This window comes from Pseudomonas sp. MYb193 (assembly GCF_002966775.1).
Taxonomy (GTDB): Bacteria; Pseudomonadota; Gammaproteobacteria; order Pseudomonadales; family Pseudomonadaceae; genus Aquipseudomonas; species Aquipseudomonas paracarnis.
The window spans coordinates 5,285,390-5,343,060 of the sequence record NZ_CP023269.1 but is presented as its reverse complement, the minus strand read 5'-3'; the positions used below and the strand labels follow the sequence as shown (position 1 = coordinate 5,343,060).

The 57,671-nt window shown below is 58.5% G+C and carries 45 protein-coding genes (2 of these 45 running past the window's edge); 26 read left to right on the top strand and 19 right to left on the bottom strand.

Annotated features, from left to right (window positions below; translation table 11 throughout):
• On the top strand, positions 1–201 hold the 3' portion of the coding sequence (gene cydB / locus CLM72_RS24390) for a cytochrome d ubiquinol oxidase subunit II (RefSeq protein ID WP_014720024.1). Its footprint begins 807 nt before the window's first position; the window shows 201 of its 1,008 coding nt (coding positions 808–1,008); its start codon lies beyond the left edge, outside the window; its stop codon occupies positions 199–201.
• 12 nt (positions 202–213) lie between these two features.
• A complete protein-coding gene (locus CLM72_RS24385; RefSeq protein ID WP_003194328.1) occupies positions 214–378 on the top strand; it encodes a DUF2474 domain-containing protein in 165 nt (54 codons plus the stop codon).
• 75 nt (positions 379–453) lie between these two features.
• On the opposite strand, the gene CLM72_RS24380 is transcribed toward CLM72_RS24385, so the two are convergent.
• Both CLM72_RS24380 and CLM72_RS24375 read right to left on the bottom strand, forming a co-directional pair.
• A complete protein-coding gene (locus CLM72_RS24380; RefSeq protein ID WP_105228593.1) occupies positions 454–1,578 on the bottom strand; it encodes a class I SAM-dependent methyltransferase in 1,125 nt (374 codons plus the stop codon).
• A gap of 140 nt (positions 1,579–1,718) precedes the next feature.
• Positions 1,719–2,429 carry a LuxR family transcriptional regulator gene (locus tag CLM72_RS24375; RefSeq protein WP_105228591.1) on the bottom strand — a complete coding sequence of 237 codons (711 nt, stop codon included), beginning with the start codon at positions 2,427–2,429 and terminating at the stop codon, positions 1,719–1,721.
• A gap of 447 nt (positions 2,430–2,876) precedes the next feature.
• Between CLM72_RS24375 and CLM72_RS24370 the strand changes: the two genes are divergently transcribed.
• Positions 2,877–3,653 carry a ferredoxin--NADP reductase gene (locus tag CLM72_RS24370; RefSeq protein WP_019818025.1) on the top strand — a complete coding sequence of 259 codons (777 nt, stop codon included), beginning with the start codon at positions 2,877–2,879 and terminating at the stop codon, positions 3,651–3,653.
• A gap of 41 nt (positions 3,654–3,694) precedes the next feature.
• Here the strand turns inward: CLM72_RS24370 and mscL are convergent, their stop codons facing one another.
• Positions 3,695–4,111 (bottom strand): large-conductance mechanosensitive channel protein MscL, encoded by a 417-nt coding sequence (mscL, locus tag CLM72_RS24365; protein ID WP_014720019.1) that lies wholly within the window; start codon positions 4,109–4,111, stop codon positions 3,695–3,697.
• Between the two features lie 287 nt (positions 4,112–4,398).
• On the opposite strand from mscL, the gene katB reads away from it, so the two are divergent.
• Genes katB through radA form a run of 3 tightly spaced genes read left to right on the top strand, consistent with a single transcriptional unit; the run spans position 4,399 to position 7,940 of the window.
• Positions 4,399–5,940 carry a catalase KatB gene (gene katB / locus CLM72_RS24360; protein ID WP_105228589.1) on the top strand — a complete coding sequence of 514 codons (1,542 nt, stop codon included), beginning with the start codon at positions 4,399–4,401 and terminating at the stop codon, positions 5,938–5,940.
• A 57-nt stretch (positions 5,941–5,997) separates the two neighbouring features.
• The gene (locus tag CLM72_RS24355; protein ID WP_105228587.1) at positions 5,998–6,537 is read left to right on the top strand and encodes an ankyrin repeat domain-containing protein; all 540 of its coding nucleotides are present in this window, start codon (positions 5,998–6,000) and stop codon (positions 6,535–6,537) included.
• A gap of 35 nt (positions 6,538–6,572) precedes the next feature.
• The gene (gene radA / locus CLM72_RS24350; protein ID WP_003194313.1) at positions 6,573–7,940 is read left to right on the top strand and encodes a DNA repair protein RadA; all 1,368 of its coding nucleotides are present in this window, start codon (positions 6,573–6,575) and stop codon (positions 7,938–7,940) included.
• Positions 7,941–8,007: 67 nt separating this feature from the next.
• On the opposite strand, the gene CLM72_RS24345 is transcribed toward radA, so the two are convergent.
• Positions 8,008–8,376: a PilZ domain-containing protein gene (locus CLM72_RS24345; RefSeq protein ID WP_105228585.1), complete on the bottom strand. Its 369-nt coding sequence runs from the start codon at positions 8,374–8,376 to the stop codon at positions 8,008–8,010.
• 174 nt (positions 8,377–8,550) lie between these two features.
• Here CLM72_RS24345 and CLM72_RS24340 point away from each other — a divergent pair, with 174 nt between their 5' ends.
• From CLM72_RS24340 to yjiA, 3 genes are all read left to right on the top strand, one after another.
• Positions 8,551–10,617: a carbon starvation CstA family protein gene (locus tag CLM72_RS24340; RefSeq protein ID WP_003194310.1), complete on the top strand. Its 2,067-nt coding sequence runs from the start codon at positions 8,551–8,553 to the stop codon at positions 10,615–10,617.
• 14 nt (positions 10,618–10,631) lie between these two features.
• Positions 10,632–10,829, top strand: coding sequence for a YbdD/YjiX family protein (locus CLM72_RS24335; RefSeq protein WP_003194308.1), 198 nt, complete (start codon positions 10,632–10,634; stop codon positions 10,827–10,829).
• A gap of 189 nt (positions 10,830–11,018) precedes the next feature.
• Positions 11,019–11,978, top strand: a complete 960-nt coding sequence (gene yjiA / locus CLM72_RS24330) for a GTPase (protein ID WP_105228583.1) — start codon at positions 11,019–11,021, stop codon at positions 11,976–11,978.
• Between the two features lie 182 nt (positions 11,979–12,160).
• Here yjiA and glyA read toward each other — a convergent pair whose 3' ends face one another.
• On the bottom strand, positions 12,161–13,414 hold the full coding sequence (gene glyA / locus CLM72_RS24325) for a serine hydroxymethyltransferase (RefSeq protein WP_003194304.1): 1,254 nt from the start codon (positions 13,412–13,414) through the stop codon (positions 12,161–12,163).
• A 231-nt stretch (positions 13,415–13,645) separates the two neighbouring features.
• Positions 13,646–17,497, bottom strand: a complete 3,852-nt coding sequence (locus tag CLM72_RS24320) for a bifunctional diguanylate cyclase/phosphodiesterase (RefSeq protein WP_105228581.1) — start codon at positions 17,495–17,497, stop codon at positions 13,646–13,648.
• 285 nt (positions 17,498–17,782) lie between these two features.
• Here CLM72_RS24320 and ettA point away from each other — a divergent pair, with 285 nt between their 5' ends.
• Complete coding sequence (ettA, locus tag CLM72_RS24315) at positions 17,783–19,447, top strand: energy-dependent translational throttle protein EttA (protein WP_014720011.1); 1,665 nt, start codon at positions 17,783–17,785, stop codon at positions 19,445–19,447.
• Positions 19,448–19,513: 66 nt separating this feature from the next.
• Here ettA and CLM72_RS24310 read toward each other — a convergent pair whose 3' ends face one another.
• Positions 19,514–20,443, bottom strand: a complete 930-nt coding sequence (locus CLM72_RS24310) for a LysR family transcriptional regulator (RefSeq protein ID WP_105228579.1) — start codon at positions 20,441–20,443, stop codon at positions 19,514–19,516.
• Positions 20,444–20,538: 95 nt separating this feature from the next.
• Between CLM72_RS24310 and CLM72_RS24305 the strand changes: the two genes are divergently transcribed.
• The 7 genes from CLM72_RS24305 (at position 20,539) to gdhA (ending at position 28,604) form a co-directional block, all read left to right on the top strand.
• Positions 20,539–21,732, top strand: a complete 1,194-nt coding sequence (locus CLM72_RS24305) for an MFS transporter (RefSeq protein ID WP_105228577.1) — start codon at positions 20,539–20,541, stop codon at positions 21,730–21,732.
• Positions 21,733–21,766: 34 nt separating this feature from the next.
• A complete protein-coding gene (locus tag CLM72_RS24300) occupies positions 21,767–22,588 on the top strand; it encodes a hypothetical protein (protein ID WP_105228575.1) in 822 nt (273 codons plus the stop codon).
• 32 nt (positions 22,589–22,620) lie between these two features.
• On the top strand, positions 22,621–23,838 hold the full coding sequence (locus CLM72_RS24295) for an MFS transporter (RefSeq protein WP_105228573.1): 1,218 nt from the start codon (positions 22,621–22,623) through the stop codon (positions 23,836–23,838).
• Between the two features lie 39 nt (positions 23,839–23,877).
• The gene (locus CLM72_RS24290) at positions 23,878–25,107 is read left to right on the top strand and encodes a pyridoxal phosphate-dependent aminotransferase (RefSeq protein WP_105228571.1); all 1,230 of its coding nucleotides are present in this window, start codon (positions 23,878–23,880) and stop codon (positions 25,105–25,107) included.
• A gap of 24 nt (positions 25,108–25,131) precedes the next feature.
• Complete coding sequence (locus tag CLM72_RS24285; protein WP_057711062.1) at positions 25,132–25,977, top strand: hypothetical protein; 846 nt, start codon at positions 25,132–25,134, stop codon at positions 25,975–25,977.
• A gap of 48 nt (positions 25,978–26,025) precedes the next feature.
• Positions 26,026–26,916: a phosphoenolpyruvate mutase gene (aepX, locus tag CLM72_RS24280; protein WP_072448313.1), complete on the top strand. Its 891-nt coding sequence runs from the start codon at positions 26,026–26,028 to the stop codon at positions 26,914–26,916.
• Between the two features lie 350 nt (positions 26,917–27,266).
• Positions 27,267–28,604: an NADP-specific glutamate dehydrogenase gene (gene gdhA / locus CLM72_RS24275; RefSeq protein ID WP_034126961.1), complete on the top strand. Its 1,338-nt coding sequence runs from the start codon at positions 27,267–27,269 to the stop codon at positions 28,602–28,604.
• Here gdhA and CLM72_RS24270 read toward each other — a convergent pair.
• The 6 genes from CLM72_RS24270 to CLM72_RS24245 all read right to left on the bottom strand — a co-directional run bounded on the left by CLM72_RS24270 (position 28,601) and on the right by CLM72_RS24245 (position 33,900).
• A complete protein-coding gene (locus tag CLM72_RS24270) occupies positions 28,601–29,098 on the bottom strand; it encodes a GreA/GreB family elongation factor (RefSeq protein WP_105228569.1) in 498 nt (165 codons plus the stop codon). The two genes, gdhA and CLM72_RS24270, sit on opposite strands and share 4 nt — an antisense overlap.
• A gap of 56 nt (positions 29,099–29,154) precedes the next feature.
• On the bottom strand, positions 29,155–29,511 hold the full coding sequence (locus CLM72_RS24265) for a hypothetical protein (protein WP_105228567.1): 357 nt from the start codon (positions 29,509–29,511) through the stop codon (positions 29,155–29,157).
• 180 nt (positions 29,512–29,691) lie between these two features.
• Positions 29,692–30,777, bottom strand: coding sequence for a type I restriction endonuclease (locus CLM72_RS24260; protein WP_105228565.1), 1,086 nt, complete (start codon positions 30,775–30,777; stop codon positions 29,692–29,694).
• A gap of 211 nt (positions 30,778–30,988) precedes the next feature.
• Positions 30,989–31,288 (bottom strand): chorismate mutase, encoded by a 300-nt coding sequence (locus tag CLM72_RS24255; RefSeq protein WP_105228563.1) that lies wholly within the window; start codon positions 31,286–31,288, stop codon positions 30,989–30,991.
• Between the two features lie 177 nt (positions 31,289–31,465).
• Positions 31,466–33,319, bottom strand: coding sequence for a DUF4105 domain-containing protein (locus CLM72_RS24250; RefSeq protein WP_105228561.1), 1,854 nt, complete (start codon positions 33,317–33,319; stop codon positions 31,466–31,468).
• A gap of 92 nt (positions 33,320–33,411) precedes the next feature.
• Positions 33,412–33,900 carry a DUF3015 domain-containing protein gene (locus CLM72_RS24245; protein ID WP_003194274.1) on the bottom strand — a complete coding sequence of 163 codons (489 nt, stop codon included), beginning with the start codon at positions 33,898–33,900 and terminating at the stop codon, positions 33,412–33,414.
• 264 nt (positions 33,901–34,164) lie between these two features.
• Here CLM72_RS24245 and CLM72_RS24240 point away from each other — a divergent pair, with 264 nt between their 5' ends.
• Both CLM72_RS24240 and CLM72_RS24235 read left to right on the top strand, forming a co-directional pair.
• Positions 34,165–36,603 carry a Lon protease family protein gene (locus CLM72_RS24240; protein WP_014719999.1) on the top strand — a complete coding sequence of 813 codons (2,439 nt, stop codon included), beginning with the start codon at positions 34,165–34,167 and terminating at the stop codon, positions 36,601–36,603.
• Positions 36,604–36,914: 311 nt separating this feature from the next.
• Positions 36,915–37,232 (top strand): hypothetical protein, encoded by a 318-nt coding sequence (locus tag CLM72_RS24235; RefSeq protein ID WP_105228559.1) that lies wholly within the window; start codon positions 36,915–36,917, stop codon positions 37,230–37,232.
• Between the two features lie 6 nt (positions 37,233–37,238).
• On the opposite strand, the gene CLM72_RS24230 is transcribed toward CLM72_RS24235, so the two are convergent.
• A complete protein-coding gene (locus CLM72_RS24230) occupies positions 37,239–39,062 on the bottom strand; it encodes a hypothetical protein (RefSeq protein WP_105228557.1) in 1,824 nt (607 codons plus the stop codon).
• A gap of 163 nt (positions 39,063–39,225) precedes the next feature.
• Between CLM72_RS24230 and CLM72_RS24225 the strand changes: the two genes are divergently transcribed.
• A complete protein-coding gene (locus CLM72_RS24225) occupies positions 39,226–39,714 on the top strand; it encodes a TIGR00645 family protein (RefSeq protein WP_005791582.1) in 489 nt (162 codons plus the stop codon).
• A 15-nt stretch (positions 39,715–39,729) separates the two neighbouring features.
• Here the strand turns inward: CLM72_RS24225 and CLM72_RS24220 are convergent, their stop codons facing one another.
• From CLM72_RS24220 to CLM72_RS24205, 4 genes are all read right to left on the bottom strand, one after another.
• Entirely contained in the window at positions 39,730–41,163 is a 1,434-nt protein-coding gene (locus CLM72_RS24220; RefSeq protein ID WP_105228555.1) for a glycosyltransferase family 39 protein, read from the bottom strand.
• Positions 41,164–41,279: 116 nt separating this feature from the next.
• Complete coding sequence (locus CLM72_RS24215; RefSeq protein WP_105228553.1) at positions 41,280–42,305, bottom strand: hypothetical protein; 1,026 nt, start codon at positions 42,303–42,305, stop codon at positions 41,280–41,282.
• A gap of 106 nt (positions 42,306–42,411) precedes the next feature.
• The gene (locus CLM72_RS24210) at positions 42,412–42,666 is read right to left on the bottom strand and encodes a DUF6124 family protein (protein WP_094774590.1); all 255 of its coding nucleotides are present in this window, start codon (positions 42,664–42,666) and stop codon (positions 42,412–42,414) included.
• A 368-nt stretch (positions 42,667–43,034) separates the two neighbouring features.
• Complete coding sequence (locus CLM72_RS24205; RefSeq protein ID WP_256595228.1) at positions 43,035–43,631, bottom strand: NYN domain-containing protein; 597 nt, start codon at positions 43,629–43,631, stop codon at positions 43,035–43,037.
• On the opposite strand from CLM72_RS24205, the gene CLM72_RS29400 reads away from it, so the two are divergent.
• A complete protein-coding gene (locus CLM72_RS29400) occupies positions 43,614–43,964 on the top strand; it encodes a hypothetical protein (RefSeq protein ID WP_232914537.1) in 351 nt (116 codons plus the stop codon). The two genes, CLM72_RS24205 and CLM72_RS29400, sit on opposite strands and share 18 nt — an antisense overlap.
• 198 nt (positions 43,965–44,162) lie before the next feature.
• On the opposite strand, the gene CLM72_RS24200 is transcribed toward CLM72_RS29400, so the two are convergent.
• Entirely contained in the window at positions 44,163–44,681 is a 519-nt protein-coding gene (locus CLM72_RS24200; protein ID WP_105228551.1) for a cysteine hydrolase family protein, read from the bottom strand.
• A 1,113-nt stretch (positions 44,682–45,794) separates the two neighbouring features.
• Here CLM72_RS24200 and drmD point away from each other — a divergent pair.
• The 5 genes in view from drmD to drmA are tightly spaced (at most 8 nt apart) and all read left to right on the top strand, a layout consistent with a single transcriptional unit that may run on beyond the window.
• On the top strand, positions 45,795–48,920 hold the full coding sequence (gene drmD / locus CLM72_RS24195; protein WP_105228549.1) for a DISARM system SNF2-like helicase DrmD: 3,126 nt from the start codon (positions 45,795–45,797) through the stop codon (positions 48,918–48,920).
• Positions 48,917–52,987, top strand: a complete 4,071-nt coding sequence (locus CLM72_RS24190; protein ID WP_177430944.1) for an Eco57I restriction-modification methylase domain-containing protein — start codon at positions 48,917–48,919, stop codon at positions 52,985–52,987. The genes drmD and CLM72_RS24190 overlap by 4 nt, the downstream gene beginning before the upstream one ends.
• Complete coding sequence (locus tag CLM72_RS24185; RefSeq protein WP_105228547.1) at positions 52,984–54,876, top strand: DUF4209 domain-containing protein; 1,893 nt, start codon at positions 52,984–52,986, stop codon at positions 54,874–54,876. The genes CLM72_RS24190 and CLM72_RS24185 overlap by 4 nt, the downstream gene beginning before the upstream one ends.
• Positions 54,873–56,072 (top strand): restriction endonuclease, encoded by a 1,200-nt coding sequence (locus tag CLM72_RS24180; protein WP_105228545.1) that lies wholly within the window; start codon positions 54,873–54,875, stop codon positions 56,070–56,072. The genes CLM72_RS24185 and CLM72_RS24180 overlap by 4 nt, the downstream gene beginning before the upstream one ends.
• A gap of 8 nt (positions 56,073–56,080) precedes the next feature.
• A protein-coding gene (gene drmA, locus CLM72_RS24175) for a DISARM system helicase DrmA (protein WP_105228543.1) crosses the window boundary here: on the top strand, positions 56,081–57,671 show its 5' end (the start). Its footprint extends 2,402 nt past the window's final position; the window shows 1,591 of its 3,993 coding nt (coding positions 1–1,591); the start codon lies at positions 56,081–56,083; its stop codon lies beyond the right edge, outside the window.

The window sequence follows — 57,671 nt, the reverse complement described above, 5'->3', positions numbered from 1 at the left end:
GGCTACAGTGGCTTGGGGATCAGCCTGTGGCCGAACATCATCCCGCCGTCCGTGTCGATCTGGGATGCCGCCGCGCCGCCGCAAAGCCAGGGCTTCATGCTGGTGGGCACACTATTCATTATCCCGTTCATTCTGGGCTACACCTTCTGGAGCTACTACGTGTTCCGCGGCAAGGTCACCCACGAAGACGGCTATCACTAGGAGGGGTGAAACATGTCCAAACCTTCGTTGCACGAAATTGAACAGGCCGAGAAGCAGCCGTTGTGGCGGCGCCTGGGGTGGCTGGCGATGATCTGGACCGGCAGCGTGCTGGCCCTGTTCGTGGTGGCCAGCCTGATGCGCATGTTCATGAATGCGGCAGGCCTGAGCACCCACTGATGTTCCGCTGAGGTGTAGGAGCAAGCTCGCTCCTACGAAAAAGCCCTGCTTTTCTTGATCGAAAAGCAGGGCTTTTTATTTACGCGCCTTGAGGATGACGAACTTGGGCGTGGCCGCTACTTGCTCGACACCACGGAACAACCGCGCCAGCTTGCTGTGGTAGCCCAGGTGACGATTCCCGACGATATACAGGGCTCCGCCGACCACCAGCGCTTCGCGTGCCTGCTGGAACATGCGCCAGGCGAGGAAGTCGCCCACCACTTGTTGTTGGTGGAACGGTGGGTTGCACAGCACCACGTCCAGCGATTGCGCCTCCTGGCCGGCCAGGCCATCGTCGGCACGTACGCTGACGTCCCGTTCACCCAAGGCGGCTTGCCAGTTTTCGGCGGCCGATTGCACTGCCATATACGACTCATCCACCAAGGTGTAGTGCGCGTCGGGGTTCTGCAGGGCGCTGGCAATCGCCAGTACGCCGTTGCCGCAGCCCAGGTCCGCCACGCGTGCACTGCCCAGGTTTTTTGGCAGGTGCGGCAGGAAGGCGCGGGTGCCGATGTCCAGGCCTTCGCGGCAAAACACGTTGGCGTGGTTACACAACTCGATGACCGGCGCATCCAGGGTATAACGGGTCGGGTAGGGCGAGACCGCGGCAGGGCGCTGCTCGACGCTGGCAATCAGCAACCGCGCCTTTTTGACCGCCAATGAGGCGTGCATGGACCCGATGTAACGCTCCAGCAACTCGCCCGCAGCCCGTGGCAAATGCTTGACCATTGCACCTGCGATCACCTCGGCGCCGGGCGCCAGTTGCCCTTGCAGGCGGATCAGTTGTTCTTCCAGCAACGCCAGGGTTTTCGGCACGCGGATCAACACGCGATCGAACGGCCCGGCCGCGAGCTGGCTGGCCGGTATGAAGGGCACGGCATCAAAGGGCTTGCCGTTGCGCACCAGGTTTTTTTCCAGGCCCTGGGCGGCGAGGAACGAATCGCCGCTGGAGGTTACCTGTACCTGGCCCTGAAGGCTGGCTGCCAGGGCGCCGAAGCTGTCATTGAGAACCAGCACGCGGGTGGCGGCAGTGGGCTGTTGCGCGGCGAGGTGGCTGAGCAGGTATTCGTCGGCGGCATCGAAGGCTTGCAGCGGATCATTGTGTTGCTCCGGCTGACGAATCAGGTCGAGCTGGGCGAAAGGGCTGTCAAGCAGGGGCATGGCTGGGCAAGGCTCTGGGTAATCGACGGACCTTCTGAGCGAACGGCGGGGCAACCGTGGAAAGCGCACCCTCAACACTCAGAATTGGTCGTAAATGTTACGTTTTTTTCAACGCGATGACATGCGGTGTTTTGTGTGGGCTAGAACAGCCCGGCTTTAGCGGCGCGCAGCACCGCCTGGATTTTGTTATGCACGCCCAGTTTCTTGAAGGTACTGCTGATATGAAACCCCACCGTGCGCTCGGACAGGCAAAGAATCGCGGCAATCTCGGAGGCGGTCTTGCCCATCGCAGACCACTTGAGGATTTCTGTTTCCCGGGCAGTCAATTTGCTGGGCGCTTTGATGTCGGGTGCGTCGGCGTACTTCTGCGCGACGACCGCATGCATCGCATGGCAAAGCCACAACACCTGGCCGGCTTTTTCGTAAAGCTCTTCAGGGCTGACCTCGCCCTTGCTGCGAACCAGGGTCAGCATGCTGAATACACCCTGGAAGTCATGCACGGCTTGGGTCCAGCCTAAATGCACCCCGCATGACTGGGCCAACTCCCAAAGCTTGGGGGTGTTGGCAAAGGTTTTTGGCTCCCAGAGAATGGGCAGTACCGAGGTTTTACAGTGGGTTACAACGGGGTCTACATCGAAGAAGTGCGCTTGTTTATAAATGCTAAGCCATTCATTTGGGTAGTTATTGAATAGAATGGGTTCTGTTTGGGTACTGTGTGATTGGGAACTCATGGTAAAGGAGCAATATTCAAAACCTAGCTCATAGGTGTGGTTTATCACCATCTCAAACACACTGGTGATTTCACTCTCGCCGTCCAGCTTGGGCAGCCGGATATTATGCCAATTGACCATCGGTGACTCTCCATAGGTGTCTGTGTAACCTGGGTACGTCCTGATCCCCCAATGCAGCTCGAAAGCAAGTGTAGGGCAAGTCCTGCAGAAGAGTCTGAAAAATATTTTACTTGCAGGATTTGTCTAGTTGGCCGGTTTTGTACAAGGCTTGGAGCTTTGTATAAGAGCGCTTGGCAGGTATCTTTTTTTCAATATTTTTAATGTCTTGAAGGTAGTATCAAAGTGATGTCTCTTTAGGTGCGGTTTCATCTAGTGAGGTATTCGGGGCGCGTTAATAGCCAAATAATTAGTGCCAGTGTGGAGCCCATGGCTTGCCTCTTGGACTGGTTAGAAAACGCGCAGGCCAGCCGCGTGAACCTTGAGCGATTGCAAAGCCAGTACCAATCATCAGTGTTTGCGCGGTCTGTTTTGAGGGACACTAACGGCCTGTGCAAAACGGAGCCCCCCATGACGGCCAGTGCTGAGAAATTTACCCGCCAGACCCTGCTCGATGTGCAATCGCTGACCCCCAGCCTGTTCACCCTGCGCACCACCCGCGATGCCGGTTTTCGTTTTACCGCCGGCCAGTTCGTGCGCCTGGGCGTTACCAAGGCGGATGGCAGCACCGTCTGGCGTGCCTATTCCATCGTGTCTTCGCCGTTTGACGAGCATCTGGATTTCTTTTCCATCGTGGTCCCCGGTGGTGAGTTCACCAGTGAACTGAGCCGCCTGAAGGTGGGCGATACCTTGCTGGTCGAGCGCCAGGCCACCGGGTTTCTGACCCTCAACCGCTTTGTCGACGGGCGTGACTTGTGGTTGCTGGGAACCGGAACGGGCGTCGCGCCGTTCCTGTCGATCCTGCAGGACTTCGAAGTGTGGGAAAAATTCGAGCGCATCATCCTGGTGTACAGCGCCCGGGAAGCCAAGGAACTGGCCTACCAGTCGCTGATCGACACGCTGGGTGAGCGCGAGTATCTGGCCGAGTACGCCCACAAGCTCACCTACATTCCCATCGTCACCCGCGAGCAGCATCCGGGCGCGTTGAATGGGCGTATTACGGCCTTGATCGAAAATGGCGAATTGGAGCGGGCCGCCGGCGTGGAACTGACGGCACAGGATTCGCGTGTACTGATTTGCGGCAACCCGCAGATGGTCGATGACACGCGCCAGTTGCTCAAGCAGCGGGACATGCAACTGAGCCTGAGCCGACGGCCTGGCCAGGTGGCGGTAGAAAATTATTGGTAGAAAAAAGGCGCCTTGCGAGGCGCCTTTTTTGCATCCGCAGGTTAAAGCGGCTTGTTGTTCTGTGCCTTGAGCAGATCGCGGATCTCGCCCAGCAGCACTTCTTCCTTGCTTGGCGTCGGCGGCAGGCTTGGGGCCACGGCTTCTTCGCGCTTCAGACGGTTGATCGCCTTCACGCCCATGAAGATTGCAAACGCGACGATTATAAAGTCGATGATGCTCTGGATGAACTTGCCGTAAGCCAGCACAACAGCGGGTACATCACCCTGTGCTGCCTTGAGCGTGACGGCCAGATCGGCAAAGTCCACGCCACCGATCAGCAGGCCGATGGGAGGCATTATCACGTCGCCTACAAATGAGGAAACAATCTTGCCGAAGGCAGCACCGATGATGATACCGACGGCCATGTCGACCACATTACCTTTGACCGCGAAGGCCTTGAACTCACTGATCACGCCCATAGGTTATTCCTTGTTACAGTTGAGGAGGGTGGAGGTCAGTGTAATTCAGTCGAACAGCGCTTGCTCGAAACAACTGTTAACACTGTCGGTTTTTATCGACACATCAAATCGCAAATAGTTTGCAAAGTGCCACTAGTCGCGCGCGAATTAGCCGCTATTTCAGCGGGTTACCAGATTTTTTTCTTAATCGGGCCTGTGGTGTTTTTCTATTTATCTTCTGACGCATAGGTCACTAGCCTCTGGCAAGCACAACTGAATGTGCATTAAAAAAACCAGAGGAAACCTCGATGAACACTCCAATCAGCCGCAGGCCCGTGTCGGCGCGACACGCGCTGGCACTGGTGACCGCCAGCCTGCTTTCCCTCTCCGTACAAGCCGCCAACCTGACCCGCGATAACGGGGCTAACGTCGGTGATAACCAGAACTCCCAGACCGCCGGTGCCAATGGCCCGGTGCTGCTGCAAGATGTGCAACTGATCCAGAAACTGCAACGCTTCGACCGCGAACGCATCCCAGAGCGCGTGGTGCACGCACGCGGCACGGGCGCCCATGGCACCTTCACCGTGACCGACAACCTCAGCGACCTGACCAAGGCCAAAGTGTTCGCCGCCGGTGAAACCACGCCAGTGTTCGTACGCTTCTCGGCCGTGGTGCATGGCAACCACTCCCCGGAAACCCTGCGGGACCCACGGGGCTTCGCCACCAAGTTCTATACCGCCGAAGGTAACTGGGACCTGGTCGGTAACAACTTCCCCACGTTCTTTATTCGGGATGCCATCAAGTTCCCGGACATGGTCCATGCCTTTAAACCGGACCCACGCACTAACCTGGACGATGACTCGCGCCGTTTCGACTTCTTCTCCCATGTTCCAGAGTCCACTCGTACACTGACCGAGTTGTACTCGGACTCCGGCACCCCTGCCAGTTACCGCGAAATGGACGGCAACGGCGTACATGCTTACAAGTTGATTAACGCCAAAGGCGAAGTGCACTACGTCAAGTTCCACTGGAAGAGCCAGCAGGGCATCAAGAACCTTGATCCCAAGCAAGTTACCGAGGTGCAGGGGCGTGACTACAGCCATATGACCAATGATCTGGTCACGCACATCAACAAGGGCGACTTCCCTAAGTGGGACCTGTATGTGCAGGTGCTCAAGCCTGAAGACCTGGCCAAGTTTGATTTCGACCCATTGGATGCCACCAAGATCTGGCCGAATGTGCCCGAGCGCAAAGTCGGGCAAATGGTGCTGAACCGCAACCCGGCCAATGTGTTCCAGGAAACCGAGCAAGTCGCGATGGCCCCGGCCAACCTGGTACCGGGTATCGAGCCGTCGGAAGACCGCTTGCTGCAGGGGCGCGTGTTCTCCTACGCCGATACGCAAATGTACCGCCTGGGCGCGAACGCCTTGCAGTTGCCGATCAACGCTCCACGGGTCACCGTCAACAACGGCAACCAGGACGGCGCGATGAACGTCGGCAAGACCACCACCGGCGTCAACTACCAGCCAAGCCGCCTGTTGCCCCGCGAAGAGCCGCAAGCCGCACGCTACAGCCAGTCGCCGCTGTCGGGCAGCACCCAGCAGGCCAAGATCCAGCGTGAGCAGAACTTCAAGCAGGCCGGTGACCTGTACCGCTCCTACACCAAGAAAGAGCGCGAAGACTTGATCAACAACTTCGGCGGCTCATTGGCCACCACCGATGACGAGAGCAAGCACATCATCCTGTCGTTCCTCTACAAGGCGGATCCGGAATACGGCACCGGCGTGGCCAAGGTCGCCAAGGGCGACCTGGCTCGCGTAAAGGCGCTGGCGGAAAAACTGACTGACTGATTCGTTGGTTGCGGTCGGCGCCTTCACGGGCGTCGACCTTTGGCAGGAGAACACCCTATGCGTATCTCTATCGGTTTACTGATGGTCATGCTGGCCTTTGCCGCTCATGCCGAGTCCCCCGACCCGGTGGCGCTCAAGGCGCAGTTGCAGGACTACTATTTCGACGCTGCCCGTCGTGGCGACCTCGACATGCTCAACACCTTCATAGAGTCCGGCTACGGCCTCAATGCCCAGGATGACAAGGGCTACACCGCGTTGATCCTGGCTGCTTATCACGGCCAGGGCCCGTATGTGGAGCGCTTGCTGGATGCCGGCGCCGACGCCTGCGTCCAGGATAAACGCGGTAACACAGCGTTGATGGGCGCCATCTTCAAAGGCGAGCTGAAAATCGCCCAGCGCCTGTTGGCCACCGACTGCAACCCCGACCAACGCAACGGCGCAGGGCAGACCGCCGCCATGTACGCCGGGCTGTTCAAACGCGTCGAGTTGTTGGGGGCGCTGCAAGCCAAAGGTGCAGACCTGAACGCCGAGGACCCCGTGGGTAACAGTGCTTCACGTTTAGCCAAGGGCGAAATCCGGACCCCAGCGTCGCGCTGAGCTATCATCGCGGTTTTTCGGTTGGAGGTTCTCACATGGCAAAGGCCAAGCGCATGTACGGCTGCACAGAGTGCGGCGCGACCTTTCCCAAATGGGCGGGCCAGTGCTCCGAATGCGGCGCGTGGAACACCCTGACTGAAACCATGATCGAGAGTGGCGGTGCCGCGGCCCCCACCGGCCGTGCCGGCTGGACTGGGCAACAGGCGCAGATCAAGACCCTGGCCGAAGTCAGCGTCGAAGAGATCCCGCGCTTTTCCACCGCCTCCGGCGAATTGGACCGGGTCTTGGGCGGTGGTCTGGTGGACGGCTCGGTGGTGCTGATCGGCGGTGACCCTGGCATCGGCAAGTCCACGATCCTGCTGCAAACCCTGTGCAGCATCGCCAGCCGCATGCCTGCGCTGTATGTCACGGGCGAAGAGTCCCAGCAGCAAGTGGCCATGCGTGCCCGGCGCCTGGGCTTGCCCCAGGACCAGTTGCGGGTCATGACCGAAACCTGCATCGAAAGCATCATCGCCACGGCGCGCATCGAAAAGCCCAAGGTCATGGTCATTGACTCGATCCAGACGATTTTTACCGAACAACTGCAATCGGCACCCGGCGGCGTGTCCCAGGTGCGCGAAAGCGCCGCGCTGTTGGTGCGTTACGCCAAGCAGAGCGGCACGGCGATCTTCCTGGTCGGCCACGTGACCAAGGAAGGCGCACTGGCCGGGCCACGGGTGTTGGAACACATGGTCGACACCGTGTTGTATTTCGAAGGGGAATCCGACGGTCGCCTGCGCCTGCTTCGGGCGGTGAAGAACCGCTTTGGCGCCGTCAACGAACTGGGTGTGTTCGCCATGACCGACCGGGGGCTGAAAGAAGTCTCTAACCCCTCGGCGATTTTTCTCACCCGCGCTCAGGAAGAGGTCCCGGGCAGTGTGGTGATGGCGACGTGGGAAGGCACCCGGCCGATGCTGGTGGAAGTCCAGGCGCTGGTGGATGACAGCCACTTGGCAAACCCACGACGGGTCACATTGGGCCTGGACCAGAACCGCCTGGCGATGTTGCTGGCGGTGCTGCACCGACATGGCGGCATTCCGACCCACGATCAGGATGTGTTCCTTAACGTGGTGGGCGGGGTCAAGGTGCTGGAGACTGCGTCCGACCTGGCGTTGATGGCGGCGGTGATGTCCAGCCTGCGTAACCGGCCGTTGCCCCATGACTTGCTGGTGTTTGGCGAGGTGGGGTTGTCGGGCGAAGTGCGCCCGGTGCCGAGTGGGCAGGAGCGCTTGAAGGAAGCGGCCAAGCATGGCTTCAAACGGGCGATTGTGCCCAAGGGTAATGCGCCGAAGGAGGCGCCGCCGGGGTTACAGATCATTGCTGTGACGCGGCTGGAGCAGGCGTTGGATGCCCTGTTCGAATAATCCGCAACACTGCTGAACCCCTGTGGGAGCTGGCCTGCCTGCTCCCACATTTGATTGATGTGTGTTTTCAGATCTCCAGCAGGGCGCCCAGCTCGCGCTCCAGTTCTTGCTCATCACCCAGGTTCAGCTCAACGAACCTACGCAAATGGCTGATCGAGTCCAGATCAATGTGTTTGCACACAAAGCCCAATTGACCCTGATCTTCATGGGTCAGCCGCGCTTGCATCTTTATATGCGTCTTCTGGTCCAGGCGTATGTCTACCTCAAAGGGCAGCGCTTTATTCCCCTTCCAGTTGTCAGGCCGTTCCGCCAGCAATCCCTTGAGTGACAGATCCACCAGTTTTACCGGCCATTCGCTGCCGCTTTGCCGAAGTTCGGCCGTGGCATCAAAGGCGATCCGGCGAAAACGGCGACGTTCAGACGCATGCTCGGTCATGGTAAAGCCCTCTGTGAATGGGAGGAGTGTAGCCCGGGGCCATCAACGGGCGTTTATTTCGGCTTTTTTTAACGGTTGAAGGCTCTAGACCAACGTAGGGGGCTGGTCTTTGAGGCCAGTAGCGCTAAACTCGGGCTGGCTGTCCTTTCTGTCCACCCTGGCTGGAATATAAAAATGAAAAATAATAATAGCCTGCTACGCCACTTACCCTGGCTGGTGCTGGCAATTGTAGGAGCGTGCGCCCTGGGCGTAGTGGCCTTGCGCCGCGGCGAGGCGATCAACGCCTTGTGGATTGTGGTCGCTGCTGTGGCCATCTATCTGGTTGCGTACCGTTACTACAGTCTGTTCATCGCCAACAACGTGATGCAACTCGATCCCCGGCGGGCAACCCCTGCGGTGGTCAACAACGATGGTCTGGACTATGTGCCGACCAACAAACACATTCTTTTCGGTCACCACTTTGCGGCGATTGCCGGTGCAGGCCCGTTGGTCGGCCCGGTGCTGGCGGCGCAAATGGGCTATCTGCCCGGCACCCTCTGGCTGATTGCCGGGGTGGTGCTGGCCGGTGCGGTGCAAGACTTCATGGTCCTGTTCCTGTCCACTCGTCGCAACGGCCGTTCCCTGGGGGACATGGTTCGCGAAGAGATGGGCCGCATTCCGGGGACCATCGCGCTGTTCGGCTGCTTCCTGATCATGATCATCATCCTCGCGGTGCTGGCGCTGATCGTGGTCAAGGCCCTGGCCGAGAGCCCATGGGGCATCTTCACGGTGATGGCGACCATCCCGATCGCGATGTTCATGGGCATCTATATGCGCTACATCCGCCCGGGCCGCATCGGGGAAATCTCGATCATCGGCGTGCTGTTGCTGCTGGGTTCGATCTGGCTGGGCGGGCAGATTGCCGCTGATCCGGTGTGGGCCAAGGCGTTCACCTTCACCGGTATCCAGATCACCTGGATGCTGATCGGTTACGGTTTCGTGGCCGCTGTGCTGCCGGTGTGGCTGATTCTGGCGCCCCGCGACTACCTGTCGACGTTCCTGAAAATCGGCACCATCATCGCCCTGGCGATTGGCATCCTGGTCACCATGCCTGACCTGAAAATGCCGGCACTCACCCAGTTCATCGACGGCACTGGCCCGGTGTGGAAGGGCGGCCTGTTCCCGTTCCTGTTCATCACCATTGCCTGTGGCGCGGTCTCGGGCTTCCATGCGCTGATCTCCTCGGGCACCACGCCCAAACTGCTGGCCAGTGAAAGCCATGCCCGTTACATCGGTTACGGCGGCATGCTGATGGAGTCGTTCGTGGCCATCATGGCGATGGTTGCCGCCTCGGTGATCGAGCCTGGCGTGTACTTCGCCATGAACAGCCCGGCTGCCATTGTCGGCACCGACGTGGTCACCGTGGCGCAAACCGTCAGCAGCTGGGGCTTTGCAATTACCCCTGAGGCGTTGTCGGCCGTTGCCCACGATATCGGTGAAACCACCATCCTGGCCCGTGCCGGCGGTGCGCCGACCCTGGCGGTAGGTATCGCGCAGATCCTGCACAGTGTGCTGCCAGGTGAAAACACCATGGCGTTCTGGTACCACTTTGCGATCCTGTTCGAAGCGCTGTTCATCCTTACGGCAGTGGATGCCGGTACCCGCGCCGGTCGTTTCATGTTGCAAGACCTGCTCGGTTCCTTCGTGCCTGCGCTCAAACGCACCGAGTCGTGGACTGCCAACCTGATTGCTACCGCAGGCTGCGTGGCGATGTGGGGTTACTTGCTGTACCAGGGCGTGATCGACCCGCTGGGTGGCATCAATACCTTGTGGCCGCTGTTCGGTATCTCCAACCAGATGCTGGCGGGCATCGCGCTGATGCTGGCGACCGTTGTGCTGATCAAAATGAAGCGTCAGCGCTACATCTGGGTGACCATGCTGCCGGCTGTCTGGCTGCTGATCTGCACCACCACCGCAGGCTTCATCAAGCTGTTCGACGCCAACCCGGCGATCGGCTTCCTGTCGCTGGCCAAGAAATACAGCGATGCCCTGGCTAACGGCCAGATCCTGGCGCCGGCCAAGAGCATCGACCAGATGCAACACGTGATCTGGAACGCCTACACCAACGCAACGCTGACGGCGCTGTTCCTGTTCGTGGTGTTCAGCATCCTGTTCTATGCGCTCAAAGTCGGCGTCGCCGCCTGGGGCAATAAAGAGCGTACGGATAAAGAAGCCCCGTTCCAGGCTGTACCGGACGCATAACGAGGATTGCAGACATGTTCAATGACATCAGTCGCCTCGGTAAATACCTCGGTCAGGCCGCCCGCCTGATGGTCGGCATGCCCGACTACGACACCTACGTCGAGCATATGCAAACCAAACACCCGGACAAGCCGGTGATGGACTACAAGGCGTTCTTCCGGGAACGCCAGGAAGCCCGTTACGGCGGCAAGGGTGGGCCCAAGTGCTGCTGACCCGGTAACGCGGGCCAATGCGATACCCCTGTGGGAGCAGGGCTTTCTGTGGGAGCTGGCTTGCCTGCGATAGCATCACCTCGGACTGACGCAAACACCGAGTTGTCTGCATCGCAGGCAAGCCAGCTCCCACAGGGGCCTTTGCTCCCACTTTTGTTTTGTGTTCATTCAATTATCAGGAGAACAGTTGTGTCCTCTCCCATCCCCGTCACCATCCTCAGCGGCTTCCTCGGCGCCGGCAAGACCACCTTGCTGCGCCACCTGCTCAAAGCCGAGCACGGCTTGAAAATCGCCGTGATCGAAAATGAATTCAGTGACGCCGGTATCGACACCCAGCTCTTGGGCGACGAGCCGGTGCAAGTCATGACCCTGTCCAACGGCTGCGTGTGCTGCACCATCCACACCGACCTGACCAAAGCCCTGTACCTGTTGCTGGAACGCCTGGACAGCGGCGAGATCGCCTTCGACCGGCTGGTGATCGAATGCACCGGTCTGGCCGACCCCGCGCCGGTGGCCCAGACCTTCTTCATCGACGAAGAACTGCGCGAGCGTTATATCCTCGACGGCATCATCACCCTGGTGGATGCGGCCCACGCCGAGCATCACCTGACCCAGACCATCGCCCAGGCCCAGATCGGCTTTGCCGACCGCCTGCTGGTGAGCAAACGCGATCTGGTAGACGACGCCAGCTTCGACGCCCTCAGCCAGCGCCTCACCCGCATCAACCGCCGTGCGCCGATTCGTGTGGTGGATCACGGCAAGATTGACCTGGCCGAATTGCTGGATGTGCGCGGCTTCAACCTCAATGCCGGCATGAGCCTGCGCCCGGTCAGTGCAGCGCCTTCGGTCGACCGTATTTCCAGCCTGGTGCTGCGCACCGACCAGCCGCTGGATATCGACCGTCTCAGCGAGTTCATGAACGAACTGCTGCAAGACCATGGCAAGCAACTGCTGCGTTACAAGGGCGTATTGAACATTGCCGGAGAAGACCGACGCATGGTGTTCCAGGGCGTGCTGAAACTCTACGGCTTCGACTGGGACACCGAATGGGCCGAGGGCGAGGCGCGTGAGAGTGTGATTGTGTTTATTGCCGATGAGTTGCCGGAAGACAAGATTCGTGAAGGCTTTGCCAAGGTTTACCAACCCTGACTTGAAATGCATTTCACTGTGGGAGCTGGCTTGCCTGCGATAGCGGCAGATCAGCCCCTGATGGGCTAACTGATAGACCGCTATCGCAGGCAAGCCAGCTCCCACAATTGACTCTATTTCAAATTGAAATTGGTATAAAAAAGCCCGGCTCAAAAGCCGGGCTTTTATTCAAGCAACTGCAGTTACGCGCCGTATACCGGCAGCTTCTTGCAGATGGCCTTGACCTTCTCACGTACCGCGTCGATCACGGCTTCGTTGTTCAGGTCGGCCAGGATGTCGCAGATCCAGCCCGCCAGTTCCTTGCACTCGGCTTCCTTGAAGCCGCGGGTGGTCACTGCCGGGGTGCCGAAGCGCAGGCCGGAGGTGACGAACGGCGAACGTGGGTCGTTCGGCACGGAGTTCTTGTTCACGGTGATGAAGGCTTTGCCCAGGGCAGCGTCAGCATCTTTACCGGAAATGTCCTGCTTGATCAGCGACAGCAGGAACAGGTGGTTTTCAGTACCGCCGGACACCACGTCAAAACCGCGCTCGATGAACACGCTGGCCATGGTCTTGGCGTTCTTGACCACTTGTTGCTGGTAGGTCTTGAACTCAGGCTGCAGTGCTTCCTTGAAGCAGATCGCCTTGGCCGCGATCACGTGCTCCAGCGGGCCGCCTTGGGCGCCCGGGAAAACGGCGGAGTTGAGCTTCTTCTCGATCTCGGCGTTGGCGCGTGCCAGGATCAGGCCGCCACGTGGACCGCGCAGGGTCTTGTGGGTAGTGGTGGTGACCACGTCGGCGTAAGGCACTGGGTTGGGGTAAACGCCCGCAGCCACCAGACCGGCCACGTGGGCCATGTCGACGAACAGGTAGGCACCGACCTTGTCGGCGATTTCACGGAAACGTGGGAAGTCCAGGATCTGCGAGTAGGCAGAGAAACCGGCCACGATCATTTTTGGCTTGTGCTCGACGGCCAGGCGCTCGACTTCATCGTAGTCGATCAGGCCGTTGGCATCGATACCGTACTGAACGGCGTTGTACAGCTTGCCGGAGGACGAAACCGTGGCGCCGTGGGTCAGGTGACCGCCGTGGGCCAGGCTCATGCCCAGGATGGTGTCGCCGCCTTGCAGCAGGGCCAGGTACACGGCGCTGTTGGCTTGGGAACCGGCGTGTGGCTGGACGTTGGCGTAATCGGCGCCGAACAGCTCTTTTGCACGGTCGATGGCCAACTGCTCAACCACGTCGACGTACTCGCAACCACCGTAGTAGCGCTTGCCTGGGTAGCCTTCGGCGTACTTGTTGGTCAGAACCGAACCTTGAGCCTCCATCACCGCAGGGCTGGTGTAGTTTTCCGAAGCGATCAGCTCAATGTGCTCTTCCTGGCGCACGGCTTCTTGCTCCATGGCGGCGAAGAGATCGGCGTCGTACTTGGCAATAGTCAAATCACGGCTGAACATGGCGGTCCTCAAGGATCGGGGGCAGAAAAGGAGGGCATTCTAACCCAATGGGTTTTAGATGGCATATGAAAGGACATCATGTCGCGGACAAGTGGGGCTCATCTGGGGATGGGCGGTGTCAGTACTGGCCCCATCGCAGGCAAGCCAGCTCCCACACTTGATCGGGTTCACACAGTCAAATGTGGGAGCTGGCTTGCCTGCGATGAGGCCCTCAGACTCACCACAGCACTTTCAGTCAAACATGAACAGCGCATCATTACTGAACTGCACCTCAAACCGATTCGCCGGCATCGGCCGCCCGAACAGGTAACCCTGCACCTCATCACAGCCATGCTCACGCAGGAAGTCCAACTGCTCATGGGTTTCCACGCCTTCGGCAATCACCGCCAGGTTCAGGCTGTGGGCCATGGCAATGATCGCCCGGGCAATCTGTGCGTCCTGCTCACCGGAGGGCAGGCCGTCGACGAAGGTGCGGTCGATCTTCAGCACGTCGATAGGGAATTGCTTGAGGTAGTTGAGCGACGAATAGCCGGTGCCGAAGTCATCCACCGCGATGCTCAGGCCCAGGTTTTTCAGGCTGGCGAGGATCTGCAGGGCTTCGTTGACTTCACGCATCAGGATACTTTCGGTCAGTTCCAGCTCCAGGCACGCCGGCGGCAGGCCGGTGTCCTTGAGGATGGTGGCAATGCGCGTGCCCAACTGGCCGTCGGAGAACTGCCGCGCCGAGATGTTCACTGAGACTTTCGGTACGCGCACTTTGTTCTGGTGCCAGGTCTTGAGCTGGCGGCAGGCTTCGCCGATCACCCAGTCGCCCACGTCCACCACCAGCCCGAGCTCCTCCAGTACCGGGATAAAGTCCCCGGGCGGTACCAGGCCACGGCGTGGGTGGCGCCAGCGCAGCAAGGCTTCGGCGCCGGTCAGGCGTTTGCCGTCGCCGCTGAATTGCGGCTGGTAATAGAGTACGAATTCATTCTGGTCCAAGGCGTGGCGCAGGTCGCTTTCCAGTTCCAGGCGCTCCAGGGCGCTGGCGTTCATGTCGGCCTGGTAGAACTGGAAGTTGTTCTTGCCGCGCTCTTTAGCGTGATACATCGCCGTGTCGGCGTTTTTCATCAATTGGCTCAGCTCGTTGCCGTCTTGCGGGCTGAGGGCGATGCCGATACTGGCGGTCACGAAGAATTCGCGGCCCTCCAGCACAAAAGGTTTGACCAGGCTGGCGAGGATCTGCTCGGCCACATGGATCGCACGGTTGAGCGCCATGTCGCGGCTGACCCGTGGTTGCAAAAGCAAGGTGAATTCGTCGCCGCCCATGCGCGCCACGGTGTCGTCCTCGGCCACACAACCGAGCAGGCGCGTGGCCATTTCCTTGAGCATCCGGTCGCCGGCCGCGTGGCCGAGGGAGTCGTTGATCGGCTTGAAGCGGTCAAGATCGAGGAACATCAGCACCACCCACGACTTCTGCCGTTCGGCCGACTGCAACGCGGTGTGCAGGCGGTCCTGGAACAGGGTGCGGTTGGGCAGGTGGGTCAGGGCGTCGTAGTAGGCCAGGCGGTGGATGCGCTGCTCACTGGCCTTGCGCTCGCTGATATCGCTGAAGAAGCATACGTAGCTGGCCAAGTCGCCTTCATCGTCGAACACGGCGGTAATGCCGACCCAGGCCGGGTAATGCTCGCCATTGAGACGCTTGAGCCACACTTCACCTTCCCAGGTGCTGTGCTGGTGCAATTGCTTGAGCACATAACGCAGATGGGCTTCCTGCTGCTCATCGACGGTGAGCATATTGGGCAACTGGTCGAGCACATCGCTCACCGCATAGCCGCTGACCCGGCTGAACGCCTCGTTGGCCTGCACGATATAACCGGCCGGGTCGGTGATCAGGATCGCCGAAGTGGAATGTTCGAACACCGTGGCTGCCATGCGCAGGTCTTTTTCGGCGCGGCGTTGCTGGCTGATATCGCGGCCCACGCCGAGGACGCCTTCAAACGCGCCATGTTCATCCCACACCAGCACCAGGCGCAGCTCAATCGGCACCTTGCGCCCGTCGGCGCGCAGGCAGTCGAACAGAAACAGTTGGGTCTGGACTTCATCACGCAAGGTGTTCAAGGCCTCGGGGTTGCCGAGGGCGCGGCTGACCTGTTCCATCAGGCTGTAAATGCCGGTCAACTGCTGAGGGTTGGCAACGATCGACTGCCAGCCGTTCTTGAACACCCAGTCCACGTCATAGCCCAGGACGGTGTTGACCGAGGGGCTGATGTAATTGAGGGCCAGTTGGCTGTCGGTGGAGCAGATCACGTCGCTGATGCTTTCGGCCAGCATCCGGTAGCGCTGTTCACTGTCGCGCAGAGATTCGCTGGCCTCGATCTGGTCGGTAATGTCCTTGGCCACGCCGATGATCCGGGTGACCACCGTAGAGGTATCGCGGGCCAGGGCCTGTTCGCGGATATCGAAGCGGCGCCACTGGTTATTGCGGTGACGAAAGCGCAGTTGGCAGTGCAGTTGGGTCGTGTAGCCGACCTGGCGTTGCTGTTCGCGCGCGTCATGGTAGTGCTCGGCGTCTTCGGGGTGTAGCAGGATTTCCCAGAAGTACTCACCCATTTGCTGCAGTTCGGCTTTGTTGTAGCCCAGGGTGTGGCCCAGATGGTGGTTGCTGAAAATCATGCGCTGGCTGATCACGTCCTGCACATACAGGTGATCGGGCACGGTGCGCACCACATCCGACCAGAAGCTTTCACGCTCCACCAGCGACAACTCGATCAGCTTGCGGCTGGTGATGTCGCTGATGCTGAGAATCACGGCCTTGACGTCATCCTGCTGCTCCGGCAAACGCATCACCAGCCACAGGTACTGTTCGTTGCCGGCCACGTCGTTGAGCTGGATTTCCAGCTCCAGCTGTTTTTGCCGGGTCAGTACGGCCTCCAGCACCTGATAGCCGATGGACGTGGCATTGCTCGGGCAATCATCGATCAGGCGTTCCCACGCCTGCTCGCAGGACGCGACGTTCAGCAGGCGCACGGCCATCTGGTTGACCTCGGTGACGCGCAACTCCTTGAGCAGTTGCTTGCGCTCCGTGGGGTTGGCCTGCAACCAGGCGAGCAACTGCTCGCGGCTTTGCACCTGGGTCTTGTTGCAAAACGCCTTGAGCCCCGACAGGTCCAACACGCACAACGCGACGCCGGTGCCTTCGAAGATGTCCTGGTAGCGTCGCCGGCCTTCATTCACCTGGCGTTGGCGGCGGCGCATGTTGAGCAGCACGATCACCGGGATCAGCGAAAACGCCAGGCCCAGCAGGCACTTGCCGATAAAGGCCGGCAGTAGTTGTTCCAACACCGCGCTGCGGTCAAACATGCCGCGCAGTTGCCAATCGCTTTTGCTCAACGGCGTGACCAGCACGCTGCGGTTCAACTCTTCCGGCGTCAGGGCGCCGGACCACTGCGCCGGCATGCCGCTGTCACGGCTGACCACACGATGGTTCAGGCTGTTCTCGATCGCCCACATCGGGCGCTGGCCCTGGACATCCTGGCGCGTGAGGTTGGCCAGATAATTGGGCGCCAGGCGCAAGGCCCAGTACACCTTGGAGCCACCGCTGGGTTGGTGCAGCAACAGATAGATGACCGTGCCGTCATTGTCGTTGCTCAGGTAGTAGGACTGGGCGTGACTGCGCTTGACCAGGTCTTCGAGCAGGGCACTGTCTTGGCTGCCTTCGGCAGTGTCGCTGATCAGTGCGCCGCTGGGGGCGAGCAGGGCGAAGCTGCGCAGGTCCGGCAGCGAGCGCTGCAACGTGCGCATCAGGGCCTGCTGCTGTTCGGGGTTGCGCGGCGGCTCGACAATCGGCAACAGGTTCAGGGCGATCTGCGCGCTCAGGGCCATGCTCTGGCTGATCTGCTCGGCCAGGTCGGCACTGTAGTCGATGGTGTATTGCTGTTGGTTTTTCTGGTTTTGCTGCAATTGGTCCAGCAGTTGCCAGAACAACAAGGCGAGCAACAGCAGGACAAGCGTCGCCAACGCGCCTTTCAAGGTGCCGTGCAGGGGCGCTCCCGGCGCAATATGAGCGGCGCGCAAGGGCGTGGGCGGCGTGACGTTGGACAAACTGTGATCCTGCGGTTTGGCTGGACTGGCGCGCGACGTGCACTATAAGCCGGACGCCCGAAGGGCGGCTAGCATGCCTTGAGTTGTGGCAAAGTGCCAGTCCTGCCTGGCTGGACTGCCCCAGCGCATTCAGGTAGCTTTGCCGGTTACGCGGGGGCGTTCCAGCCCCAGACACTCAGGCTTTTTTTGCTCGCTGGCATTGATGATAGTCAAAGGCCCGCGCGGCGCATGGCCTGGCACGGGCTTCGTCCGCTTAATTCATCAGTCACTGACGCTAGGTTCACCATGGCTCAATACGTCTTCACCATGCATCGGCTGGGAAAAGTTGTTCCGCCGAAGCGGGAAATCCTGAAAAACATTTCGCTGTCCTTCTTTCCAGGCGCCAAGATCGGCGTGCTCGGCCTCAACGGTTCGGGTAAGTCCACCCTGCTGAAAATCATGGCGGGCGTCGATACCGAGTTCGAAGGCGAAGCCCGCCCGATGCCGGACCTGAACATCGGTTACCTGCCTCAAGAGCCGATCCTGGACCCGACCAAGACCGTGCGTGAAGTGGTCGAAGAAGCCGTCAGCGTGATCAAGGACGCCCAGGCCCGCCTCGATGAGGTGTACGCCGCCTACGCCGAACCGGATGCCGACTTCGACAAGCTGGCCGCCGAACAGGCCAAGCTCGAAGCGATCCTGCAGGCGGGCGATGGCCACAACCTGGAGCGCCAACTGGAAGTCGCCGCCGATGCGCTGCGCCTGCCAGCCTGGGACGCCAAGGTCGAACACCTGTCCGGTGGTGAGAAGCGTCGTGTGGCCCTGTGCCGCCTGCTGCTGTCGGCCCCTGACATGCTGCTGCTCGACGAACCGACCAACCACCTGGACGCCGATTCCGTCGCCTGGCTGGAGCATTTCCTCCACGATTTCCCGGGCACCGTGGTTGCGATCACGCACGACCGTTACTTCCTGGACAACGTCGCCGGCTGGATCCTCGAACTCGACCGCGGCGCCGGTATCCCTTACGAGGGCAACTACTCCGGTTGGCTGGAAGCCAAGTCCGACCGTCTGGCCGCCGAATCCAAGCAGCAATCGGCCCACGAAAAAGCCATGAAGGAAGAACTGGAGTGGGTGCGCAAAGGCGCCAAGGCCCGCCAGTCCAAATCCAAGGCCCGTCTGCAACGCTTCGAAGAAATGCAGTCGCAGGAATTCCAGAAGCGCAGCGAAACCAACGAGATCTACATCCCGGCCGGTCCGCGCCTGGGTGACAAGGTCATCGAGTTCAAGAACGTGACCAAAGGCTATGGCGACCGCGTGCTGATCGACAACCTGTCGTTCGCCATGCCAAAAGGCGCGATCGTCGGCGTTATCGGTGGTAACGGTGCGGGTAAATCCACACTGTTCCGCATGCTGATGGGCAAGGAAACCCCGGACTCCGGCAGCATCGAGATCGGTGACACCGTGCAGTTGGCCTGTGTGGACCAGAGCCGCGACGACCTCGACGGCAGCAAGACTGTGTTCCAGCAGATCTCCGACGGTTCCGACCAGATCCGTATCGGCAACTATGAAATCCCGTCGCGCACTTACGTCGGCCGTTTCAACTTCAAAGGCGGCGACCAGCAGAAGTTCGTCAAGGACCTGTCCGGTGGTGAGCGCGGTCGCTTGCACCTGGCCCTGACCCTGAAAGAGGGCGGCAACGTCCTCCTGCTCGACGAACCGTCCAACGACCTCGACGTTGAAACCCTGCGTTCCCTGGAAGAAGCCCTGCTGGACTTCCCGGGCGCCGCCATTGTGATCTCTCACGATCGGTGGTTCCTTGACCGCGTCGCGACCCACATCCTGGCGTACGAAGATGACTCCCAGGCGGTGTTCTTCGAAGGCAACTACACCGAGTACGAAGCCGACCGCAAGAAGCGCTTGGGTGAGGCCGCTGCCCAGCCGCACCGTGTGCGTCACAAAAAACTGGCCTGATGCTGCAATAGCCGCAGCAGCCTGTTGAAAAAATACCCCTCACGCAGGGGTATTTTTTTGCCTGCGTTATACCGGAAGCGTCGTGGGCGCCAGGTCCGGGCGGCTGCGCAGCAATTCTTCGACTACCCCCATGAACGCCTCGACCAACAATGAGCGTGACGGTGAGCGCGTGAGTATCAGCAGGTGTACCCAGGCTTCGGGGTCTGCCAAGGGGCGGTAGACCACGCCTTTCCTGGCCAGGGTTCGGGTGCACTGGGGCACGAGCGAGACACCTTGGCCTGCCGCCACCAGGGCGATGATCGAGGTGATCTGGCGCCCCGCAGGGCCCGGGCGCAGCGCCAGGCCACGGCGTTGATACAGGTGCTCGATGGAGCCGTTGAGGCCCGAACCGTAATCGCTGGGAAACAGAATCAACGGGTACTCACTGAGCTGGGCGAGGGTGACTTCGCTCTGCTCCGCCAGCGGGTTGTCGCTGCAAAGAGCTGCCACCAACGGTTCTTGCCCCAAGGACAAAGCCTCGACGCCGGTTTGCCCAGCCTCCGGCAGCAGGCGGCTCATGCCGACGTCGATGCGCCCGTCCAGCACGTGCGTGTGCAGGCTGCCGGAAGCGCTCTCCACCAGGGTCAGTTGCACATCGGGAAAACGCTGGGCGAAGGCTTGCAGGGTTTGGCTGAAGAGTTCCGACAACGCGATCGAGCTGGCATAGCCTACGACCAGTTGGCCGGTCGAGCCGGCAGCCAGTTTGGCGGCGATGTCTTGTGCAAGCCTGGCGTGTTCCAGCGCTGCGCGGGCATACGGCAAAAAGTGCTGGCCTTGGGCGGTCAGTGTGACCGTGCGACTGGTGCGGTCGAACAGGCGAAAGCCAAGCTCGGTTTCCAGGGCCGAGATCTGCCGCGTCAGAGGCGGCTGGGCAAGGTGCAGGCGCTGGGCCGCACGGCCGAAGTGCAGCTCTTCGGCGACCGTCAGGAAGTAACGTAACTTGCGTAGATCAAGCATTCTGTTTCCTGGGTATTGATCGGTCCGAATTCGGTATTGGTGTTCGCTGCGCTGGGTATTCTATAAACATCCTCGACTATAAGACGAGAGGCCACATGAACCCGCGCATGCATCACGCCCGCTTCGCCGTGTTCCTGTGTGGCTGTGCGGCGTTTCTGAATCTCTATGCGACACAGAGCATCCTGCCTGCGTTTGCCGAAAGCTTCCAGGTGAGTGCCCGGCAGGCAGGGTGGAGCATCACGGTGACCACGCTGGCGGTGGCGGTGACCGCGCCGTTTGTCGGGCGCCTGACCGGCCGTTTCGAGCAGCGCACGGTGATTGCCGTGGCCGCGTTGCTGCTGGCGCTGCCGACGCTGCTGACGGCCTATGTGGACAGTTTTGCCGAGCTGCTGGTGTGGCGTTTTGTCGAAGGGATGTTGATTCCCGTGGTGTTCGCCACCAGCGTGGCTTATATCGGTGATCGCTGGCGTGCGGCCACGGTCACCGAGATCACCAGTTTGTACGTTGCGGGGACGGTGCTCGGTGGGTTTGCCGGGCGCTTTGTCTCGGGTGTCATGACCCAATATGTGGGCTGGCGCGAAGCCTTCGAACTGTTGGCGGTGATTAGCCTGCTGGTCGGCCTGCTGATTGTGTGGCTGTTGCCGGCCAATCCGATGGCGCAGCCCGGCGTTGCGGCCGTGGGCATGCACGGGGTGCGCCGGCTTCTGCGCAAACCCTTGCTGGCGGCCTATGGCGTCGGTTTCTGCGTGCTGTTCTCCCAAGTCGCAACCTTTACCTATGCCGGGCTGTATCTCAGCCAGGCCCCGTTCAACCTGGGCGCCGCCGCCTTGGGCACTTTGTATGCGGTGTTCCTGCTGGCGCTGGTGGTCATTCCTGTTGCGGGGCGCTTGAGCAAATCGCGCCCACAATCGCAGTTACTGACCGGCGCTGTGGCGCTCGGCATCTGTGGCTCGGCGCTGACATTGTTACCGTCCCTGTGGCTGATCGTGTTGGGGCTGGCCCTGAGTTCGACCGGCGTATTCCTGGCACAGGCATCCGCCAATGCGTATATCGCCACCACGGCAGGCCCGGACAAGTCCGGCGCCGTGGGGCTGTACCTGACCGGCTATTACCTGGGCGGCAGCGCCGGCGCCGTGGCCCCGGCCATGCTTTGGAATCAATGGGGCTGGCCGGGCTGCGTCGCGTTGGTCGCAGGTTTTCAGCTGTTGTCGCTGGCGATTGCCGTGCTGGGCTGGAAACCGGTAAAGCCCCAGGCCCTGATCGCCGGACAGCGCGGCAAACCAGCCTGATTTTTCATCCAATAAAGGACTATGAGAGGTGAACATGACTAACACCGTGATCAAGCGCAGCCAGTTGTTGAAGCTCATCGAACCGGTATTGAACGACATGCCGGCCGGTGCCTTGCGCCACGCGCTGTTCGAAGCCTTCTGGGCTCAGGAAGACGCGCTGGTGGATATCGAAGACGCTTTTGCGCGACTCACCTCGCGTCGGCATTCGCCGGCGGTACTGCGCAAGTTCTTCGCCAGTTGGTCCAAGACCAATAATTCGGCGGCCAGTGTGTCCGGCCTGGCCAACCGCATTACCTTGCTGGCGCGCTCCGATGAAGGCTCCGCCGCCGCGCAGTTGTACCGCGCCTGCGGCAGCCTGCAACGCATCACCGATGAAGATCTGGGCGCGTTGGGTAATACCTTGCACGCGGACCTGTTCTACACCATGGCCACCGCGCTGTGCGGTGATGACCAGTGGATATTGAAGGACAATTGCCTGCCCTCGGCACAGGCGTTCAAGGACTGGACCGACACCCGCCGCCTGCGTGATCGCGACCTGCTGCAGGGGTTACTGACCACGTTGATCCACGAGGTGTACACCCACGGCGAAGTGGAATTCATCCACCCGTTGTACTCGCAGTGGTTCGTGCGGGACATGGGCGTGCCGCCGGAGAAATCCCGGGCGACGGTGGCCTGGGTCACGGTGCACACCGGCGGTACCGAGAGCAACCATTTCGCCCATGCGGTGGCGGCGGTGAATGAGTTCACCACTGCCATGCAGATTGAAGTGGACCCCGCCACGGCGCGCGACATTTTTGCTCAATACCTGCAGCGTAAAGCCAGTGTGATGAGCGACTGTGCGCAGTTGCTGGGTTAACCCGGCGTTTTGCCTGAGAGCCTCTGACCCAGATGAACACCCTGAAGCAGACCGCAACGCCATCGTTGTCGCCGCCTGATCCGGTCAGCGTGCGTCGCCGCGCTCTGGTGGCAGGCTGCGGCGCGCATGCCGTGCACGATGGGCTGACCGATGTGATTTATGTGCTGTTGCCGATCTGGCAAGCGCAGTTCGGCCTCAGCTACGCCCAGATCGGCCTGTTGCGCGGTGCTTACGCGGGCATGATGGCCGGTTTTCAGTTACTGGCCAGCCGTGCTGCCGCACGCTGGGGGCGTGAACGCTTGCTGGTAGGTGGCACTGCGTTGGCGGGCCTGGCCTACCTGCTGGCCGGCCAGGCTGGCGGGCTGGGCGTGTTGCTGTTGGCGCTGCTGCTGGGCGGGCTCGGCGCGAGTACGCAGCACCCGCTGGCCTCGTCGTTGATCACCGATACGCACGAGGCCGGCGGGGGCGTCAAACAAGCGCTGTCGCAGTACAACTTCAGCGGCGATATTGGCAAAACCCTGATTCCGGGGTTGATCGGCCTGTTGCTGGCGGTCATCAGTTGGCGCGCCAGTGTCACCCTGCTGGGTGTACTCGGGCTGCTGGCGGCAGGCCTGTTGTGGTGGCTGATCCCGGCACGCGCCGAGGCTTCGGCGGCGCCGGTGAAAGCCACCCGTACGGGCGGCGGCGCCGGCTCCGCGAGCGGCCTGCGTGCGCTGATCGTGACCGGCACGCTGGACAGCGCCGTGCGCATGGGTTTCCTCACGTTCCTGCCGTTTTTGCTCAAGGCCAAGGGCGCCGGGCCTGCGGGCATCGGCCTGGCGCTGACCATGCTGTTCGTCGGCGGCGCCTTCGGCAAATTGCTGTGCGGTTACCTCGGTGCGCGCATCGGCATGATGAAAACGGTATGGGCCACGGAGTTCACCACGGCCGTGCTGATCGTCATGGCGGTGTACTTGCCCTACGCCGGCTTGATGGTGATGTTGCCGCTGCTGGGGCTGGCGCTGAACGGCACGTCGTCGGTGCTGTACGGCGCAGTCCCGGACTTGGCAGGGCCGGGCAGGCGCGACCAGGCGTTCGCCGTGTTCTACACCGGCACCATCGGTGGCGGCGCCTTGGCGCCGGTGCTGTTCGGCAGCCTTGGGGATGCCACCGGTGTGCCCATGGCCGTCCTGTTGTTGGCCGCCACCCTGTTGCTGACCTTGCCGCTGTCCTGGCGGGTTCAGCAAGGGTTGGAGGCCCAAGCCCGGTAGGGCGAACGAATTTTTCAGCGTGTTCTGGCAGGTATAACAATGAATAACAGTGAACCCTCTGCCGTGTCATTGCCGTTGTCCCAGCGTGCGCAACGTCTCAGCGCACCCGGCACGTCCAGCATGCGCAGTAAAGCCAATGCCTTGAAAGAAGCCGGCGTCAACGTGGTCAACTTTGCCGCGGGCGAATTGTCCTTCGATGCCTGCCCGGTGATGAAAGCCGCCGCGGCCGATGCGCTCGCCACTGCCCGCAACCGCTATACGCCGCCTATCGGCCTGCCCCAGCTTCGCCACGCGCTGGCGCAGCAGGTCACTCAGCGCTGCGGGGTGAGTTACGCCGCCGATGAAATAGCGGTGACCGCGGGTGCCAAGCAGGCGCTGTACAACGCTGCAATGGTGCTGCTCAATCCGGGGGATGAAGTCATCGTCGCGGTGCCGTACTGGGAAACCTTCCCCACCCAGATCCAACTGGCCGGTGGCGTTCCCGTCTATGTCGACACGGCTGCGGATGACTATCGCCTCACCTGCGCAGCGGTCCAGAAGGCCCTGACCCCGCGTACCCGGATGATTGTGATCAACACCCCGAACAATCCGACAGGCACGGTTTATCAGCGCGAAGAACTGTTGGGTATTGCCCGGCTCGCCTTCGCACACAGGCTTTGGGTGGTGTTCGACGAGTGTTACCGCAAACTGGTGCGCGCGCCCCATGAACATCACAACATCGTGTCGCTGTTTGCGCCGCTCAAACATCAGACGGTACTGGTCGATTCGTTTTCCAAGAGCCACGCGGTCACCGGCTGGCGGGTAGGGTATGCGTGCGCGCCCGCCCCAGTCATCGCCGCCATGCACAACCTGCAAGGGCATACGACGTCCAATCCCAGCAGCCTGTCCCAATATGCCGCGCTCGGCAGCCTGATGGCGGACGCGCCGCACTTTACTCGCCAGGTCAATGCCTTCCTCGACCAGCAATTGCTCGCGGCCTGCACCTGCCTGGGGCATGTCGACGGCATTCGGTGCGCCCCGCCGGAAGGGGCGTTCTATCTGTTTATCGATGTGTCCCGCAAGTTGGGGGGGCGCTACCTGGGCACCGTTATTCGTGACGTCGACCACTTGGCCGATCTGTTATTGACCGAGGCCCATATTGCGGTAGTGCCAGGCTCTGGCTGTGGTGACGGCAACAGCATCCGTATCTCCTACGCCGTTGAGCGTGAAGCGCTGATTGAGGGCCTCACACGCTTCGCTCGTTTCATGTCAGAAATCGTTGCGCATTAACCCCACCTTAAAAGGATATGAGCCGTGGAAAATCTGAGCCGCCAATTTATCGGGTACGTGAACCAGGCGCTGGTGGATGTCGAGGACGGACATCTGGCCCAGGCCCTGCTCAGCGGTTTCAACAGTCAAACCGCCGCGCTGGACACGTACTGCGAGACCTATGTCGACATGACCTCCAGTAATTGGAGCGAGTCGTCACTGTGTACGTTCTTCTGTGGCTGGCGTAGCCCGGACGGCGCCGCCCATGCCGTCTCGAGCATCATCGTGCGCATCCTCCAGGAGTCGGCATCCCTGGCGGACGACGCCCGATTGAAAATGCTCGAAGCGGCGGCCCATTGTGGGGAGATCATTGTCGAGGACATCGGGCTGGGTGAAATGCATGGGCATCCGCACCACTCCAAACTGTATTACCGCATGGCTTCGGCCATCTGCGGCTCCGATGATTGGCGCCTGCAAGACAAATTCCTCAACCCGATTACCAAGGAATTCTCCGGTTGGGTGGGGGAAAAACGCCCATTGGCGCCGCAACTCATCGAAGCGCTGGAAATGATGGCCATGACGGAGTTGTTCAATACCGGCGAATACAACCTGATGACCCCGCTATGGAAACAGTGGTTGCGCGATGTGCGGGGCTATAGCGCCGGTGAGGCCAGCCGCGTCGCGAGTTTTCTCAGTGTGCATTGCGGCAGCGTGGAAGCGCGCCACTTCAAGCATGCCGCAGAGGCGTTGCGGCTGTATGCCAGCGCCACCGGGCAGGCCGTGGATTACGCGCGTATCGCACGGCTCTCCAGGGAGTACGTGGCCAGGGCCTGCGAACATCTGCAAAAGATGGCGTCGGTGCTCAAGTGCGAACAGCCCGCCTGGGATTGAGGCTGTCCGATAACCCTTGTTGTGCCGCTGATAAGGAGCCTGAACCCTATGATGGATACCGAAGCGCGCCGACGTCCTCTGTCGGCGCTATTGGATAGCAACCGTTGCCTACGTGTACTCGAAGCCCATAGCCCGATATCGGCGTTGCTCGCGCAGCGCGCCAGGCTGGAGATCAGCCCCGGGCATACGGTGGGGTACGACGCCATCTGGTCGAGTTCGCTGACCGACTCGACCCAGCGCGGGCTACCCGACATCGAAATTCTTTCGCCCAGTAACCGATTGCCGGGGATTCGCGAAATATTCGATGTGTGCTCGCTGCCGCTGATCTTCGATGCCGATACCGGCGGCAAGGCCGAACATTTCGCGATTCATATCAAGATGCTGGAGCGCGCGGGCGTCTCGGCGGTGGTGATCGAAGACAAGTGCGGCCTGAAGAAGAACTCACTCTTGGGCATCGAGGTCGATCAGGCGCAGGAGTCCATCGAGGCCTTTTGCGCCAAGCTCCAGGCCGGCTGCACGAGTCGCACCGGCTCAGGGCTGATGATGATTGCCCGGTGTGAAAGCTTGATTCTGAATCGCGGCATGGAAGAGGCGATGGCGCGGTGCCTGGCGTATGTCGAGGCGGGGGCGGATGGCATCATGATCCACAGCCGCAAGCAGGATGGCCTGGAAATCCTGGAATTCGCCCGGCAGTTTCGCCTGCAGCGGCCCAGGGTACCGCTGATTTGCGTGCCGACCAGCTATGTTCACCTGAAGTTCGAGGTGCTGGAGCGAGCAGGTTTCAATGCGGTGATTTATGCCAATCACATGTTGCGCAGTGCCTACCTGGCCATGCGCGATACCGCCGTCGGCATACTCGCCAATGGCAGGACGCTGGAGCTGGAGCCACGTTGCCTGGGCATCGACGAGATACTCGACCTGGTGCCCGGTACGCGCTAGAGACATGCGCGGGTCTGTGGGCAAATGCTGTGGGAGCGGGCTTGCTCGCGAAGGCGGTGTGTCAGCCACTGAATCTTGAGCTGAACCACCGCTATCGCAGGCAAGCCAGCTCCCACATTTGATCGAGTACACCGGTCATGTGGGAGCTGGCTTGCCTGCGATAACGGCCTACCTGTTGGTGCAAAACTCAGAGTGAAATCCCCATTTAAGGGCAAAAAAAAGCAGTTATTTATACTTATTGCACCATTTAATTTCACAAAAGCGACATCTTGCCCTGTCACGGTGCGAAACGAATTGATAAAGTCCGGCTCATTCTCTGTTTAACAACAATCAATTTGCCGAGACTTTTCATGACCGAATCCGTCGATTCCTTCCTTGCCCGCCTCAAGAAACGCGACCCGGACCAACCGGAATTCCACCAGGCTGTAGAAGAAGTTTTGCGCAGCCTGTGGCCCTTTCTTGAAGCCAACCCGCACTATCTGACCTCGGGCATCCTGGAGCGCATCTGCGAGCCGGAACGCGCGATCACGTTCCGGGTGTCGTGGGTGGATGACCATGGCAAGGTCCAGGTCAATCGCGGTTTCCGTATCCAGATGAACAGCGCCATTGGGCCCTACAAAGGTGGCTTGCGCTTCCACCCTTCGGTCAACCTGGGTGTGCTGAAATTCCTCGCCTTCGAACAGACTTTCAAGAACTCCCTGACCTCGCTGCCCATGGGCGGCGGCAAAGGCGGCTCGGACTTCGACCCCAAGGGCAAGAGCGACGCCGAAGTGATGCGCTTCTGCCAGGCATTCATGAGCGAGCTGTACCGCCATATCGGTGCGGACGTGGACGTACCGGCCGGTGATATCGGTGTGGGCGCACGGGAAATCGGCTTCCTGTTCGGCCAGTACAAACGCCTGAGTAACCAATTCACCTCAGTGCTGACCGGTAAGGGCATGACCTACGGCGGCAGCTTGATCCGCCCGGAAGCCACCGGTTTCGGCTGTGTGTATTTCGCCGAGGAAATGCTCAAACGCCAAGGTCAGCGCGTTGAAGGCAAGCGTGTGGCCGTGTCCGGCTCCGGTAACGTGGCGCAATACGCGGCGCGCAAGGTCATGGACCTGGGCGGCAAGGTGATTTCCCTCTCGGACTCCGAAGGCACCCTGTACGCCGAAAGCGGCTTGACCGAAGAACAATGGTCGGCCCTGCTGGAGCTGAAAAACGTACAGCGTGGGCGTATCAGTGAACTGGCCACACGTTTCGGCCTGGAGTTCCGCAAAGGCCAGGCGCCGTGGGAACTGGCCTGCGATATCGCGCTGCCTTGCGCCACCCAGAACGAACTCGATGCCGACGCTGCGCGCACCTTGCTGCGCAACGGCTGCCTCTGCGTGGCCGAAGGCGCGAACATGCCGACCACGTTGGAGGCTGTGGATATCTTCATCGACGCGGGCATCCTGTTTGCGCCGGGCAAGGCGTCCAATGCGGGGGGCGTGGCGGTGAGCGGCCTGGAAATGTCGCAAAACGCCATGCGCCTGCTGTGGACCGCAGGGGAAGTGGACAGCAAGCTGCACAACATCATGCAGTCGATCCACCATGCCTGCGTGCATTACGGTGAAGAAAACGGCCGTATCAACTACGTCAAGGGCGCGAACATCGCGGGCTTCGTGAAAGTGGCTGACGCGATGCTGGCCCAGGGTATCGTCTAGGCTTCGGGTTCGATGCGCAGCACTTCGATCAACTGATCGCCGACGGGGCGCTGCCACAGCACCTCGTCGCCCACCTGGGCGCCCAACAAGGCACGGCCCAGGGGCGACCCCCAGTTGATCAAGCCTGCGTTGGCATCGGCTTGGTCTTCACCGACCAACTGGATGCGCTGCTGTTCGTCCTGCTCGTTGGCGAACGTGACCCAACTGCCGATCTGCACCTTGTCGGTGGACGTGGCCGGCGCGACTACCTGGGCGCTTTGCACCCGTTGGTTGAAGTAACGCAGGTCCCGCTCAAGGCCAGCCTGGCGCTGTTTATCAGCCTGTTCGCCCTTGGCGGCTTCGTCGCTGTGCTCCCCTTGCAAATGCGCCACCTTGGCCTGCAATTGCGCCAACCCATGCGCGGTCAGGCGGTTAGGTTGCGCGCTGACCTGACGCTCCACCGGCTGATCAGCCTGGGCCGCGGCGTTATCTTCATTTACAAAAGCTCGGCTCATGGCGTTCTCCTTCCTATGAAGGTTGGGCCACGTTCGCTGCCTGATCGTTCCCACGATCAGCGTGAGCGATAGGCTTTGGCGGCGTCACGATCTTTTTCCTGCTGCCAATCGCGTTCGCGGTCGTCCCTGCGGTTTTCCTCGTAATCGCGCAGTTCCTGGCTCTCACGCATGGCCTTGCACTGGCGAAAGCCATCTTCCCAGCCTTCGGCGTAAGGCCGGTCTTTGAGGTAGCGCGGCACATTCTTGCGAAACGCCCCGGTAATCACCCCAGCGGCCTGGCGACCGCTGCTGCAACCGTCGTCAAAGCCATCGGCGAAGGCGGGTGGGTAACCCTTGGCCAGCAATTCCTGATGGGTTGACTGGCAACCCGACAACCCCACCACAGCGCACAGCATGACCACATACCGCCACATGGCGTACTCCCTGGCCGGTTAACGGCTGATAAGGGAAGTCTAGAAGGGGATTTGTTTAAGCGGCGTGAAGAAAAGGTGAGGAGGGTGTTTGGTTCATTCTGTACCTATGGAGATGGAGCAATCTGTCTCGCCATAGGTACAGGGTGTGGGGTTGCGCTAATATGAGCCTGCTTTCAGGTGTCAGTCGTAATAACCCACTGTCTTTTTCAGTTGATCGGCATATTCGTAAATCTCATCGATGGACGAAATCGCATGCCGCGTTTCATTTTTTTCCTCGTCGAATATGCCCAGGTATTTCTGGCTGCGATTGAAGTGAAGACGGCAAATCGGCTTACGGTTGTTATCGTCTAGCAGAACTCCAAAATAGCTCTGGGTATCCCTTTGTATGATTCGTTTTGCATCGACTACTGAGCGTACAACGGCCCGGACAATGTGATAGCCCTCCAGCTCTTCCAACGTAGTCAGAATTTTATCTTCTGTCTCATCTCGGTTTTGTGCGTCTGTCTTCGGGCTGTTTGTAACGGGTATCGATGCTAGCGAGGGCTGAATAACGCCGCTCATTGCGGACTTCAGACGATCGTTAATTTGATCATTCAAAAACTGAGCTAATGCCTTACGGGTCAGTTCGTAAAATTGTTCGCGAACCTTTTGTGTGATTACGCCCTCGTAGACACGGGAGGCGAAAAACTTCACAAAATCATCTTCTGGTTTGCTGACTTGGGTACCGATGAGCTTTTTCAATTGGCTAACGTATTTTAATTCCCCAGCAGCATTGATGATTGAGTCTACATCGAACGCTGATTTGGTGAGCTTGATCAGTTCAGGTACTGAGTATTCATCAATATCCAGTAAGTCCAGTTCCAAAAACGGTTTTTCGTCCATTTTATTGGGGGCGTCCAAGTCGGTAAAGAACCTGTAGACCTGACCGTTGGTGAGGATAGATATTCTTGCGCTTGTGACGTGAAAGTATCGAAAGAGCTGCGAGGCGTGATTAATATTCAGGGACTCGCCGATCTTTTTGCATTCGATGAGTATTTGTACCTCACCGTCCTTCATGATCGCATAGTCGATCTTCTCGCCTTTCTTCGTTCCAACATCACAAACGAATTCAGGCATCACTTCCAGTGGATCAAACACGTCGTAGCCCAGCACCGTGTTGATAAAAGGCATTACGAACGCATTTTTTGTAGCTTCTTCTGTTTGAATGGCTGGGCCTTGCAATCGAACCTTTGCTGCCAGACTGGTGAGCTTTTCAAAAAAATCCATAGTGAGCCTCTTACCTTTTCAGATCCGTGTGTAGGTTGGTGGCAGTTTGATATCCAACCAAGACTAGACGCAAACCCTCATAAAGCTAGGTCATAAGGAATAAGTTTCCGCAGGTAAAAAGCTCAGAAAATAGCTAAAATTTTCTACTTGTTTTTCAAAGGGTTAATGAGAGGCTTGGAACTTCCATGCAGGCAAAGAAATTTGATTAATTTCAGCCTGATGTTCCGAGCGCGGCATGCTCAGCCAATTCCTGTTGAATAAATGCAGCAATCATCGCGCGATACACCTGTTCAGTGACCTCCGGGTTGGCGTTCACTACCTCGGATAACGCCCGCACCTTTGCGACTACTTGTTCAACCCGTTGCGGTGCCTTCACATCATCGGTGTCTTTTTTGAAGCGCGCAGCTTGGGAGACGAAGTGGCCGCGCTCGGCCAGCAATGTGACGATCTGTTGGTCGAGGCGGTCGATGTTTTCGCGGACTTCTTCAAGGGTGGTGCAGGCGACAGTCATGTCGAGGGAACTCCTGATTTGGTGGGAGGGGGCGATGCGGTAGGGCTGACTATACGCCGATCAAATGTGAGAGCGGGCTTGCTCGCAAATGCGCATTGTCAGTCACTGATTTTCTGTCTGACGCACCGCATTCGCGAGCAAGCCCGCTCCCACATTTTGATCGTTGTAAGGCTTGAGTCAGTAGTGGTACCACTTCAGCTCAAGCATCACTTCATTCACTGGCGTGGACAGGTGGCTGTATTCACGCTGGGCACTCAGGCGCAGGCCCAGGTTACGCGACAGTTCCCACTGCTGGTTGAGGCTGATGCTGCGCCGCACTTCGCCGTTGGTGAAGAAATCACCCTTGGCTTCCAGGCTCAGGTTGCCCAACGGGTTTTTCCACAGCACGCCGGTGTTGAAGCCAGCGGCCGGGGAGATGGCTTCGCTGAAGTCGTTGTTGTGCTCCACGCGCACGGTGCCGAGGGCGAAGCCGAGCATGTCGTCGGAGAGTTGCCAGGTGCCACCGGCGCCGCCGTTGACGTGGGCCACCAGGGTTTCGTCGTCGTGTTTGCCCGGTACGCGTTCCAGGCCGCCGGTGACTTGCCACGACCAGGGTTGCAGCAGCGCATTGCGCGGCGTCAGCGAGCGGATGGTGGCCAGGTCCAGTTGCTGGAGCTGCCAGTGATTGCCTTCGTACTGGCGCAGTTTCATTTGCAGGATTTCGATCTGCGCGCCCAGGGGGAAGCCTTCGGCGTTGTCGTTGAGGTCGTGGTAGGCCATGCGCAGGCCGTATTCGCCGAAGGCTTTGTCGCCGCGGGTGCCGATGCCGGCCTGCCAGGTGCGCGATTCATGGCCGTTTTCCGGCAGGCCAGGCGGGGTGATCTTCAGGTCTGGCGCCGGGTTCTGGTTGATCGCGCGCAGCAGTTCGAAGCTGCGCTGGGAGCGTGTCGCATCGCGCTCCAGGCCATTGGCGCGGTAGCGGCCCAGGCGGTAAGCGGCGTCCACGATGAGTGCCTGGCGCTCGCGGGGCAGTGCTTTGAATGCCGGTTCCTGCAGTTGCTTTTGGTCGTCGCTGATTTTCAGCACCCACTGTTGCTCATCGCTATCGAGTGGCTTGGCGCGTTCCAGCAGTTCGCGTTCACGGGAGGGGCGATAGTCGATCTTTTCGACCAGACCTGCGTCCTTTACCGCCTTGACGGTATCGGTAGGGATCGCGGTGAGCGGGAACTGTTCGGTCAGGCGCAGGCCGGGGCGGGCCACTTGCAGCAGTTCCAGCAGGCGGTAGGAGCAGTTTTCGTCGAAGAAGAAGTAATCGAACTGGATCTGCTTGAGCTCCCACACGTGCTCGACCATACGCTTGGTCTCGACCTCGGTGAGGTTCAGGCGGTATTCCCACAAATCGCGGTTTTCGAGGCTGCGGTATTCGGAGAGTTTCTCCTGATAGGGCACCAGGGCGAACAGGCCCGGATAACCGCCCATCAAGCCCTTCCAGGCATAGAGGATGCTGTTGTCGGAGCCTTCGATATAGGCGCCGAAGTTGATCGCATAGCTGAGCAGCGCGGTGTTGTTGCTTTGCACGTCAGCCTGGTCGATACGCAGCAGGGTGTGACCGAACATCGACGACGGGCTGTTGAGGTAGGCCGCCGGGAAGATCATCACTGCGCTATGGGGCGCGACATCCTTGAACCACTGGGTGAACTCTTTGCATTCCAGAGCGGGCAGGTCGTTCAGTTGCAACTGCGCCTTGAGCCAGCGGGTGCGTGCGGGGTAAACGCACTGGGCGTGCTTTTCACCCAGGCTGGCCGGTGCATACAGCGCATCAACGGTGGCCTTGAGTTCCGCGTCCGGATGGTGTGCGCCATCGGGAGCGATGAAGAATTTCCTGTCGCTTACATAGCTGCGCCAGCCATTGATTTTGCCGGCTTCGTAGTGCCCCAGCGACAGCCAGAATGGATCATTGGCCAGTTGCTGCAAACGTTGATCGTCGAGGTGCGGTGCCGCATGCAGCGGGGCGCAGGCGAAGAGAGCCAGGCAAGCGAGGCGTTTGAGCATGGGGGCTACTTAAGTCGGACGGAAAAAAAGACCCAAGGTGGGCGGGTCGAAAAAATAAAACCCGCGCCTCGAAAGGCGCGGGCAGGTCGAGCTTAAGCCTGGGTTGCGTATTTCGCCAGACGGGCATCGCTTTTCAGTACAGCAATGGTGTTGTTGTGCACGTCGTCAGCGGTCACGTCAGCCTTGCTGAAGATCTGCTGGAAGTGCTCGTGGGTCACGGCCGCGAAGTGGTCGCGATCTTCCGGGGCAACACCCAGTACCACGGCATAGGTGGTCAGCGCTTCGCCGTTGCCTTTGGCCATGTCTTCGGACAGCTCATTCATCATGCCATTCATGGCAATCCAGGACTTGCCGCCGTAGGTCAGGGCGCTGTTGGTGCTGCAACCGTTGGTGCCCGAGGTCATGCCGAAGGTGGCGTTACCCGAAGTACCGTTGGTGGTGGAGGCGAGGAAGTGGGCCGGAGTACCGCGCTGGCCTTCGAACAACATGTTGCCCCAACCGCAGTTCGGGCCACCTGGTGCTTCTGCCATTGCATTGAGGGAGACGACGGTGAAGAGAGTACCAAGAAGGATCCGTTTCATAGCTTTGTTCTCTTTGTGTGCAAACCAATGGACAAGGGTTCAGGTGCTCAACGCACCCTAGGGGCCAGTTATTAGTCCAACCCGCGCAGTTTGGAGTTTAGGCACGTTCCCAGGGTTCCGTGTTTTTTTATAAACATTCAGTGGCGGGCGATTTTTTTGTAGGAGGCGTGCGGTGGCTATGCTTTCCCGAAAGCGCGCCTTGCCAGAGCGCTCAACCGGGAGCCAGAATGCGCCCATCTGCCCCGCCTGATGTAAGGAAGCCCGATGCCTGATCCTGTTGCTGCCAGCTTGCGTCTAGCGCCCGAAGCGCTGACTCGCCCTTTCTCCGCTGAACAGTTCAGCTTCTCGACCACCAATGATTTGGAGCCCTTTCGCGGTGTGCTTGGCCAGGAACGTGCGGTTGAAGCCTTGCAGTTCGGCGTGGCCATGCCACGCCCCGGTTACAACGTGTTTGTGATGGGCGAGCCGGGCACCGGCCGCTTTTCGTTCGTCAAACGCTACCTGAAAGCCGAAGGCAAGCGCCTGCAAACCCCGGCGGACTGGGTTTATGTGAATAATTTCGATGAGCCCCGCGAGCCTCGCGCCCTGGAATTACCGGGTGGCGCCGCCGCGGCGTTTATTGCCGATATCAACGGCCTGGTCGACAACCTGGTCGCCACCTTCCCGGCGGTGTTCGAACACCCGACTTATCAACAGCGTAAAAGCGCCATCGACCGGGCGTTCAACCAGCGCTACGACAAGGCGCTGGACGTGATCGAGCGCCTGGCCCTGGAAAAAGACGTGGCGCTGTACCGCGACAGCTCCAACATCGCCTTTACGCCGATGCTCGACGGCAAGGCGCTGGACGAAGCGGAGTTTTCGCAACTGCCGGAGGCCGATCGCGAGCGCTTCCACACCGATATCTCCGAGCTGGAAGAACGCCTCAACGAAGAGCTGGCCAGCCTGCCGCAGTGGAAGCGCGAGTCCAACAACCAACTGCGCCAGTTCAACGAAGAAACCATCACCCTGGCCCTGCAGCCTTTGCTGGCGCCATTGTCGGAAAAATACGCAGAAAATGCGGGCGTCTGTGGCTACCTGCAGGCCATGCAGGTGTACCTGCTCAAAACCGTGGTGGAGCAATTGGTGGACGACGCCAAGACCGACGCCCAGGCGCGCAAGCTGCTCGAGGAGCAATACTGCCCGAGCCTGGTAGTGGGCCACTCGGTCAACGGTGGCGCGCCGGTGGTGTTTGAACCGCACCCGACCTACGACAACCTGTTCGGCCGTATCGAATACAGCACCGACCAGGGCGCGCTCTACACCACCTATCGCCAGTTGCGTCCCGGCGCGTTGCACCGCGCCAACGGCGGTTTTCTGATCCTGGAAGCCGAAAAAATGCTCAGCGAGCCGTTTGTGTGGGATGCGCTCAAACGCTCCCTGCAATCGCGCAAGCTGAAGATGGAATCGCCCTTGGGCGAACTCGGCCGCCTGGCCACCGTGACCCTCAACCCGCAGATGATTCCCTTGCAGGTCAAGGTGATCATCATCGGCTCGCGCCAGTTGTATTACGCGCTGCAAGACGCCGATCCGGATTTCCAGGAGATGTTCCGCGTATTGGTGGACTTCGACGAAGACATCCCCATGGTCGACGAAAGCCTGGAGCAGTTCGCCCAGCTGCTCAAAACCCGTACTTCGGAAGAAGGCATGGCGCCGCTGACCTCGGATGCGGTGGCGCGCCTGGCGACTTACAGCGCGCGTCTGGCCGAACATCAGGGGCGTTTGTCGGCGCGTATTGGTGATTTGTTCCAGCTGGTCAGCGAGGCGGATTTCATTCGCCATCTGGCGGGCGACGAGATGACCGATGCCGGGCATATCGAGCGCGCCCTCAAGGCCAAGGCCACGCGTACCGGCCGCGTGTCGGCGCGGATTCTCGACGACATGCTCGCCGGCGTCATCCTTATCGACACCGCTGGCGCCGCTGTGGGCAAGTGCAACGGCTTGACGGTGCTGGAGGTCGGCGACTCGGCATTCGGCGTGCCGGCGCGGATTTCCGCCACGGTGTACCCGGGCGGCAGCGGTATTGTCGACATCGAGCGCGAAGTTAACCTCGGCCAGCCGATTCACTCCAAGGGCGTGATGATCCTTACCGGTTACCTGGGCAGCCGTTATGCCCAGGAATTCCCGTTGGCGATTTCTGCGAGTATCGCCCTGGAGCAGTCCTACGGTTATGTGGACGGCGACAGCGCGTCCCTGGGCGAGGCATGCACCTTGATCTCGGCCTTGTCGAAGACGCCACTCAAGCAGTGCTTTGCGATCACCGGCTCGATCAACCAGTTTGGTGAAGTGCAAGCGGTGGGCGGGGTCAACGAGAAGATCGAAGGCTTCTTCCGTCTTTGCGAAGCCCGCGGGCTGACCGGTGAGCAGGGTGCGATCATCCCTCAGGCCAACGTGGCCACGCTGATGCTCGACGAGAAGGTGTTGCAGGCCGTGCGTGCCGGGCAGTTCCACATCTATGCAGTGCGCCAGGCGGATGAGGCCTTGAGCCTGCTGGTGGGCGAGGATGCCGGTGAGCCGGACGCCGAGGGGCAATTCCCGGAAGGCACCGTGAATGCGCGGGTGGTGGAGCGCTTGCGGGCGATTGCCGAGATGATCAGTGAGGAGGATTTGAAGGAGGCGGAAAAGGAGCTGGCGCAGCAGGCGTTGGCCGAAGCCAAGCCAACCTGATTGCTGTCATCACTCGGTCAAGGTGGGAGCTGGCTTGCCTGCGATAGCGGTGTATCAGCCAACTGGGAGGTTGGCTATGAGTCCGTCATCGCAGGCAAGCCAGCTCCCACAGTGATCTATGGTGTATTTGGGATGTTTAGCGTGCCACAAAATTGACTCTCGCCTGGGACCAACGCCCGTTGGTCCCTACAACCTTGGTTTGTCGCGTTTTTATTCTATTCTCAGAGTCAGGGATATCCACAGGAGTCGCAGGATAGAAACAGCCTCGCCTTGCGCTGGGGCTGAACACCGATCTACCGAGGGGCGCCGCCATGTCGCGCAACCTTTGCCTTGCTCGCCAGTGCCTGGGCCTGGTCACCCGTATCGAATGCTCCATTCGCCCTCTTGCCGGGGATAACGGAATGTGGACGCTATTGTTTGCCGCCGGCATGTCGGGCGAGCAGCCTTCCACCGTCAAATCCCAGGGCCCGTTCCATGGGCCCTTCGTGGCAGAACGCATGCTGGGCACCATCGTTGATAGCCTGACCTTGCACGGCTACGAGCAAATGGACGAGCCGCAGATATGGTGCCTGCACCTGCAGGCTCATCTGCGCCAACTCAATGGCGGCCAGGAGCGGCTGGCCCTATAGCGTCGGCTATTTGCTCTCAGGCTTGTCCAGCTTGACCTCAAAGCCGTATTGCACGGTGCTGAGGTCGGTGCGCTGGTAACTTTCCAGCGTGGTCGGCTGGCCGTAGAAGTAATGCACGTCAAACATCGCCGTGCCGTATTCCTCGGCGCGGTGGCTGACACCGAGAATCTCCTTGAGGTAATTGCCGCTGGCATCCTTGGCGTAGAAGCGCCAGCTGTCGGCGGGGAAGTCCTTCTGGTCGACGATCAGCGTGTTGTCCTTGAGCGACAGGCCCTTGGGCAGCTTGGCTGCGTCAATCGTGGCTTTCTCGATGGTGGCCAAAAACAACGGTACCGAGCCCACCACATACGCCGGGGTTTCCGGGAACAGGTTGAGGTCGTAGGTGAGCGTGCCGCTTACTGCGTTCAGCTCGAACGCTTCGGTCGGCAACTCGATAGGCTCGCCGCGCTCGCCCTTGTCATCGGCGGTGAAAAAGGTGATAGGCGCGTCACTGTTGTTGCGCTCGGCACCGACCAGGTCGTCATTGAAGGTGAACGGGTGGTCGAACACGATTTTTGCGGCGCTGGCGTCTTCGGTCGATTGGCTGATGGTGACGCTGTTTTTCAGTTGGTCCTCCGTCATCGAGGCATCTTTGAGCCAACTGGCGGCGCCGTCGTCATACACCGTGACCGGCATTGGCAGGGGCTGTACGGTGTTTTGCAGGCTGTTCCTGTCAAAGCGCATCACCGGCAGGTCCAGGTCTTTACGGGTGAGCGTGGCCTTGGAGAAATCCAGCACATTCACCTGCAGGTTATCGATCAGCCCGTTGAAATACACCTTGGCGTAATGGCTGGTCTGCTTGCGCTCGAAGGCTTTTTGCGCGTCGGTGAGCTGTTTATCGAAGGCATCGGACCACGCGGTCTGTTTTTGCATCTCGGCCAGTTGTTTCTCATAGAACGCCACTTGCGCGGCACTCTCGTTGATCGAGCCTGAGCGGGTCAGAAATTGCCCGGTGCTGTCCCGTGCCTGCACCAGCAGCGGGTTGGGTGACGCGTCGCCGACTTCGGCGGCCAAGGGCTGGCTGTTGGTCAGTTCGATCTCGGCGTAGTTCTTTTCCAGCGTCAGCAGATTGAGGGTGATGTTGCCGTCGGTGCGTTTATGGCCCACGTCTTGTTTGGTCAGGTCGAACGTCAGCACCTTGCCCGGGGTGATCACCTCCACCGCGCCCTTGAGGCTGATGGGTTGTGGCTGGCTCTTGTTTTCCGTCTCGATCCCTTCAATAAACGGGTAGGTCACCGTCAGGTCGTCGGGGTTGGTCAAGTTGGAGCTGCTGGGGCTCAGCTGGATGCCGGGGTCGGTTTCTGACCATTCCGGCTGGAAGGGAATGACTTTGTTGTTGCTCAGGGTGACCGACTGCCATTCCAGGCCATGGGGGAAGGGGAACTGGTCCGGCGCGTTGAAGTTGAACGGGAAGACCGGCTGCAAATCCGTCAGGTAGTCGGAGTGTGAGGTTTTGCGCAGCACGAACAGGCCATTGATGTAGGTGTCCACCAGCGCTTGGGGCGTAGGGTAATGCTTGAGCAGGGCCAGGCTGTCTTCGCCGTATTCGGCTTCGATGGGCTTGCTGGCGAGCTTGACGCGCGCACGTTCCAGCAACAGCAGCGAGCCGCCCAGGTCCGCAATGGCATCGCGCAGCTTGGGGTCCTGGATGGTGTCCAGGGACTGTTCGAACTTCGTGGTTTTCTCTTCGAGGGTCGCCTGCTTCTGCTCTTCTTTGGGGGAGCAGCCGCTGGCCATCAGCAACGCCGCGCACAGGCCGAGAGTGGCCAAAGGGGATCGCACATCCATCATCTGAAGTTTTCCTGTCCGACATCATCGAGCCGAGTGAATGGCCTCGACACTAGCAGAAAAATTCTCTTACAGATGCCACTTGGGTCAGTTTTCTCGCGGTGACAGGGGCCGGGTGGCGGCTGGTATACTCGGCGCCATTTTTAGCCAAGCTGTGTGAGATTCAATGGAACGCTTTATCGAAAATACGATGTACGCCTCGCGTTGGCTGCTGGCGCCGATCTACCTGGGGCTGTCCCTGGGCTTGCTGATCCTGGCGCTGAAGTTCTTCCAGGAAATCATTCACGTGATTCCCAACATCTTCACCATGTTGGAAGCCGAAGTGATCCTGCTGCTGCTGTCGTTGATCGACATGGCCCTGGTCGGCGGCTTGCTGGTGATGGTGATGATTTCCGGCTACGAGAACTTCGTTTCGCAGCTGGATATCGATGAAAACAAGGAAAAGCTCAACTGGCTGGGCACCATGGACTCTTCGTCGCTGAAGATGAAAGTGGCGGCCTCCATCGTGGCGATTTCCTCCATCCACCTGCTGCGTATCTTTATGGACGCCAAGAACGTCGATCCACAGCACCTGATGTGGTACGTGATCATCCACATGACGTTCGTGGTGTCGGCGTTCGCCATGGGCTACCTGGACAAACTCACCAAGCACTGATGCCCCGCGCCAGCCTTACTGCTCGACAAAGTAGTAAGGCTGGCGGTTGATCGCCATTTGCTTGATCACCGTGACCGGCTCTTTCAGCCGGTCAGTGTGGTCCGTCAGCGCAACGTTGCCGGGCTTGTCGGCAAGGAAGGCGCGCAGTTCGGCTTCGGTGTTCAGGATCGGCAAGTAGGCCTGCAGGTAGAACACGCTGGCGCCGTCGATGCGCTCGTTGGGTTGGTACATCGCCACCGTCCTGCCTTCGTCTTGTAGGGTCTGGATCTGGCTGATCACCGGCACGAATGAATGGCGCACATCGGCTTTGGGTGCAAACCAGAACGCTGCGCTCAGGTAGCAGGCGATGGCCAGGGCGAAAACCCCACCGATAATGAGCCGATGAAAACGGTACAGCCCCGGCTTATGGTCCTTGGCCCACTCCAGCAACACCCGCGCATACTCGGCAGCCAGTACCGCGGCAGCTGGCGTCAGCGCCATCAAGTACACCGTGCGTTTGCTGGAAGCCAGGGTCAACAGGGTGAACTGCGCCACCAGCCACACACTGAAAAACAACCGATAGCGGTTGCGCACCAGGCTTTTGCGGAAGTGCCACAGGCCCAAGTACACCAGGATGTTCCAGGGCAGGAAGGCCTCGGGCAGTTTCGCGAGGTAATAGTAGAAAGGTTCGTAATGCCCGGCCTCGACGAACGAACCACTGAAGCGCCCGACGCTGTTGGTCCATAACACCTCACGCACCGCCTGCATCCCACCGCGCTGAAACAGAAACCCCAGCCAGATCAGCAACGGCACCAAGGCCAACAAGGTGAACAGCGCCGGCTTGAGCCAATCGCTCAGCCGCAGGCGCTTATCCATCAGGCTGGTGCTGAGCAGGTACACAAAAATCACAATGCCCGGCATCGCCAGGCCCAACACGCCCTTGCTCAACGTAGCGATGACCATCCCGGCGGTAAACAACGCCCAGGCCCAGGTACTCGAACCTTCACGCTCGGGCCGTACCGCCTGGTAAAACCCCAGCAGGGCAGCGGTGACACCGAGGCTGAGCAACGAATCCTCACCCACACCCCGCACATTGCCCCAGTAACTGGCCATGGTCGCCAGGATCAGCGCAGCGCTGAACGCCAACGTCTGCGGCCGCCCAAACCGCCGCAGCATCCCGTACAGCAGCATCACACTGAACAACCCGGCAAACGCCGACGCCAGGCGCACCGCCCCGGTGCTGGCGCCAAACAGGCGAATCGCCCCGGCGTCCAGCCACAGGCTCAGGGGTGGTTTTTCCAGAAAGGGTTCACGAAACAGGCGCGGCACCACCCAGTCATTGTCCAGGTGCATCGCCATGGCGATCCCGGACACCCGCGCCTCGGTAGAACCTTGCAACTCGTGGTTGCCGAGGGCGAAGAAGAACAACAGAGCAGCAAGCAAGAGCAGCAGGGGAGCGGGACGCGTCATGGAATCTGGCTACCGGGGCATGAGACCGATCGGGCGACCGGTCATGGGTAGTCAGGGAGTATACGAGCGCGATTCTTAACCTTTGGTGAACGGCCGTGGGGTTTTTCTCCGGCGCGTCAAGGCAGTTTCAAGCTGGGCACCGCCGCTTTGCCTTGTGCGGTCAGCACCGGCTCCAACTGCTCCCAGGTGAAGGCCAGGTCGTTGTCGCAACCGTCACCATTGGCCGGTGTCGAGAGTTGCAGGCCCTGGGTGTTGAAGCTGAGGTGAAAGTTGGAGTAATCGGTGATCGCCGGGCAGCCCTCGTCGGCAGTTGTCTGCTTGGCCAGCCAGGTGCTGAAGGCGGCCGGCAGCTTCAAATGGCCGGAATAGGCGTCATACCATTGCTGATGGCCGCCGAGCCAGGTCCATGGGTCCACACTCTCGCCGGTTTGCAGGTTCCAGGAGTGCAGGCCCCAACTGATGCCCATGGCGCCTTGGCCTGCGGCCCAGCGGTAGAACCGCACGGTGAGAAATTGCGATGACCAATAGGCGGGCTCAACCTCGATCTCACTGGTATAGACCGAGCCGTTTCGACCCAGGTATTCACGCCGCTCATAAAAATAGTCGGTTAGATCTTCGTCATTGACGGCCAACGCGGCGAGTTGCTGGTTGATCTTCTGTACCGCTAGGCCGTCACCCTCCAGCTTGAGCGTGACGCGGGGGCCTTGGGTCTTGAGCTGGTAGGGATGGTTGTGGAAAGTCTTCTTCTCAGTCTTGATCGGCAACGGCGCGGCTTCCATGGGCGCGTTGTAGGCGTCGCTGCCGCAGCCGTCCGTGCCAATGCGGCGCAACGCCAGTGGCAGCGGCGTGCCGCCATCGGTTTTGCTCCAGGCACCAGAAAGGGTATCGCCCTGAGGTTTTTGCAGGGCCCAGAAACCGGTGTTTTCTTCTTCCACCCAAGGCGCGTTGTCGTTGGCCTGGGTCAGCTGAATCGGGGTACGGATGCGCTGGTAGTAATAACTGCCATGCTCCCCGTCAGCGCCGTTGAAACAGACGGTGATAGCGGACTTGCCCAAGGTGCCTTGCCAGACCCCGTCCAGCTCGGCAGCGGTGGCGAATGAAGGGATGAAGGCGAGGGCGATGACGGCGAAAGGCTTGAGCACGGGTATCTGACTTCCGATTGTCTGATAAAGGCCGTCAGGGTAATGGGAAGTATGAGGGGACGCCAGCGGGCGAGATGCGGTGAGGCAGCTCGCCCGTTTGCGTGTTTTAGGGCTGTGGCGGATGGGTAGTGAATGGTTGGGTGTTCAGGACGCGTTCTACCAGTAGCTCACCCAGAACGATCAATTGTTGGGCGGCCAGCAACTTATGGCGGTGCGCGCCTTCAAGTTCGAAGGCTAGGTCGGTGGTCATCGCGTTGAGAGAGGCGAGGGTTTCGCTGGCTTGGATTAGCAGGGTTTCGGGGTGGATGTTTTCGGCGAGGGTGAAGAGGGTGGTTGGGGGATTGGGGGTGATCTTTTTCATGGCTGAAACTCCTTGATTGATGGAGTCGCCAGACATCGCTGCTAAACGAAAAGGGTGGCGACCGTACGCGGGTTAGCAGACCAGGAATCAAGGAACCCGGCGCACCCGAAAGTGCCCCACGCACAGCCGCCATGACACGAACCAGCGGATGCAGAAAGCATCGCTCGAACGGATGGTGGCTTTGCAGGCCTTGATATTAACCGAGCTGCTAAACCCGGTCGCTGATTTTGCAGCGACAGGGGAAGGCTAGGCTTGTTGGTTGGAGTGCGCTAGTTCATCAACAGCGCGGTATCTTGCGGGAAAATTCCGAAGCCTGGCCCTGTACCGCTTCTAGACGAGCGACACAATGGAAGCCGTGAAGTTTGAGCTCAGTCCCTGGCTTCCAGGCATGGCTTTTTAACGTGCACCCCTGGATCAGCTTCCAGGTTACCCGCAATTGCGATTTCAGGGGCCTCATCACGTTGGTGTCGCATATCTGGTCGTATAGCCCACCACTCCGGACTCTTAATGACATCGGCGCCGGTGATATCCCTGATCATCTTCACAATGTCGAAGGATCGAAGTCCATCTACGTGTTCGCTAAGACTGCTGGTCGTATTGGCCCACATGGGATCTAGAACGAAGTCGATCCCTTTCATCCGGGCCAGCTTTGCTGCTGGTACGAAATCAGCGTCGCCGGCCACCAGAACAATGACGTCAACCAGTCGGTCCATGGCCAGGGTCGTGATATCCATGCCCAGTTTGGTATCTACGCTTTTTTGCTCCACGTTGTAGTGAAAGTCTGCATTGGTGAGCTCGCTCCAAGCCTTGTGGCCATTGAGCAAAGCTTTGAGTGAGTGGGAGTTGAGCCGCCATTCTCCACTTTTGGCTAGCTCGCCGAGCCTGAGCGCTGTTTTCCTGCTGCACCTGAGATTGTCATGAAGGGCACGTCGTAACTGGTAGGGCGGATGGGTATTGAAATTCAAATGTCCTGGCGTTTTGTGGCCTGGTGGTATGAGTGGGAGACGTACCTGATTGGAGGGCGGCGGACAGTCGTAGTAATAGACTCGGTAGAGTTCCCGGCGGGCGGATCGCTCGTCCTCAATGTGAAGCCTGACCAGCTTCCTGATGATCTGCGCCAAATGTTCCGCGTTCGGCAGCAGGCTGTCTCGGAAGTACTTTCGCCTGAAGAACAGCACGCGCTGAAAGAAAAACCACCATCTATGAGAACGGCTGCTCGTTTCACTCACTTTTCTCCGGGCAAAAAAAAGCTCAGGACTGCTGGGCAGGTTCTAACAATTGCCTGCGCGCTGTACTGAGCTGGTAGATAGTTTTGTTCAGTCGCCGCCTGAGCGTCAAGGACAAGATGGAAGCCATCTTAGAGCTGGGCTCTACCATTGCTGCGACAGTTGAAGGTTATCTGCGACAGGCGGAGTTGGCCAGTTCACCAACAGCGCGACATCTTGCAGGAAAGTTCCGAAGCCCGGCCCTGTTGACCTCCCCGTCGTCAGGCTCTGTTAAAAGCTCCAGTCCACAGCCTGAACCAACTGGCAGAACGGCCCGTTGAGCGTGGCATTGTGATGAGCCACGATGGCCTCGGCTTTCATCAAGGGCGTATCAGAACAGGTATGACCGTCGGCGATAAGCACCGCATCGAAGCCAAGATCACGCGCGGCACGGCAGGTGCTGTCGACGCAGTATTGCGTTTTCATCCCGGTGACTACCACGCCGGAGGCGCCGCTGGAGCGCAGATGGTCAGCCAGGTCAGTCATTGCAAAAGCGTTAGGCCGGCGCTTTTCGAACACCACTTCTTCACCCTGCAACTTCAGTTCCTCTGCAATCAGCGTAAGTGGGCTGCCCGGTTCGATTGGCGAGCCAGCGGGGCCGATGTGGCGCGCGAGAAAAATCGGCGCGCCTGCGCTGCGAGCCTTGTCCATCAGGGCATTCAGCGTCTCCAACAGCTCGTCGCAGCGCCAGGGTTTTTCCGGGCCGTGGATGAGTCCGACTTGGATATCGAGTATCAACAGGGCGTACATGGGTGCATCTCCTTGCGTGTGAACCAGCGACACAAGGGCATAAAAAAAGGCCCTGTCCATCGCTGGCGGGCCTTTGAAGTTCGTTTGTTATTGCTTCACGACACCTCGCACGCTCCGCTTGATGCGGTCGTGGTGGTGGTTGTCGAGGTGAGGCAATAGGTAGTCATGGGGCGACACTAGCATTGTGGTTGAGGCCGGGATAATCTGAATAAACTTCATAAGTTATTGTTTTTTATAGGTTTAATTCGGTTTGGTTTTTTATTGGAATACTCTTTGGAATACAAAGTCCATTTGCAAGGCTCTGAAGTGTGATCAGGCAGGCCTATGAGATTCCACCTGATCCGAGGGGGGGCGATCAAAGCAGCTATCTCTTTAAGCGCCAGTGGTGCGTCTGTATTCCATCCTGCTCTCGCCATTTAAACCTTACGTTCGCTCGGCTTGTGGGCGGCGTTATTCTTGAGTTTTTACCTTGTTTTTCTGGCTTTTATGATGGGTTATATTTCTGTCCCCCCATTTGTCCCCCCATTTGTCCCCCCACTATGGTCGTGCGTGTCACCATTCAAGCTCGTGGCTAATGCCGTCATTGTTTCATGCAGTCGAGCTCTTATTGGGCTGGAATTCTACCTGTGTGGCAATTTGCCAGCTAATAATCCATGATAACTCCCTCAGCTCGCATAGAGGGATTCCTTCATATGGAACTGATCGACAACACCAACCCCCTGCTTGGTGAAAACCCAAAAGGTGCGTTCAAGTCGGGCATGGACTCGGGTCCGTTCGGACCTGAACGTACTCGTTTAGTGACGTAGTACAGACATAGATCTCCGGCGAATGTGCCCACTCACTTGCCATGGTGGCAAAAAGCACAGGGCTTAGCTTTACCCATGCCCTGGCAGTGGATAAGGTGACGACCATCGCATCATGGCACGCCGTGGTATCCCAGGGATGATCAATTTACAGCGTTTGTTGTGAGCACGAACGCTGTAGCTCCAGCCCTCGAATTCCTCACCTGTACCTACGTGAATTTGTGCTTTGCGCAGTTACGATGCGCCGGACATAGGCTTTTCGCTCATCCGTAACCATCAGGTGGATGCTTACGGTGTTAAGGAGTTAAGAATGACTGCAACAGCGGAAGACATCAGCTACCGCAATATTCCTGAGCCAGGCCAGCTCGTCGAAGTTAGACGTCGGCAATGGGTGGTTGCCGAAGTGGATGCTTCCAAGCAGGGCAGTGTGCAGCAGCATGCTGTCAGGCTGGCTTCGATCGACGAAGATGCCTTGGGTGAAGAACTTCAGGTGATTTGGGAGATTGAGCCGGGGGCGCACGTTATTGAGCGTGCTGGTTTGCCGGCGATCACTGGGCAGGATGACTCCGACACGCTTGAGGCCTTCCTTGATGCCGTGCGCTGGGGCGCAGCCACTAATGCTGATCGTGGCTTTCTGCAGGCGCCCTTTCGTAGTGGTGTGACGCTGGAAGACTTTCAGCTTGATCCGCTTGTACGTGCCATCGATATGGCGCGGGTGAATCTGCTGATCGCTGATGACGTTGGTTTGGGCAAGACCATTGAGGCCGGCTTGGTCATCCAGGAAATGTTGCTACGCCATCGTGCTCGCACCGTGCTGATTGTTTGCCCTGCATCGCTACAAGAGAAGTGGCGCCTTGAGATGGCGGAGAAGTTCGGGCTCGAGTTTCGCATCGTCGATAGCACCTACATCAAAGAGATGCGTCGCGAGCGTGGTATTCACGCCAATCCGTGGAACTCGTTCCCGCGCCTGATCACCTCAATGGACTGGGCCAAAGCTGGCGAAGGGTTGCGGGCATTTCGCGATATTTTGCCGGCACATGCTAATTATCCGCGTAAGTTCGACCTGTTGGTTGTGGATGAGGCTCACAACGTGGCACCGGCAGCCGGTGCCCAATATGCGCTTGAGAGTCAGCGAACCCGCTTGATTCGCACCATCGCGCCGCACTTTCAGCATCATCTGTTTTTGACTGCAACGCCGCACAACGGTTACACCGAGTCGTTCACCTCGCTGCTGGAACTGCTTGATGACCAGCGTTTCGCTCGTAACATCATGCCGGATGAGAAGCAGCTCGCGCAGGTGATGATTCGCCGCTTAAAAAGTGAAATCACTGATAAGGATGGGCAGCTGATCTATGCCCCACGCAAGCTTGAGGCCCTGGGCGTTGACTACACCGCAAAAGAGCGCGAAATCCACCACAAACTGCAAGCTTTCTGTGCCAGTCGAGAGATTGCAGACGCTACGCTAGGCGGTGTGACGGGCGTGTCCTTTATCAATCAACTGCTGAAAAAACGCCTGTTCTCGTCACCGGCCGCATTCGCTTCAACCTTGGCAAAACATATCGCCACCTTGGAATACGGCGCAGTTCGCAAGGATCGCGGCGGATTGTCTGATCGCATTTTGCTCAAGGCCATTCAGCGTGCTGAAGAGGATTATGCCAACGACGCTGATGTCGAGGCGGCGCAGCAAGAGGCTGTCGAGGAAGCGACCCGTCATTCGCGACCTTTAAATGACGTAGAGTGTATTTTGTTGGACGAGCTACGTGAGTGGTCGCAGCAGGCGATGCACCAAACAGACTCAAAGGCTAAGGCCGTTCTTGCCTGGATCGACAGCTATCTAAAAACCAGCGGTGACTGGAACGGTAAGCGCGTGATTCTCTTCACCGAGTACCGCACGACGTTAGATTGGTTACATCGAATTCTGGCAACCCAAGGTTTGGGTGGCGAGCGCCTAATGATTCTGCACGGTGGCATGGATTACGACGAGCGAGAGTTGGTCAAGGCAGCTTTCCAGGCCGCTCCGGATGTTTCTCCTGTGCGCATCTTGCTGGCGACGGATGCGGCTTCAGAAGGTATTGACCTGCAGAACCACTGTAACTACCTCATCCATCTAGAAATCCCCTACAACCCCAACGTCATGGAACAGCGTAACGGTCGTATCGATCGTCACGGTCAGCGGGCAAAAGAGGTGCTTATCTGGCACCCGGTGGATGCTAAGGAAGATGGCGAAGCTGTTGGTGGGCATAAATACGACATCCTGCGTGCGCTGCGCAAGCTCGACTCAATGCGTGCAGACATGGGCAGTGTTAACCCGGTTATTGCCCCGCAAATGTCGGGGTTGATTGAGGGTTATTTGCGTGATCTCGACACTCGTATGGCGGAGGCAAAGATTGAGCGGGCTCGCCGCTTTGTTCGTACAGATAAAGAAATTAACGCTCGAGTGGCCAAGCTGCATGAGCGCCTGATTGAAACGAAGGAAGGCTTGCACCTGTCGCCGGAACACATTCTGATGGCAGTCAAAACGGCGTTGGCCTTGGCGGACAAGCCCGCACTGCAACCATTCGAAATGGCTGGTGTCGAGTCAGGTGCCGTATTCGAACTACCACCGCTGGGTGGCGCTTGGGAGCGTTGCCGCGAAGGGCTAAATCACCCATTCACCAATGTGATTCGCCCCGTGACCTTCGATCATGAAGTCGCAAAGGGGCGCGATGATCTGGTACTGGTTCACCTCAATCATCGGCTGGTGCAGATGTGTCTGCGTTTGTTGCGTGCTGAGGTCTGGGCGCGGGAAGACAACAAAAAAATCAATCGAGTAACCGTTCGCGTATTGCCTGACGATCGCCTGGATGCACCTGCCGTAGTGGTCGTGTCGCGCTTGGTCATCACCGGTGGTAACCACCATCGCCTGCATGAAGAGCTAACGGTGGCCGGTGGCTACCTTCGTGAGCAAGGTTTCAAGCGCGAGGAGGGCGTCACCCGGGTGCAAGGCTGGCTGGATGAGGGGCAGCCGTCCCGGTTGGAAGCCGTTGCGTTCGATACCCTGCGAGCACGTTTCGGTGCTGCCGAAGAGTCTATTCAGCAAACGCTCAAAGCGCGCTCGCGCAACCGCCTTGAGTCGCTGGACAACACCCTAGAAACACGCAAGAACTCCGAGCTGAAAGATATTCGTGCCGTACTGAGTGAGTTAGAGCGCGCGATTGGTGCGGAGCTAGGCAAGGCAGAACAACCCGAGCAATTGGCTCTGTTCAGTGAAGATGAACGTACCCAGTTACGTCGTGACAACTCAGCGCTGGAGGCCCGTCTGGCACGCATTCCAGCAGAGCGCGAGCAAGAAATCAGCGCCATTGAAGCGCGCTATGCCGCGCCGCAGGATCGTACCTTTCCCGTCGCTGTCATCTTTATCGTTCCCGCATCGTTCGCACAGGAAGGCCGTGTATGAGCCAGGACAATAACCACGACGAATGGCTGTCGCTGATCGAGATTTCCGGCCCGTTCCTCGCTGTACCCGTATTAAAGAAAGCCTTTCCTCAAGGGCTGGAGGCTGTTGATGGCAGCGTACGCAAGTACCTGCGTCAAGCCTACGATGAGTGGTGCGAGGCGCGTGACAATGAAGACCCACAACTCGAAGAATTGCACCGCGCCTGGATTCGCGAAGTGCTTGCACGCGGCCTTGAATACGATGAGAAAGATTCGGGCGAGTTGCTCAAGCGAGGCGAGGCTATACCGGCGATCTTGCACATTGCGCTGCCAGAACATGGCGTCTCGTTAAGCCCAGATTACGCGCTGATCGACGCTCAGAAAATACTGCTGCTGATCCAAACCTACCCTGCGGATACCGACTTGGATGCAGCCATCAGCCAACAAGGCTGGGTGGCGACGCCGGCCGAGCGGATGGTGCAACTCTGTCGTACTACGGGTTGTCGTTTGGGTTTGGTCACCAACGGTGAGCGTTGGCTGCTGATTGATGCGCCGGTCGGCTCGGTCGTGACTTACGCCAGTTGGTATGCGCGATTGTGGGGGCAAGAGCCATTAACCCTGCAGGCCTTCCTTACGCTGTTAGGTATTCGCCGTTTTTTTGTGGATGCCAGCGAGCAGCTGCCTGCACTCTTCGATGAGTCTCTGCAACACCAGGAAGAGGTCACCGATGCGTTGGGTGAGCAGGTACGTCGCGCTGTCGAAGTGCTTATTCAGTCGCTTGATAAAGAAGACCTGAATAGCGGCCGGACGTTGCTGCAGGATGTGGCGCCTACCCAGCTGTACGAAGCCGGCCTGACCATCATGATGCGGCTGGTCTTCTTATTGTCGGCTGAAGAGCGCGGGCTGTTGCTGATGGGTGAGGCAGCTTATGAGGCTAACTACGCCATCTCCACCTTACGCATGCAGCTACGCAAAGAGTCGGACGAGGTGCTGGAGCGTCGGCATGACGCTTGGGCGCGTTTGCTGGCGACCTTCCGCGCCGTGTATGGCGGCATTGAGCATGAGACTCTGCGTTTACCGGCGCTGGGCGGCTCGTTGTTCGATCCGGATCGCTTCCCCTTTCTCGAAGGCCGTCCAGCGGGTTCAAGCTGGCGCTCGGACGGTGCCCGGCCCTTGCCGATCGACAACCGTACTGTGCTGCTGTTGCTGGAGGCAATTCAGCAATACCAAGGGCGTACCCTGTCTTACCGTGCACTCGATGTAGAGCAGATCGGCTACGTCTATGAAGGCTTGCTTGAGCGTACGGTTAAGCGCACAGATGCCGTGACGGTAGAGCTGAACGGCGGCAAGGGTGCAAAAAAAACCATTTATGCCATGGCTGACCTGGAGGCTTGGCGGGCGCATGGCGAAGATGCATTCGTTCGTGAGCTGGCTTCTGCAGATGCGCTGAAGCGCAGTGCAAGCGCTATCCGCAAAGAGTTGGCACGTGTTGTCGACGCTGCGCTGATCAATCATCTGCTCACGGCCTGTCATGGCGACGAGGCGTTGCGTGACCGACTGTTGCCTATCGCTAATCTTTTGCGCACCGACCCATGGGGTTACCCATTGGTGTATGCAAAAGGTGCATTCATTGTCACCACCGGTTCCGACCGGCGCGAAGCCGGTGCCCACTACACCCCAAAATCTCTGACCGAAGCGATCGTAGTCGAAACCCTCACACCAGTGGTCTATGTCGGCCCAGCGGAGGGCGCACCGCGCGAGCAATGGGTACTGAAATCTACCCCTGAACTGCTCGACCTCAAGATTTGCGACCCAGCCATGGGGTCGGGTGCGTTCCTGGTGCAAGCCTGCCGTTGGTTGTCGGACCGCCTCGTCGAATCCTGGTCACAGACCGAGGCCTCGGGTAAAGCTGTGAGTGTGGATGGTGACGTTCTGGATATTGCCGATACCAAGGAAATGCTGCCTCGCGACAGCGAACAGCGCACCGTAATTGCACGTCGCCTCATCGCTGAGCGTTGCCTGTACGGCGTCGACTTGAATCCGTTGGCGGTCGAGCTCGCCAAGCTCTCGATCTGGCTGGTGACGCTGGCCAAGGGTCGCCCATTTGGTTTCCTCGATCACAGCTTGCGTTGTGGAGATACTCTGCTCGGCATTCACCGGCTAGATCAGCTCTCCGAGCTCTCCATGACTCCGACTGGGAAAGGTCAACAACGACTGTTTGGCCAGAACATTGAGCGGGCGGTTCAAGAGGCGATTGAGTTGCGGCAGCGGCTGCGCCAGATGCCGATTCGCGATATTCATGACGTCGAGATCATGGCACGGCTGGATGCCGATGCGCGGCAGAAGCTCAATGTCGCGGAGCGACTGGCCGACGCTTTTATAGGCACGGTCTTCACATCCGAAGCTACTCGCACGCAAGAGACTCGCCTCTCGGCGCTGGCCATCCAGGCGGATCGCATAGCACGCGGTGACGCCGAAGCGCTGGAGGCCGCGAAACGCCAAGTCGCTCACGATCTGGCCGTGGACCTGCTCCCAAGCAAGCCACCGCGCCATCCCATCCATTGGCCACTCGAATTCCCCGAAGTATTCCAGCGAGAAAACGGTGGGTTCGATGCGTGGGTCAGCAATCCGCCTTTCATGGGCGGGCGCAAGATATCGTCGAACCTAGGCGACTCTTACGAGAAGGCCCTTAAAAGGCTTCTTCTTGATGGGGCCAAGGGGTCTGTCAACTTGGTTGCGTACTTTCTCGCACGCTCGCTTCGACTACTTCGTAGTACTGGTGTCGCCGGATTTATTGCAACGGACTCAATCACTGAAAGCGACACGCGAACTCAGGTTCTGACGCGTGTATTCGAGCAAGCGACGACGTTTTTTGCTCTCTCGTCATTCCCTTGGCCGGGGACGGCTGGTGTCTATGTCTCTGTGCTCGTGTTCAGCCTGCGAACATGGGAAGGGACTGTGATGTTGGATGGTGAGCAAGTCCAATCGATTTCGACGATGCTCGAACCAGGGTCGGAACTCCCTGCGCCACATCCGCTTGCATCAAATGTGGGCTTCTGCTCGGATGGAGTGAAAGTCCAAGGCATTGGATTTGTCCTAGACGAGGTTGAGGCAGCTTCGATTCTCAATAAAGAACCGGCATCAAGCGAAGTTATTACCAAATACATCGTGGGTGATGACATAAACAACTGCCCTCGCCAAACCGGATCTCGATGGGTCATCAATTTTTGGGTACGAGAAAGACACGAGGCTGAGAAATTCAAGGCAGCGTGGGAACTCATAATTGAGCGAGTCCGCCCCTACCGGGACTCACTCACGCGCCAGGTTCACGAAAGCTGCTTCTGGAAATTCTGGGATCGTCGAGAAGTATTCCACGATCGAATTCGTCGACATGGAAGAATGCTCGTAACTTCAAAGTTGTCGAAGCATTTCTGCCTGACTTTCGGAGACCCGCAAAGCATCTACTCGGAGAAGGTCAAAATATTTGATTTTACAACTTACAGCGCTTTTGCAGTTCTTCAATCTACCGCACATACCGAATGGGCACTTGTCTGGGGTTCGACAACGGGCGAGACGCCTGCATATGTCGGAACTAGCTGCTTCGATACTTTCCCATTTCCATCAAGATTTTTGGTCGATGGAGGTCTCTCTCACGAGGCGATTGATGTACGACTTGAAACCGTTGGGAAGGCATACTTCGAACATCGAGATTCAATATGCGAATCTCGTCAACAGGGGTTTACTTCCGTCTATAACTTGGTGCATTCACGGGACGAAACCGCCGAAGACATTATTCGATTCCGACAGTTAATTGCAGAACTTGATCGCGCTGTGATTGATGCCTATGGGTGGCATGACATACAACTCAATCATCAGTTCGTTGAAACGAAGCGTGGAGTGAGATTTGGAGTTGATAGTTTGTCTCGACTCGAGGTTCTCAAGAGGCTGACGGAGCTCAATCACGAACGCTTCGATGCAGCGGCGATTAGTAGCGGAGAGTCGTCAGTTGCAAAGTCCAAACGTGGGCGTCGACCGAAGGCCATTTCGCCTACTCCGTTGAGTGATTTGTTTGCCGGAGACAACGTATGAGCGACCTGCGTTACTCTGCCGACCTGATCGTCACGGGGCAAGACTTTGCAGAGTGTGACTGGAAGCGCTCGCTAGCCGATGAAGAGCGGGAGGGCTATTCCTCCATGTGGCAGGTGTTCTCTAGCGCAGCTCGCAAAGCATCGGAAGATAATCGGCCTTCACACGGAAAGGCACTGTGGCTGCTTGCGGATGCCTGCTCCATGATGCTGTCGCCGAAAAGCAACAATGAACCCTATAAACCATTCATGGTGATGGAAGGGAGGCGCTCTGTCATCCCAGATGATTTGTCAGAATCAGACATCGCGTTTTATGCCGAGATTATCGATGCAATCGATGATGCGTGGTTGAAGGCACGAGTCGCCGATCTCGTCTGGCTGAAGCAGCGTCCGCGAAACGTCCAGTTTGCGCTTGCTGCGATTGATGCATATCGGCTGATCCCATTGGATGCCGAAACTTGGGTTCGTGGTGGCCACGAGTGCTGGGAGCGCGCTATCAGTTTGGCACGCATGTTGAGAGCTGGCGCAGGAACTCGCTTGGCCGAGATGGAAACAACCGTTCTTGACGCCTTCAATACCGCAACCAAGGATAGCGGTTTTCTTGCGTTATGGCTGGCTGACTTAGTAGATACCTATGGTCTTGGTCGAACACATTCGTCAGTCATTGCGCAGAAGCTGAATGCGCTAGCTGTTGAATTTGAGGGAAGTGGCGACCTTCATCGCTCCCGCGAGTTCTTTGATGCAGCGAGCCGCTGGTTTAATCGGTCTGGTGACGAAGCCAAATCAGCAGAAATGACTGTTGCAGTCGCTGAGGGATGGGTGAAAGAAGCAATCGCCCGAGTTTCATCCGACCAACCCAGTCATATGGTTGCTGCGAGTTTTTATGAAAAAGCCATCCAGATCTACCGCAGCATTCCTCGCAGTCAGAGATCAATACATCGAGGCGATGAGCGGATTGCCGAACTGCATCGGCACATGAATGATGCTGGAGAAAAGTCACTGGATGAACTTGGTCAGATCAAGACACCAAGTTTAGACATTACGGAGCTTGTTGCGAACGCTCGCAAATCGGTTTCAGGAAAGTCTGTGCGGGATGCACTGTTCTCGTTTGCGAATATCTACCAAGGTGCACGGGTAGATAAGATCCGTGAAGATGCAGAAAAAATCCTTCAGCAAGGCTTATTTCGTCGCCTATGCGGCAGTTCGCACCTATCTCGCGATGGTCGAGTCATTGCCAAACAACCAGCCTCCGGGTTCGAGATTGGGACAGCCACGGAAGACCCTGCACTCTGGCCACAGATGGTTCACGACTATCAGATACTGATCAATATTGTGGTGCACGGTGACATCTGGCCTGCGCACGGCGTACTTCTTCAGGAACATCGCTTAGGTGAGGACGACTTCATCGGCTTGGCTAGTCAGTCTCCTATAGTACCGGAAGGTCGAGAGCGTCTATTTGGGAAGGCGCTTTACGCGGGTTATGACCGCGACTTCACTGTTTCTATGCATTTACTGGCGCCCCAGATTGAGCACATGGTCCGGTTCCATCTGAAGAATGCGGGGGTGAAAACTACCAATCTTGATATCAATGGCATTGAGAACGAGAACGGACTCAGTACGTTGATGGATTTACCAGAGGTCGAAACGATCTTCGGGAAGGATATAGCCTTCGAGATTAAAGCGCTTTTTTGCGATGCGCTCGGCCCTAACTTGCGTAACGAATTGGCGCACGGTCTTCTGGATGATGACTCTTTCCAGTCAATCCACACGATTTACGCATGGTGGCTAGGGTTGAGAATTGTCTTTATTACTTTTTGGAATGCTGCGCGGAAAGCCAAAGGTAGCGCTGAGGTTGAAGAGGTTGAAGAGTGTGTAGCTGAGTCGGCTCAATGAAGATCATCCCATTTCCAGGGCTTGTCGAGTCTGATCTCGTGGTCGATGCCGTTTATGAAGGCAGTCCCGACGGACAGCTTTCAGGCGAGCCTATTTCAAAATTGCTTTCAGGCTCCGGCAACATGGGCGGTTTCCGTGTGTCTGGCCGAGGCGATCGAAAGAACTGGGTGGTTTTATTTACGACTGGGGAAGACCGCGACTGGCCTGACACGCTTGATCTGAGCACCGGTCAATTTGTCTACTACGGTGACAACAAAACACCAGGACATGAGCTGCATGACACTCGTTCCGGTGGAAATAAGGTCTTGCGTCACGCGTTCTCGCGGCTGCACGCAGATCTGGATCCGCGAACCGACATTGCACCCTTCTTGATTTTTAAAAAACTACCGACTGCTACTGCGGCTCGATCCGTTCAGTTCAAGGGCCTTGCCGTCCCTGGGTTTCAGGGGCTGTCGGCGACCGAAGATTTAGTCGCCGTCTGGAAGTCATCCAATGGGCAGCGATTTCAGAATTACCGTTCGACTTTTACGATCCTCGACGTTCCGGTCGTCAGGCGTGCATGGATCAATGATCTTGCTGCAGGTAATTCTAGGACCGCGAATGCACCAAAAGCTTGGATCGATTGGCTAGAGTCGGGAAGGTATTGCCCGCTGGCGGCAGAGGCGACAACGATCATTCGCTCTGTCGAGCAGCAATCACCCGATACTGCCTTGAAGCACTGCATCTTGGCCTGTGTATGGCAGTACTTCAAAGATGTACCTATCGCATTTGAGGCGTTTGCTGCACGTATCTACCAGATGACTGACTTGCGCGTCATCGTTGATGAAATCACTCGGGGCACTATTGATGGCGGACGTGATGCTGTAGGGCGTTATTTGCTTGGACTTGGCGACGACCCTGTTTATGCCGAGTTCTCGCTTGAGGCCAAGTGTTACCGGCCAGCGCTTGGCGGAGAGACGCCGAATACAGTGGGGGTAAAAGAGGTATCTCGACTGATTTCTCGGATACGGCATAGACAATTTGGCGTGTTAGTTACGACCTCGATAGTGGCTCGCCAGGCCTATCAAGAAGTGCGAGAGGATCGTCATCCGATCATTTTTATATCGGGGCGGGACATTGCCGAAGTTTTGATCAAGAACGGCTACAACACGGAAAGCAGAGTCGAAACCTTGCTAAGAAATGAATTCAAAATTTAGAGGTACTCATGGAGCAAAGCGCCGTGAAACAAACTGCTAATGCATGGATCGCTATCGATCATGGTCTTGCCACTGATCCAGCGCTTGCACCTTACACTCTGGTCCTGAAAGGCGAGCGCGGGCTTTATCAAGCCATTGCTGCAGATGATTGGGTTTTGATACTGAACACCTCTGGCGAGATAGCCCGTGTGGGGCGTGTCATGCGCCTTCGCTCCAACAGCGAGACCACTTCGCTTTTCTTCGACAAAGTACTGGCTGTTGAATCACCAGTGCCGTTTGTTAAAACTGGGCTCGTTTCGCCAACGGGTCGTATATCTCGCGTGCAGTGGACCGAGTTCGCTGAGTCGCTGCCCAAGGCGCTTGATCTGACGGTTGCCGACGTCCCCCTGATCAAAAATGAGGCCTACGTCCGCGAGTTGTTGCAGTTTGCCATTATGGACGATCTGTTGGGGCCTGCCGGTGGCCCTGAAGAGTTCATCGTCGATATGGGCGTACGAGATCGCTATCTGGTCGGCAAGCTGGCGCCGATGGACAGCGCTGAGCGTGGCGAAGACTGGGTGCTTGCCGAAAAAGGTGATGAAGATGAGCCCTCCGACCTAGAGCCAAAAGCACAAAGCACGAAAATCGTCTCGCCGACGCTCTCAGGCAGCGGTGACTCCGATGCGGATGAAGAGGTGGATGCCGCCTTTAATCAATCGCTCGCGCCCTCTAGTTTGGGCTTCACCTTTTGTGTCGATGGCAATATCGAAAGTCTTGAGGTCGTGGTGAGTTGGGGGCGCTATGAACGTGTAGCCAGCGACGAGCACGATCATACCAAGCTGATAAAGGACAAGCTCGTTAAGGCTAAGGTTTGGAAGCGAGCTCCTTCTGGTGGGGTGTTTTCGCTAGCGATGACACCGGGGGGTGTTTCACCTATTGCGCCAGATGCTAGCAGCCCCGAGGTGCGCATCCAGGGCACCGTCAGATCGCCCAACGACAAGGGCGATCGCTTGGTCACTTTGTTTCTGGTGAACGGGCAAGTAGAACCGCCCGAAAATCGCGATACCGCGTGGGTGTTTCAGCCTGAAATCGTGGTTCGAGCAAAAACGGGTAGCGAAGTGACCGATATATTCCGTCGCCGCCCGGCACTGGATGCGGATGCTGGCGCTGTGGACGATGAGGATTTGCGTGAGCGCTTGGCGCTGGAGATGATCTACCGCGATCGCGTCGAGTTTGCCGTGGGCCATGGTGTTGCGGTGCATGCAACAACTGGCAGCGTGCCAGTTAGGGCGCTTGAGCTACGTACGGTGGTCATGCCGCAATACGAAGTCGCTGTCACTGAAACGCCAGGCTTAGATCCGCAAGATCGGCCCGCGATGCGCAAAATGACCGCCGATGGCTTGCTGGACATGCAGACGCTGGCAGACCTTGATAAAGATGCGCTCATCGCGGCACTCGGTGTGTTGACGCAAGACTATGCCGCGTGGATTGAGGATCAGCGTGGCCGGGTCGGTAGCGATGTGATTGGTTACGACCAGCAGGCCAAAGAAGCGCTGGAACGCTGCGAATTGATTCAAACTCGGCTGCTTGCTGGCGTTGAAATGTTGGCTGTCAATGACA

What these genes read in the sequence shown, in the direction of transcription:
- CLM72_RS24240 (WP_014719999.1), top strand. Translation starts at nt 34,165, where the DNA reads ATGCCTGATCCTGTTGCTGCCAGCTTGCGTCTAGCGCCCGAAGCGCTG.
- CLM72_RS24260 (WP_105228565.1), bottom strand. Translation starts at nt 30,777, where the DNA reads ATGGATTTTTTTGAAAAGCTCACCAGTCTGGCAGCAAAGGTTCGATTG.
- CLM72_RS24265 (WP_105228567.1), bottom strand. Translation starts at nt 29,511, where the DNA reads ATGTGGCGGTATGTGGTCATGCTGTGCGCTGTGGTGGGGTTGTCGGGT.
- CLM72_RS24255 (WP_105228563.1), bottom strand. Translation starts at nt 31,288, where the DNA reads ATGACTGTCGCCTGCACCACCCTTGAAGAAGTCCGCGAAAACATCGAC.
- CLM72_RS24300 (WP_105228575.1), top strand. Translation starts at nt 21,767, where the DNA reads ATGACTAACACCGTGATCAAGCGCAGCCAGTTGTTGAAGCTCATCGAA.
- CLM72_RS24190 (WP_177430944.1), top strand. Translation starts at nt 48,917, where the DNA reads ATGAGCCAGGACAATAACCACGACGAATGGCTGTCGCTGATCGAGATT.
- CLM72_RS24250 (WP_105228561.1), bottom strand. Translation starts at nt 33,319, where the DNA reads ATGCTCAAACGCCTCGCTTGCCTGGCTCTCTTCGCCTGCGCCCCGCTG.
- radA (WP_003194313.1), top strand. Translation starts at nt 6,573, where the DNA reads ATGGCAAAGGCCAAGCGCATGTACGGCTGCACAGAGTGCGGCGCGACC.
- CLM72_RS24220 (WP_105228555.1), bottom strand. Translation starts at nt 41,163, where the DNA reads ATGACGCGTCCCGCTCCCCTGCTGCTCTTGCTTGCTGCTCTGTTGTTC.
- CLM72_RS24335 (WP_003194308.1), top strand. Translation starts at nt 10,632, where the DNA reads ATGTTCAATGACATCAGTCGCCTCGGTAAATACCTCGGTCAGGCCGCC.
- CLM72_RS24355 (WP_105228587.1), top strand. Translation starts at nt 5,998, where the DNA reads ATGCGTATCTCTATCGGTTTACTGATGGTCATGCTGGCCTTTGCCGCT.
- CLM72_RS24310 (WP_105228579.1), bottom strand. Translation starts at nt 20,443, where the DNA reads ATGCTTGATCTACGCAAGTTACGTTACTTCCTGACGGTCGCCGAAGAG.
- CLM72_RS29400 (WP_232914537.1), top strand. Translation starts at nt 43,614, where the DNA reads ATGGGTATTGAAATTCAAATGTCCTGGCGTTTTGTGGCCTGGTGGTAT.
- drmD (WP_105228549.1), top strand. Translation starts at nt 45,795, where the DNA reads ATGACTGCAACAGCGGAAGACATCAGCTACCGCAATATTCCTGAGCCA.
- CLM72_RS24370 (WP_019818025.1), top strand. Translation starts at nt 2,877, where the DNA reads ATGACGGCCAGTGCTGAGAAATTTACCCGCCAGACCCTGCTCGATGTG.
- CLM72_RS24375 (WP_105228591.1), bottom strand. Translation starts at nt 2,429, where the DNA reads ATGGTCAATTGGCATAATATCCGGCTGCCCAAGCTGGACGGCGAGAGT.
- CLM72_RS24210 (WP_094774590.1), bottom strand. Translation starts at nt 42,666, where the DNA reads ATGAAAAAGATCACCCCCAATCCCCCAACCACCCTCTTCACCCTCGCC.
- CLM72_RS24385 (WP_003194328.1), top strand. Translation starts at nt 214, where the DNA reads ATGTCCAAACCTTCGTTGCACGAAATTGAACAGGCCGAGAAGCAGCCG.
- mscL (WP_014720019.1), bottom strand. Translation starts at nt 4,111, where the DNA reads ATGGGCGTGATCAGTGAGTTCAAGGCCTTCGCGGTCAAAGGTAATGTG.
- CLM72_RS24295 (WP_105228573.1), top strand. Translation starts at nt 22,621, where the DNA reads ATGAACACCCTGAAGCAGACCGCAACGCCATCGTTGTCGCCGCCTGAT.
- CLM72_RS24230 (WP_105228557.1), bottom strand. Translation starts at nt 39,062, where the DNA reads ATGATGGATGTGCGATCCCCTTTGGCCACTCTCGGCCTGTGCGCGGCG.
- ettA (WP_014720011.1), top strand. Translation starts at nt 17,783, where the DNA reads ATGGCTCAATACGTCTTCACCATGCATCGGCTGGGAAAAGTTGTTCCG.
- CLM72_RS24180 (WP_105228545.1), top strand. Translation starts at nt 54,873, where the DNA reads ATGAAGATCATCCCATTTCCAGGGCTTGTCGAGTCTGATCTCGTGGTC.
- CLM72_RS24235 (WP_105228559.1), top strand. Translation starts at nt 36,915, where the DNA reads ATGTCGCGCAACCTTTGCCTTGCTCGCCAGTGCCTGGGCCTGGTCACC.
- CLM72_RS24270 (WP_105228569.1), bottom strand. Translation starts at nt 29,098, where the DNA reads ATGAGCCGAGCTTTTGTAAATGAAGATAACGCCGCGGCCCAGGCTGAT.
- CLM72_RS24340 (WP_003194310.1), top strand. Translation starts at nt 8,551, where the DNA reads ATGAAAAATAATAATAGCCTGCTACGCCACTTACCCTGGCTGGTGCTG.
- katB (WP_105228589.1), top strand. Translation starts at nt 4,399, where the DNA reads ATGAACACTCCAATCAGCCGCAGGCCCGTGTCGGCGCGACACGCGCTG.
- CLM72_RS24290 (WP_105228571.1), top strand. Translation starts at nt 23,878, where the DNA reads ATGAATAACAGTGAACCCTCTGCCGTGTCATTGCCGTTGTCCCAGCGT.
- CLM72_RS24380 (WP_105228593.1), bottom strand. Translation starts at nt 1,578, where the DNA reads ATGCCCCTGCTTGACAGCCCTTTCGCCCAGCTCGACCTGATTCGTCAG.
- CLM72_RS24305 (WP_105228577.1), top strand. Translation starts at nt 20,539, where the DNA reads ATGAACCCGCGCATGCATCACGCCCGCTTCGCCGTGTTCCTGTGTGGC.
- CLM72_RS24225 (WP_005791582.1), top strand. Translation starts at nt 39,226, where the DNA reads ATGGAACGCTTTATCGAAAATACGATGTACGCCTCGCGTTGGCTGCTG.
- CLM72_RS24245 (WP_003194274.1), bottom strand. Translation starts at nt 33,900, where the DNA reads ATGAAACGGATCCTTCTTGGTACTCTCTTCACCGTCGTCTCCCTCAAT.
- CLM72_RS24345 (WP_105228585.1), bottom strand. Translation starts at nt 8,376, where the DNA reads ATGACCGAGCATGCGTCTGAACGTCGCCGTTTTCGCCGGATCGCCTTT.
- CLM72_RS24185 (WP_105228547.1), top strand. Translation starts at nt 52,984, where the DNA reads ATGAGCGACCTGCGTTACTCTGCCGACCTGATCGTCACGGGGCAAGAC.
- gdhA (WP_034126961.1), top strand. Translation starts at nt 27,267, where the DNA reads ATGACCGAATCCGTCGATTCCTTCCTTGCCCGCCTCAAGAAACGCGAC.
- glyA (WP_003194304.1), bottom strand. Translation starts at nt 13,414, where the DNA reads ATGTTCAGCCGTGATTTGACTATTGCCAAGTACGACGCCGATCTCTTC.
- CLM72_RS24200 (WP_105228551.1), bottom strand. Translation starts at nt 44,681, where the DNA reads ATGTACGCCCTGTTGATACTCGATATCCAAGTCGGACTCATCCACGGC.
- aepX (WP_072448313.1), top strand. Translation starts at nt 26,026, where the DNA reads ATGATGGATACCGAAGCGCGCCGACGTCCTCTGTCGGCGCTATTGGAT.